The organism is Streptomyces sp. NPDC042364 (assembly GCF_056437585.1).
On sequence record NZ_JBWKAJ010000006.1, the window covers coordinates 1 to 55,206 of the forward strand.

The window sequence follows — 55,206 nt, forward strand, 5'->3', positions numbered from 1 at the left end:
GTTTTCCGATCCGATTTCCTCGGTGCTTTCCAGGTTCCCGCTTTCGCGTTTCCCTTTCCGGCGGTTCCGACTCTATCAGATCCTTTCGGGCCTGATTCCCAGTCAGCGGGAGTTGTCTTCACGGCCGTTGGGCCGTTCCGACGTCCCAAACCTTAGCGGATCCGCTCGGCAGTTCCCAATCGGGCCTGTCGAACCCAAATCGAATTGAATTCGGGCGCACCGAATTCATCCCGGTTGGGAGATCACACTGGTTGGTTTGGTGCCGCTTCAGCGGCGGAGGTGCTGTCGCAGAACCGTTACGGCTCCGCGGCAACCCGAAGAACTCTACGGATCTGCGGGTGGACTGTCAAGCATCCCCTCGGTGGCCCGTGGCCAAACCTCGGCCACCCCGCGTACGACCTCAGTCGAGGTCGCTGAGCCGGCCGCCGGCGTCCGGCTGGGCGTCCTCGACACGGCGCAGGAGTCGGGTCAGGACCTCACCGAGGACCGTGCGCTCCAGAGGAGAGAGGTCCTGGAGGAGATCCTCCTCGAAGACCGACGCGAGGCGCATGGCCTCCAGCCACTTCTCCCGGCCGTCGGGGGTGAGCTCGACGATGACACGGACCCGGTTGCTCTCGTCCCGCTCTCTCGTCACCAGGCCCTCGGCCACCATGCGGTCGATCCGGTGGGTCATGGCGGCCGGGGTGAGGCCGAGCCGCTTGGCGAGGTCGCTCGGGCCCATGCGGTACGGGGCACCGGAGAGGACGAGGGCCTTGAGGACCTCCCACTCCGCGTTGCTGATACCGAGCGCGGCGGTCTGGCGGCCGTAGGCGACGTTCATCCGGCGGTTGAGGCGGGAGAGCGCCGAGACGATCTTCTCGACCTGGGGGTCGAGGTCCTGGAACTCGCGCTGGTACGCGGCGATCTGCTCTTCGAGTGTCGGCTCGGCGGTGCCGTTGCTGCCCGGGGTGTCGCCCATGAGCCGCAGTATGGCACGCCCCCGCTTGGCATCGAAGTCCTTCGAGGTGTAGTGTTTAGGTTCTAAGTTTAGCTTCGAAGTCTTCACGTCTAACGCTTCCGGTGAGGGCTTCCCATACCTAGGCAGGTGAACGTGACCAGGGGGATGGGCGCAGCGATGCGCCGGATTCATGTGGGCAACGCGCTCGGCGCGTTCGGACTCGGCTTCACCGTCCCGTATCTGTACGTCTATGTGGCGCAGGTGCGGGATCTCGGTGCGACGACGGCGGGGCTCGTGCTCGCGATCTTCGCCGTGGCCGCGCTCGTGGTGCTGCCGTTCGCCGGACGGGCCATAGTTCGGCGCGGTCCGCTTCCGGTGCTGCTCGCCGCCCTGGTCATGGCTGCCGTCGGGTCTCTGAGCCTGGGGCTGGCCGCCGGTGCGATGAGCGTGCTGCTGTCGGCGGCTGCGCTCGGGGCCGGGCAGGCCGTGATGCAGCCGGCACTGGCGACGATGATCGTCGACTGCTCCGGTGTGGAGACGCGGTCGCGGGCCTTCGCGACGCAGTTCTTTCTGCAGAACCTAGGGCTCGGCGTCGGCGGGCTGATAGGCGGGCACCTCGTGGACGCCACGCGCGCGGCGTCCTTCACTCTGCTGTTCTCCATACAGGCGGCGATGTTCCTGTTGCTCGTCGGTGTGATGGCGACCATGCGGATGCCTCGGGCGCCGAAGATGGGGGACCTGCCGACGGGGGCGGCCAAGGGGAACTGGAAGCAGTTGCTCGGCAATCGGGCCATGGTGCAGCTGTCCGTGCTGGGCTTCGTGCTGTTCTTCGCCTGCTACGGGCAGTTCGAGTCGGGGCTGAGTGCGTACGGGGTCGAGGCGGCCGGGATATCGACGTCCGCGCTGGGCACGGCGCTGGCGGCGAACACCGCCGTGATCGTCATCGCGCAGTTCGTCGTACTGCGGTTCGTGGAGCGGCGTCGGCGTTCTCGGGTGATCGCGGCGGTCGGGCTGATCTGGGCCGTGGCGTGGGGTGTGGCCGGGGTCGCGGGGCTGGGGCAGGTGAGCCAGGCGATGGCCACGGCGGCGTTCGTGTCCACGTACGCGTTGTTCGGGCTGGGTGAGGCGATGCTGTCGCCGACGGTTGCTCCGCTGGTTGCGGATCTTGCGCCGGAGGGGATGGCGGGGCAGTACAACTCCGCGTTCGCGCTGGTCAAGCAGTTGGCGCTGGCTGTGGGGCCGGCGGTGGGCGGGCCCATGGGAGCGTCGTGGCATGTGGCGTATGTGGTGGTGTTTCTGGGGTTCTCCCTTGGGATCGTCGTGCTTGCGGTTCGGTTGGGGCGGGAGCTGACGGTGGGGCAGGATCTGCCGGGTTCCGGGCAGAGTCGGGTGGTTGCTCGGGGTGGGGCTTCGGGGGTCGGGTCCGCGGTGGCTCGGGCCTGACGCTTCTCGCCTCCGCCGCGCCTACCCGTCCCGTCCCGTCGGCCAGGGGCTGCCGCCCTTCGGCCCCGCTTCGGCGCCCGGTAGCCCGGGGTTGGGTGTTCTTCGGCGGGCAGCCTCCGCCGACGGCCCCCTGCGGCCCGCCCCTACGGCGTTGCGGGCGGTAGGGCGAACTCGCACCACACCGCCTTGCCGCCGCCGGGCGTGCGGCGGCTGCCCCAGTTGGAGGCGATGGTGGCGATGATGGAGATGCCTCGGCCGGACTCGTCGCCGGGTTCGGCTCTGCGGCGGCGGGGGAGGTGGTCGTTGCCGTCGGTGACCTCGACGATCAGGCGCCGGTCGGTGCGGCGCAGCCGCAGCCGCATGGGCGGGGTGCCGTGCTGGAGGGAGTTGGCGACCAGTTCGCTGGCGGCGAGGACACCCAGGTCGTGGAGGTCGGGCGGGAAGCGCCAGCTGGTCAGGACGCCGGAGGCGAACGCTCTGGCCCGGGGGGCCGCTTCCACGCCGCCGAGGAGTTCCAGGGCGGCGTTACGGAAGAGTTCGCCGTCGGGGCCGTTGCGGGACGGGTGCTGGAGGACGAGGACGGCGACGTCGTCGTCGTGGTCGGCGGTGACGCCGGTGGCGCGGACCAGGCGGTCGCAGATCACCTGGGGCGTGCCGGTGGCGCCGGCCAGGGCTCTTTCCAGCGCGGCGATGCCCTCGTCCAGGTCCTCGTCACGGCGTTCCACCAGGCCGTCCGTGTAGAGGACGGCTGTGGAGCCGGGGCCCAGAGGGATCGAGCCGGAGGCGTGCATCCAGCCGCCGGTGCCGAGCGGTGGGCCGATCGGTTCGTCGGCGCGCTGGACCGTGCCGTTCTCGTCGCGGACGAGGATCGGCAGGTGGCCGGCTGAGGCGTAGACGAGGCGGCCCTCGTTGGGGTCGTGGACGGCGTAGGCGCAGGTGGCGATCTGGTTGGCGTCGATCTCCATGGCGAGGCCGTCCAGGAGCTGGAGTACCTCGTGCGGGGGGAGGTCGAGGCGGGCGTAGGCGCGGACCGCCGTACGGAGTTGGCCCATCACGGCCGCGGCGCGTACGCCTCGGCCCATGACGTCGCCGATGACCAGGGCCGTGCGGCCGCCGCCGAGGGTGATGACGTCGTACCAGTCGCCGCCGACGGCGGTCTCCGTGCCGCCGGGGTGGTAGACGGCGGCGATGCGCAGGTCGTCCGGCTCCTCCAGCTCCTGCGGGAGGAGGGAGCGCTGGAGGGTGACGGCGGTTTCGCGCTGGCGGCGCTCGCTGGCGCGCAGGCGTTCGGCGGCCTCGGCGTGGTCGGTGACGTCGGCGGCGAAGATGAGGACACCGCCCTCGCCGGCCTCGGTGCCGCCGGGGACGTCGACCGGGGTGCAGGTGATCGTGTACGAGCGGCCGCCGGGGGCCTTGCGGGACTTGACCGTGCGGGGTCGGGAGCTGCGCAGGACCTGGTCGAGGAGCGGGAGCAGGCCGAGGGCTTCCAGCTCGGGGAGGGCCTCGCGGGCGGGTGCGCCCAGCGGGCGTAGGCCGAAGGCCGCGACGTAGGCGTCGTTGACGTAGGCGGTGCGGTGGTCGGGGCCGTGTACGAGGGCGACGAGGGCCGGGATGCGGTCGAGGATCTCGCGGGTGGGGAGGTCGTCGACGGCGGGCACGGGCAGGGTGTCGTCCGGTGGGTCGTCGCTCGGCCGTTCGGCGCGGGCCGCGGGCACGGCGCCCTCCCCCCGCCGGTCCGGGGTGACCGTGTGTTCGGTCCGCGCTGCGGCGCGGCGCTGCGTACCGGGGAGCCGGGCGCTCCAGCGCGTGAAGTTCACCGAATCCTTGCCTCGTGCCTCGTGGTGTTGTCTGCGGCCGGCTCCGGATCCGGCCGGTGGTCCGGGGGTGTGCTCCGGGGTGCAGCGGTGGGGGACGCCTGGTCGGGGGGTGGCGAGTGGGTGCGTCGGGGGTGCTTCGGGGGTGCTTCGTACGGTGCTTCGTCGCGTCCTGACCGGGCAGGAGGGTGGTTCCGCCCGGGATCATGGATCATGTCGCGGACCAGTCTGTCCGACCAGGCCGACATCCGTCAGACGTCGGCCTGAACGTTGGAGTTCCTGAATCCGGTCAGGACGACCCCTTCGGGTCCTCATGAGCCTTTCCACCGGCAGCCAGTTCGAACTCCGCACGAGGATGTTCGAGTGAGCCGAGGGAGACGATCTCCCGTTTGAACAGCCCGGCGAGGGTCCACTCGGCGAGCACGCGGGCCTTGCGGTTGAAGGTCGGTACCCGGCTGAGGTGGTAGACGCGGTGCATGAACCAGGCGGGGTAGCCCTTCAGCTTCCGGCCGTAGACGTGCGCCACTCCCTGGTGCAGTCCCAGGGAGGCGACGGAGCCGACGTATTTGTGCGCGTACGCCTCCAGCGGCCGGCCGCGCAACGAGCGGACGATGTTGTCGCCGAGCGTCTTGGCCTGGCGCACCGCGTGCTGGGCGTTGGGCGCGGTCTCCCTGCCCGGTTCGCTCGCGGTGATGTCGGGCACGGCGGCCGCGTCGCCGGCGGCCCACGCGTGCGAGACGCCCTCGACGGACAGCTCGGGAGTGCACTTCAGGCGCCCGCGCTCGTTCAGCGGGAGGTCCGTGGCGGCCAGGATCGGGTGCGGTTTCACACCGGCGGTCCAGACGACCGTACGAGTCGGGAAACGGGCCCCGTCGCTGAGGACGGCGACGCGGTCGGCGCACGATTCGAGGCGGGTGTGGAGGCGTACGTCGATGTTGCGGCGGCGCAGTTCGGTGACCGTGTAGCGGCCCATCTCCTCGCCGACCTCCGGGAGGATGCGGTCGGAGGCCTCCACGAGGATCCACTTCATGTCCTCGGGCTTGATGTTGTGGTAGTAGCGCGCGGTGTAGCGGGCCATGTCCTCCAGCTCGCCGAGCGCCTCCACTCCGGCGTAGCCGCCGCCCACGAAGACGAAGGTCAGGGCGGCGTCACGGATCGCGGGGTCGCGGGTGGAGGAGGCGATGTCCATCTGCTCGATGACATGGTTGCGCAGGCCGATGGCCTCCTCGACGGTCTTGAAGCCGATGCCGTAGTCGGCGAGACCCGGGACGGGCAGGGTGCGCGAGATCGAGCCGGGCGCGAGGACGAGCTCGTCGTACGTCAGCTGCTCGGCGCTCGATCCCTCCTCCTCGGTGGCGAGGGTGGTGAGGGTCGCGACGCGTTTGGCGTGGTTGATCTCGGTGGCCTCGCCGATGACGACCTTGCACTGGCTCAGGACACGGCGCAGGGGGACGACGACATGGCGGGGCGAGATGGAGCCCGCGGCGGCCTCCGGAAGGAAGGGTTGATACGTCATATAAGGGTCGGGGGACACCACGACGATCTCGATGTCGCCGCTGCTCAGTTCCCGCTTCAGCTGCCGCTGCAGACGCAGCGCGGTGTACAGCCCGACGTAGCCGCCGCCGACGATGAGGATGCGCATCCGTTCCTTCACCATCCCATGACGCACCTCTCTCGCTGGTTTGTCCACAGCCCCGGCAATTTGTGTGACCGGTCGCCGCGGGGGCGCGGGGTTGGCCGATTCACCGGAGTGAGAGGCAGGTGCGCAGGTCAGATGGTGTGAGCCCGGTGCCGCTAGGGGGCGCAAAAGGTACCTAAACCGTCCGTACTCCGATCGAGGGGCGCTCCGTGCGGAACGTGCCCCTTCTGAATTGACTCCCTCTCAACTATGTTCGTGTGTCGACGGGGTGCACGGGGGATGCGTTCAAGGGATGCGGTCGGGTTCAGGCTCCCGGCCGTGGAGGACCACGAACGCTCGTTCCGCCGCTCCGGCTTCCGATGACGGGGAGAGTCTCCGGGGGGAGACGTCATTACCGGGGGAACACATATGCATATTCAGGACTCTCATTGGTCGTCCGCCTCCGCTCTCGCGCCCAGCGGCGCGATCGGCACGGCGGGCGGCAACGGACGCGGGGACGGGTCGCGGTCGACCCCGCTCCGCGTGGACGCACAGCGCAACCTCGAGCACGTGCTGCGCGCGGCGCGCGAGGTCTTCGGCGAGCTGGGCTACGGCGCGCCGATGGAGGACGTCGCCCGCCGTGCGCGGGTCGGCGTGGGCACGGTGTACCGGCGCTTCCCGAGCAAGGACGTCCTGGTCCGGCGCATAGCCGAGGAGGAGACGTCCCGGCTCACCGACCAGGCACGGGTGGCGCTCGGGCAGGAGGAGGACCCGTGGTCGGCGCTGTCGCGCTTCCTGCGGACGTCGGTGGCCTCGGGTGCCGGGCGGCTGCTGCCGCCGCAGGTGCTGCGGGTCGGGGTCGCGGAGGACGGGACCGAGGGCGGGGCCGGCGGGCTCGTCGACGAGCACCGGGTGCCGCAGCAGCGGGTCCAGTCGGCGGGGGCCGAGTTGCGGCTGGTGGCGCCGGACGCGTCGGCGGTACCGGTGGGTTCCGGGCCTGCTGACGACGCCGGGGCCGCGGCGCTGCTGGAGGTCGTGGGGCAGCTGGTGGAACGGGCTCGGGCGGCGGGTGAGCTGCGGGAGGACGTGACCGTGGCCGATGTGCTGCTGGTGATCGCCACGGCGGCGCCGTCCCTGCCGGACGCGGCGCAGCAGGCCGCGGCTTCGGCTCGGTTGCTGGACATCTTGCTGGAGGGCCTTCGGTCTCGGCCGGCTTGAGCCTGACGGGGCGGTTCGCCACCTCTTGGGGGCGGTGTGGGGCTCTTCGCCCCCGCCGCCCCCTTCCGTTCCCCTGCCCGTTCCCCTTCCGGTTTCCCGTCACCTGGGGGCGTGCCCCTGCGGCCCCCGTTCCTGTCCGCGCCCCTGCCGGGGCGCACCAGGGACTGGGGGGACGCTCGGACGGGTGATATGCCGTTCGGAGCGGGGGTCGAAGAAAAGCCAATATGGCAGGGTGACTCGGTGTCAGGGACTGGGTCGGCAGGCGGCGGGGGCTTCCGCGATGGGTGTTGGCGGGCGGGACGAGTCGCTGGGTGAGGGTGGCGGGATTCCGGGGGCGCGGGCGGGTTGGCGGGGCCGGCCTCAGGTGCCCGGCCAGGGGGGTCGTGGTGAGGTTCCGGCGCAGCGGGAGCGGCACGACTCGGGGGTGTCGCCGCCTCCCCGGGAGCGGGACACCGAACGGGTGCCGTCCGACGTCGATCTCATCGAACGGATGCGGGCGGGCCAGGACTCGGCGTACGAGGAGCTGTACCGGCGTCATGCCGAGGCCGTGCGCCGGTACGCCCGCACCTGCTGCCGGGACGCCCATACCGCCGACGATCTGACGGCCGAGGTCTTCGCCCGGATGCTCCAGGCCGTACGCGGGGGCGCCGGGCCCGAGCACGCCGCACGGGCCTATCTGCTCACCTCGGTGCGGCGGGTCGCCGCGGGCTGGACGACCTCCGCGCGACGGGAGCACCTGGTCGACGACTTCGCGGTCTTCGCGGCGCAGGCGGCGCGCGGCACGGAGGCCTCGGACCACGGCACCGTCGCCCCCGGCGCGGACGTCCGGGCGATGCGCGAGGCCGAGCGGTCGATGGCGATGCGGGCCTTCCGGTCGCTGCCCGAGCGGTGGCAGGCCGTGCTGTGGCACACGGAGGTCGAGGACGAGTCGCCGGGTGAGGTGGCGGTGCTCTTCGGGCTGGACGCCAACGGGACCCGGGTCCTCGCCAGCCGGGCACGGGAAGGGCTCAAGCAGGCGTACCTCCAGGCCCATGTGAGTGCCTCACTCGCCGGCGGCTCGGCCGAGTGCGGGCGCCATGCGGAGCGGCTCGGCGCGTACGCCCGCGGCACACTGCGGAAACGGGCCGAGCGGGGGCTGCGCAAGCACCTGGAGGAGTGCGCGGCGTGCCGGGCGGCTGCCTGGCAGATCAAGGAAGTCGCCGGTGGGATCCCGGCGGTCGTACCGCTCGCGGTCATCGGGTGGCTCGGGCCCGCCGGGTACGCCAAGGCCGCCGCGATCGTCGCCGGGGGCGCGGGCGCGGGTGCGGGCGCGGCCTCGGCGACGAGCGGGGGGTCGGGTGCAGCGGGGGCCGGCGGAGGGGCCGCGAAGGAAGGGCTCGGCGCGCCCGCGAAGGCCGGTATCGCGGTGGGCGTCGCCGGGCTGGCCGCCGCGGCGGTGGCGCTCGCGCTGGCGGGTCACGAGGGCCCGGACAGGGAGCCGTTGGCCGAGCCGCCCCCCTCGCGGGCCGCGGAGGTCTCCCCCGAGCCGGCGCCGTCGAAGCCTCCGGCGGAGGAGCCCGGGTCCGGAGCGCCACCGGCCGGGGCGCCCCTGGCCGAGGCACCCCTGGCCAAGGCGCCTCTGACCAAGGCTTCCGCACCGCCCCCTGCGCCGCCGGACCCGTCCAGGTCTCCCTCGCCGCCCTTGACGGCCCGGCCCACCCCGGCGCCGACCCACACGTCGGCCCCTTCGCCGCCCGAGCAGTCGCCCACGCCCCCTCCCCCGCCGACGTCCGTGCCCGCTCCGCCGGTCGAGCACCCGCCGCGCGAGCAGCGGCACGATCTCCTCGGTGACGGCACCGGGATCGAGCTGCGGCTCGGCGGGAGCGGCTGGGTCTGGCAGCGGTACGGGGGGTCGGTCGCGGAGAAGCGGGAGGCGCGCGGGGTGACGGTCCACGCCCGCTCCTCGGTCGCCGGCGTTATCAACCGCCGGTGCACGTCGTACGACGCCCACGTGGGCTTCGACGTGACGCTCGGCCACGGCAAGGCGCGTTTCTCCGTCCACGGCGGTGCGGCGCGGCCGTGGAAGTCGGGGCTGGTCGACGGCGGGGACGCGCGGTTCAGCTGCGAGTAGGGGACCGGGAGCGGGCGGGGACGCCGCGGCTCCCGGGCGGTCGTTCCAGAACCCAAGCAGGGTCCGGAGGCATCAGAGCGTTTCGGGGGACTGCGTCAGGTCGTCGAGGGCCGTGAGCGGGGAGTGGGACCTGCCCCGGTCGGCCTCGGCCTCGTAGCGGGGGCCGCCGAGGGCGGTACGGGCGGCGGTCCGGATCCGTTCGTGTTCGTCGTGTTCCGGGTGCGGGCAAGGGTCGTCGCCGCGCCAGCGGGTCGCGGCGGTGAGCAGGCGTACGGCGCGTGCGTGGTCGCCCAGCCGGGACAGTGCGGTCGCCGTGCTGTCGGCCAGGGCCGCGATGACCGTCTCGGCGCAGCGGTTGTCCACCGCGGTCCGCAGGGCTTCGGTGAGCCTGCGCAGCCCCGCCGCCGGGCCCGACTCGGCGGTTGTCAGTTGACCGTCGACCAGGTCCAGGAAGGCCTTGAACTGCGGCGGCGGTGTGCCGCGACGGGTCTCGTCGTGGGCCGACCGCCACAGTTCGCGGGCGTGGACGTGATCGCCGTCGTCCAGGGCCATACGCGCGCGGAGCAGACCGGCGAAGACACGGGAGTCCGGGACGCCGAAGCGGTCGGCGGCCGTGGTGGCCTCGTCCAGGGCGGCCAGGGCCGCCTCGCGGTCACCGGAGCGGTAGGCGATCTCGCCGAGGCGGGCGATCAGGAACGGTGACTCGGCGTTCGCGCCCACCTCGTACGCGAGCCGCAGCGCCTCCTCGTACTCGCCCTTCGCCTCGGTGAGACGGCCGCGGGCCATCGCCGCCTCACCCGCCGCGCTGCGCACCTGGGCGCGCATCCAGCGGTCGCCCACGCGGTCGGCCGTCGCGCGGAGTTCGCTGAGGTCGTCCTCGACGCCGAGCATGTTGCCGGAGGAGTCGACGAGCATGTGGGTGCGGAGCATGAGCGTGAAGCCGAGTTCCCAGTCACCGCCGTGTTCGCGGCAGTTGGTGACCGCCTCGTCCATCATGGCGCGGATGTCGACCGTGGCGGCGCCTTCCAGCATGTACGCGGTGAGGGGCCAGACCAGGCCGGGGAAGCGGGCGGCGGCGGGGCCGGGGTGGCCGGACAGGGCTCTGAGGCGGGCGACGTAGGCGCGGGCGTGGGGGTCGTTCGGCACGCCGATGGGGCCGGACTGCGCGATCAGGGCCAGGTGGAGGAGGCGCAGGGCCATGCGGGGATGGTGGCGAGGGTGCCGGGCGGGGTCGGGGTCGGCGAGGAAGGCGGTGACGGGGTCGGCGGCCTCTGCTCCGCCGTCGCACCGGTCCTCCCCTCCCACGGCGCCGGCTTCCGTGGCCGCGGTCGGAGGGGCATGGCGTGCCGCGCGGTGCTCCGCGCCTGTGTGCGGGCGGTGGGGTCGCGCTGCTTCGTCCAGGGTGATGCCCAGGCGGAGGATGCCGTCCACCCAGTGGGCGCCCTCCTGGCGGAAGTTGCGGAGCCACCAGAACCAGCCCATGGAGAGGGCGAGGTGGGTGGCGGTGGGTTCGTCGGCGGCGGTGAGGGCCCGGTGGAGCGCGGCCCGGATGTTGTCCAGGTCGGTCTCCAGGCGGTGGATCCAGGGGAGCTGGTCGGCGGAGCGCAGACGGGGCTCGGCCTCGGCGAGGAGGGCGCGGACCCAGGCGGTGTGGCGGAGTTCGGCCGCGGCGCGAAGCGCGGGGGTCTCGGCGGCACGTTCCGTGGCGTACTCGTGGATCGTCTCCAGCATGCGGTAGCGCATGACGCGGGTGTCGTGCTCGTACGGCGTGGCGAGGACCAGGGACTTGTCGACCAGCGCGCCGAGGACGTCGGCGACCGCGGCGCCGCCCGTGCAGACCTCCTCCGCCGCCCCGAGGTCCCAGCCGCCGGCGAACACCGACACCTCGCGCAGCACGGTGCGTTCGGACTCGTCCAGCAGGTCCCAGGACCAGTCGACGACGGCTCGCAGGGTCTGCTGGCGCGGCAGAGCCGTGCGGCTTCCCGAGGTGAGGAGACGGAAGCGGTCGTCCAGGCGGTCGGCGATCTGGCGGGGCGTGAGCAGTCGCAGCCGGGCGGCCGCCAACTCGATGGCCAGGGGTAGGCCGTCCAGTCGGTGGCAGATCTCGTCCACGGCTTCCGGGTCGGCCCGCAGCACGGTGTCCGCGTCGGGGCGTGCGGAGGCGGCCCGGTCCGCGAACAGGTGGTGGGCGGGGGCGGGGAGGAGGGGCTCGACCGGGCGAACGGTCTCGCCCGGTACGCCCAGGGGTTCCCGGCTGGTGGCGAGGACCGTCACGCCGGGACAGCGGGTGAGGAGTGTCTCCGCCAGCTCCGCGGCAGCCTCGATCACGTGTTCGCAGTTGTCGAGGACCAGGAGCAGGTCGCGCTGGGCGCAGTGCTCCACCAGGAGGGCGACCGGGTCGTCCTGCGGTGCCCCCGGCTCATGGGTGAGCAGGGCCGTCTCGCGCAGGTCGAGGGCGCTGACCACCGCCCCCGGCACCGCTTCCGGCCGGTCGAGCGGGGCCAGCTCCGCCAGCCATGCCCGGGGGTGGGCGGCGGCGGCCTCCTCGGCGAGACGGGTCTTTCCGGAGCCGCCGGGTCCGGTGAGGGTGACCAGGCGGGTGCTGCGCAGGTCGGTGCGGATGGCCTCCAGTTCGCGCTCCCGGCCCACGAAGGAGGTCAGGCGGGGGCGGATGTTGCCGGTTCTGGAGTGGGGGGTCGAGGGCCGCGGAGTCGCGGGGCGTCCGGCCCCGGAGTGGTCGCCCGCGGAGCCGTGGCTCGGGGAAGAGCTGGGGCGGGAGCCGTTCGACGGGGAGCGGCCCGCCTCCGGGTCGAGCAGGACGGCGTGAAGAGTGCGCAGGTCGCGGCCGGGATCCGTGCCCAGGGTGTCCCTCAGGGACCGGCGTACCTTCTCGTAGGCCGTCAGGGCCTCCGCCGTGCGGCCCGCCTCGTGCAGGGCGCGGATCAGGAGGGCGTGCAGGGGCTCGTCGTAGGGGTGCGTCGCCGTGAGTTCCCGGAGTTCCGGTAGGAGGTCGGGAGCGCGGCCGAGCCGGAGGTCCGCCTCGATCCGGGTGCGGGTCGCCTCCGCGTGGAGGGCCTCGGGGCGGGCGGCGGCGGTGCGGTCGGGGAGGTCGGCCAGCGCCGGGCCGCGCCAGAGGGACAGTGCCTCGCGGAGCGTGGTGGCCGCGGCGGCCGGGTCGTCCTGGGCGAGGGCCGCCTGGGCGTCCTTCAGCAGGTGCTCGAAGGCGTGGAGGTCCACGGTGGCGGGGGTGGTGGCCAGGCGGTAGGCGCCCGGCTCCGAGGTGATCGTGTGCCGGCCGAGGGCTCGGCGCAGACGGGCGACGAGGGCCTGGAGGGCGGCGGGGGCGTCCTCGGGCGGGGTGGCCGCCCAGATGTCGTCGATGAGGACGGGGACGGGCACGGGGCGGCCGGGGCGGAGGGCCAGGGCCGTGAGGAGTGCGCGGAGTCTGGGGCCGCCGAGGGGCATGGGGGTGCCCTGGTCGTCCTCCGCACGGGCGGGCCCCAGGATCGCGTAGCGCACCGGGCCATTGTCGCCGGGGTGGGCGGGGGCTTTCCCGCCGCCACCGCCCCTGCACGTCCGCTTCCCTCCGGAGCGCGCCGCCGCGGTTCCCCTCCGGAGCGCGCCGCCGCGGTCAGTTCACCGTCACGGTGTCGCCGTACGCCGTCGCCCCGCTCGTCGTGGACGTGGAGGTGGCCTTCCAGCGCCAGGTGCCGGAGGTGCCTGCGGTGACAGTGGTACGGAGTTTGCCGCCGGAGTCGGTGGTGACGGTCTTGACCGTGGTGTACGTGGACGTGCCGGACCTCTTGAACTGGAGGGCCACGGAGCGGCCTGCGTGGGCGGCGTAGGTGTTGGTGTTCCAGTCGGCCCGGGTCAGGGCGCCGGTGACGGTGAGCTTGGCGCCCTTGGCCACCGGCTCGGGGCCGGCCTGGGTGGAGGCGAGCTTGGCGAGGCGCTTCACCTGGAACGTGGCGCTGGTCTCCAGGTCGTAGAAGTCGCTGTCCTTGGCGACGGCCTCGGCGGTGAAGCGCCAGGTGCCGGCCGAGCTGTTCTTCAGGTCGTAGTAGTCGGTGCGGTCGGGGTCGAGGGTGAACCGGAACACGCACTTCATGGTGGTGGAGGTGGGCCGCGTGCAGTCGGCGGCCTGGGCGTGGACGATCCGGTCGTCGGAGCTGACCAGCTTGGCGCCGAGGATGCCCTGCATGCCCGACCCGTCCTTGGCGGTGGCGACGACGGTGACCGTCCGGGCCGCGCTGACGCCCACAGTGAAGGTCTTCTTGCTGAAGGCCACCGAGGTGAAGACCGTGTCGCCCTTCGCGGTGTCCGCGTGGGCCGCGGCGGGGGCGAGCAGCGAGAGCAGCACCGAGGTGCCGAGGGTGGCGGCCGCGGCCGTACGTGTACGCATGGTTCTCCAGGCACAAGGGTCACGGGCACCTCGTGTGTGCCCTGCGTCGGGGGGCGCGTACGTGCACGTGAGGTGCCGGGGAGCCGGACGTCTGTCCGATCGCGAAGGAGACCGCCGACGGGCCCGGTTGGTTGCACACGTCCGGATGTTGGGATTCCGCTTCGCCGCCCGGGCCTCAGATCCCGGCCGCCTTCCCCAAGGGTTGTCCCGTGATCCCCGGTGGATCAGCGCGCGACGCCGGGGCCACGGGACACCCTTACGCCCGTCGTGCCGTCGCCCCCGCGCCCAGGGCGCCCTGCTGGGGGGTGATCCCGGCGGGCACGGCGCGCTGCCTGGCCGGGGTGCCCGTCCAGCAGGTGCCCCGGCGGGAGAGGAGGCGGCGCAGCCAGAGTTCCAGTGAGACGAGGTCGGCGAGGCCGTCCAGGGGCAGGGGCTCGCCCGCGGCGGCCGCGCGGAGCGCCTTGCGGACCACGCGGGCCTCCACCAGGCCGGCCTGTGCGAGGAGCGGTGTGTCGAAGAGGCTGATCAGTGTGTCGGCGGCGGCGCGCAGGCCGGTGCGGGCCGCGGCGGCGGAGGCGGCGTGGGAGGGGGCGCCCCAGCCGGGCGGGAGGCCGGTGACGCCGGCGCCCTCCAGGACCGTGCGGAGGATGGCGGCGCGGGCGCCGGGCTGGACGCGCAGCGCCTCGGGGAGGGCTCGGCAGGCGCGGACCACCTGGTTGTCGAGGAACGGGGTGTGCAGGCGCTGGGAGCGGATCTCGGCGGCCTGTTCGAGTACGCGGAGGTCGGCGGCGTGGCGGGCCAGGGCCGCGCGGGCCCGGAAGTCGCCGGGCCGCTGGCCCGGACCCACGCTGGGGCGGCCCGACACGGCACCCAGGCGAATCGATACTTCGGCCAGGGCCTCACCCGTCAGCCAGCGGGCGGCGGGCCCGGGTCTCGCCCAGGTCAGCGCGGCGAGCGAGGCCCCCACGGCACCGCCGGGTTCCTCGAAGCGGCGGCGCATCAGACGGTCGGCCAGGATGTCCACACCGGCGCGGTAGGGGGTGCGGGCCAGTTTCCGGGCGGCGCCGTACACGCGCGCGGGGACCATCACCGAGCCGTCCGCCCTGGCGAGGGCGGCGACCGGGCGGACGAGGTGGCGGCGCTTGCGGTCCATCAGCAGGTCGGCCAGGCGGGCGGGATGGGCGTCCAGGACCTGGCGGGCGCCGTAGCCGGTGAAGTGGTCGGCGCTGCCGGCGGCGAGCCGGGCGCGGTGGCGGGCCGCCATGACGAGGGAGGGGCCCGGTTCGTCGGTCAGCGGGACGTCGAGGTCCGCGTACGGGAGGACGTCCTCACCGCCGGTCACGACGACGTGGTGGAGCCGGGGGTTGGCGGCCAGGGTGCCCGCGCGTTCCAGTTCGGCTTCACGGCCCGAGGTCGCCAGGTCGTTGAAGGTGACGGCGAGGAGGCGTTCGCCGGCGCCCGCGCCGTGGCCCAGGACCGTGCCGGGGGCGCCGGGCAGGCCGGCGGCGAGGAGGGCGAGCGTGCCCGAGGCGGGGCCGCCGGAGAGGTCGGCGCCGATGCCGGGGACCGGCATGCCGCGGGCGGCGCGGCGCTCCGCGGGGCCCATTCCGGGCACCGGGCCCGGATCGACGTCGGGGACGTGGCGCGGAGCCGACAGGCGTGTGCGTACTGCTTCTACGAGCGCGTCCCTCACCGCGTCCACCGCGCCGGCCGGGTCGGCCGCGGGTGCGGCGACGGCGAGCGACGCGACGGGCTCGTAGCCGGCGATCTCACGCGCCCCGGCGCGCAGGATGAGCGCATGCCCCGGGGGAATGCGGCGCACGCCGTCGTACGGCGTGGAGTCATGGAGGGCGTCCGGTACGTCGGGGGCGGCGAGCAGGGCCGCGAGGTGCCCGACGTCCAGGTCGGCCTCGACGAGGTCGGCCAGCGGCAGGGCGGCCGTGGCGTAGGCGGTGCCGCCGGCCCAGGGCGTGTGGAAGACGGGGCGCGCGCCCGCGAGGTCACCGCAGACGGTCACCCGGCGGCCGACCTGGACGACGGCCGTGTAGCTGCCGGGCCAGGCGGTGAGATGGCGCAGGGCTCCGCCGCGGGCGGCGAAGAGGCCCACGCGCAGCTGCTCGTCGGTTGCCCCGCAGATGCCGAGGACGGCGATCCTGGTCTGGGCGTCGGCCTGCACGACGCGCACCTCGTCCGGGCGCCAGTCGCCGACGGCCCACAGCGGATCGGGGTCGCCCCACAGCGGGTGGGAGCCGACCGGATGCACGGCCTCGCCGTCCGGGCCGGCGGCTCCGGCGGAGCCGAGGGCGCGGGAGCCAGCGGCGGCACTGCTCCATCCCACCAACCACCGCATCGACGCCTCCACAGACTGTGGACAACCAGTGCACCGTACGAACGGCACCCATGCTGCCACGAAGGAGGCTTGGTGGAGGGCGTGCGGAGCGGCTTGCGCACCGGTGAGTGCGCCCCTGAGGAGCCTTGAGTGCTCCCCCGTCACACCGTCGAACGGCCCCCGGAGCGGGGCGGTCGACAAAGGTGGACCCCGGGTCTACGACGCGAATGCGCCCCCGGTACGCTCCCCCAAAACTTCTAACGCGCCCTCAAGAGACGTGGTCGGAGGGGTATTGACCCCCCGCACCCACCGTCGATTTTCGGCCAAATCGGGATCGTGGGACAGAATTCACACGCCCTCCGTTCCGACCCCGATGGCGACTCAGTGTCAACGCACAGTCCGGGAGGCGGAGTTCACCTCCCGGACCGGTCCGCCGCCCGCGGGGATGTAGGCGGCGGTGTCCCCCAGCCCACTGGATCCAGTACAGCGGGCCGACCCACGCACGACCATGGAAGCGCTCCCCCGCCGGCCGGAGAAGAGCGCACGGACAGGCGCACGGCCACACAGCGGGGGCACGCCGCAACAGTCCGTACTCTGTCCGTACTTTCGTACGGACCACATTCCCGCCATCCGGATTTAGGCCCCTTAACGCTTGGGATGCGGCGAACTACGCTGGGTTTACGAATGCCGCGTGCCTATGCCGCCGCGGCAGCCGTCTGTTCGAGGGGTGGCGCATGTCCAGGGAGCAACGCGGGCCGAACGAAAAACTCGGCGCCGTTCTCGCCCTCGCGGGAATCAGCAACGCAGGACTCGCGCGTCGCGTCAACGATCTTGGCGCTCAGCGCGGGCTGACACTTCGCTACGACAAGACGTCGGTGGCGCGGTGGGTCTCCAAAGGCATGGTCCCGCAGGGCGCCGCGCCGCATCTCATCGCGGCCGCCATCGGCCAGAAGCTCGGCCGGCCCGTGCCGCTGCACGAGATCGGTCTGGCGGACGCCGATCCCGCACCCGAGGTGGGCCTCGCCTTCCCCCGTGACGTCGGACAGGCCGTGCGGTCGGCCACCGAGCTGTACCGCCTCGACCTCGCGGGCCGCCGCGCCGGCTCCGGCGGCATCTGGCAGTCCCTCGCCGGATCGTTCGCGGTGAGCGCGTACGCGACGCCCGCCTCCCGCTGGCTGATAACCCCGGCCGACAGTTCGGTGGCGCGCGAGGCGAGCTCCGCGGAGGGCTCCGGGTCGCCGCTGAAGGTCGGCCACAGCGATGTGCGGAAGTTGCGTGAGGCCGCCGAGGACGCCAGGCGCTGGGACTCCAAGTACGGAGGCGGCGACTGGCGTTCGTCGATGGTGCCGGAGTGCCTGCGGGTCGAGGCCGCGCCGCTGCTGCTCGGGTCGTACTCCGACGAGGTGGGCCGCGCGCTCTTCGGAGCCTCCGCCGAACTCACCCGCCTCGCCGGCTGGATGGCTTTTGACACGGGTCAACAGGAGGCCGCCCAGCGGTACTACATCCAGGCGTTACGGCTCGCGCGCGCCGCGGCCGACGTGCCGCTCGGCGGATATGTGCTGGCCACGATGTCGTTGCAGGCAACCTATCGCGGGTTCGGCGACGAGGGTGTCGATCTCGCGCAGGCCGCACTGGAGCGCAACCGGGGGCTCGCCACCGCCCGCACCATGAGCTTCTTCCGGCTCGTCGAGGCCAGGGCACACGCGCGCGCGGGCGACGCGGTGGCCGCCGGGGCCGCCCTCAAGGCCGCCGAGGGGTGGCTGGAGCGGGCCCGCGACGGCGACAACGACCCGTCCTGGCTCGGCTTCTACGGCTACGACCGGTTCGCCGCGGACGCCGCGGAGTGCTACCGCGACCTCAAGGCGCCGCGTCAGGTGCGCCGCTTCACCGAGCAGGCGCTGTCGCGGCCGACGGAGGAGTTCGTACGCTCGCACGGACTCCGGCTCGTCGTGTCCGCGGTCGCGGAGCTGGAGTCCGGCAACCTCGACGCCGCGTGCGAGCAGGGGGTACGCGCGGTGGAGGTGGCGGGGCGCATCTCCTCGGCCCGCACGACCGAGTACGTGAAGGACCTCCTGCACCGCCTGGAGCCGTACGGGGACGAGCCGCGGGTGATCGAGCTGCGCGAGAGGGCGCGACCGCTGCTGATGACCCCGGCGTAGCCGCTCCGCTCGGGGGGCGGGCGCCTGTTTGTGTGCCGGGAGCCTGTGATCTTGCGGGTTCGGGTCGGGCGCCGGCTCGGGTACCGGGGGCCTGTGATCTTGCTGCCGCGGGTGAGGGGCCTGTCTGCTCGGCTGCCGGGTTTGTGTGGTCTTGCGGGTGCGGGTCGGGGGGTGGTTTCCCGCGCGGTTCCCCGCGCTCCTTCGGGGGCGACCGGTGGCGGGGACGTGACCGAGGCCATGAAGACGTCTTCCGGGTTTGAGGGCATTGTCAGTGGTGCAGTGCACTATCGAAGTCGGGAGGTGGGGCGCGTGCGGAGGCTGGGCGCTTACGACTGCGATGTGCTCGTGGTCGGCGGTGGGATCGTCGGGCTGTCGACGGCGTACGCGATCACACGTGCCGCGCCGGGGACTCGGGTGACCGTGCTGGAGAAGGAGCCTGGACCGGCCCGGCACCAGACCGGGCGGAACAGCGGGGTCATCCACAGCGGGATCTACTACCGGCCCGGATCGCTGAAGGCCCGGTACGCGGTCAAGGGCGCTGCCGAGATGGTGAAGTTCTGCGCCGAGTACGGCATCCCCCACAAGGTCACCGGGAAGCTCATCGTCGCCACGGAGCGCTCGGAGCTGCCCCGGCTGCACGCCCTGGTGCAGCGCGGCCGGGAGAACGGGATACCGGTCCGCGAACTGGGCCCCGCCCAGATCACCGAGTACGAGCCGGAGGTGCGCGGGCTGGCCGCCATACACGTCGGGACCACCGGGATCTGTGACTTCAAAGGGGTCGCCCGGCAGCTCGCGGCCGCCTCGGGCGCCGAGATCCGGTACGGGGCCGAGGTCGAGCGGATCGACCGACGGGCCTCGCTGGGCGTGGCCGTACGGATCCGGGGCGGTGACGTCGTACGCGGGCGGGTCCTCGTGAACTGCGCCGGGCTGCACTGCGACGAGGTGGCGCGGCTGACCGGGGACGAGCCCGGGATGCGCATCGTGCCGTTCCGCGGGGAGTACTACGAACTGGCGAGGCCCGAGCTGGTGCGGGGGCTGGTGTATCCGGTGCCCGACCCGGCGTTCCCCTTCCTCGGGGTGCATCTGACCCGGGGCATCGACGGAGGTGTGCACCTCGGCCCCAACGCGGTGCCGGCGCTGGCCCGCGAGGGGTACGGCTGGGGGACCGTACGGGTGCGGGAGCTGGGGGCGACGCTGGCGTGGCCCGGGGCCTGGCGGATAGCGCGGCGGCACTGGCGGTACGGGGCCGGGGAGCTCCGGCGGTCGGTGTCCAAGCGGGCGTTCACGGCGGCCGTGCGAAGGCTGTTGCCCGGGATCTCCGAGGGGGACCTCGTACCGGCACCCGCGGGGGTGCGGGCGCAGGCCGTGCTGCGGGACGGGACACTGGTGGACGACTTCCTGATCCACGAGGGTGCGCGGGCGGTACACGTACTGAACGCGCCCTCGCCCGCAGCCACCGCCTCGCTGCCGATCGGACGGGAGGTGGGGAGGAGGGCGCTGGCCGCGCTGGCCGAGGCGTGACTCCGCCCGCGCGTGACGGGGGTCCGCCCGCGCGGGGCCGCGCTCGGTCTGGGGGGCCGCTCGGCACTTCGGCTTGGGCTTCGGGCCGGGGCCGGGTTCTGGGCCCCGGCTTGGCGCCGGGGCTTTGGTTCGGGCTGACGCTCCGGCTTCGGCTCCGGGGCCACCACCGCTTCGGCGGGACCCCAAAGTAAAATCGAGGGCACTGTGTCTGAGTCTGCCAATGCTCCCGAGCCCCGCACCTCCGGTGCCTCCCTTCGGCGTACGCGAGCCAAGGGTGAGCCCCGCTTTCCGGACGGGCCCAAGGCCGATCCCGCCGGATCGCATTTCGAGCGGCGGATCAGAAGCTTCCAGCCGCGGCGGAGCCGGGTGACGGCCGGGCAGGCGGACGCCCTGCAGCGGCTCTGGCCCAAGTGGGGGCTCGACATCGACGGGCGGAAGCTGGACCTCGTCGAGCTGTTCGGGGACGAGAAGCCCGTCGTGCTGGAGATCGGGTTCGGGATGGGAGAGGCGACGGCGCAGATGGCCGCCGCCGATCCCGGCACCAATGTCCTCGCCGTCGACGTGCACACCCCCGGCCAGGGCAACCTGCTCAATCTCGCCGACCAGAACGGACTGTCCAACGTCCGGGTCGCGAACGGCGACGCGATCATCCTGCTGCGGGAGATGCTCGAGCCCGCCTCGCTGAACGGGCTGCGCGTCTACTTCCCCGACCCCTGGCCGAAGAAGCGGCACCACAAGCGGCGGCTGATCCAGCCGGAGTTCCTCACGCTCGTCGCGTCACGGCTCAGGCCCGGCGCGATCGTGCACTGCGCGACGGACTGGGAACCGTACGCCGAGCAGATGCTCGACGTGCTGACCGCCCACCCCGACTTCGAGAACACCCGGCCCGACGGCGGGTTCGCGCCACGTCCCGGCTTCCGGCCGCTGACCCGTTTCGAGGCGCAGGGACTGGACAAGGGTCATGTGGTGAACGATCTGCTCTTCCGTCGCGTAGATCAGTAGGAACCGCTTCAACCCCCCATAGGCGCCCGAACAGTCCCCCTCAGACCCGCGGCCGGTCGCATCGTATGGCGTCGCGGGCAGCGCCCATCGCTCGTTAGGGTCAATGCAATGGCCACCAGTCCCCTCTACCCGACGCACCACAGCGGTCCCGCCGGCGGAGGTGTGTTCAGACCCGTGCGCTGGTGGCAGCGGAAGAGCGTCAAGTACGGCTCTCTCATCGCGCTGCTCGCGCTGTCCGGGCTCGTCATCCTGGCCCTCGTCCGCGAGCAGACCGGCACGGAGGGGTTCCTCGTCGGGCTGGGGCTCGCGGTGCTGCCCGTGCCGTTGCTCGTGGCGGCGTTCCGGTGGCTGGACCGGGTGGAGCCCGGACCCTGGAAGAACATGGTGTTCGCGTTCTCCTGGGGAGCGTGTGCGGCGGCGCTGATCGCGATCGTGGCGAACAGTTTCGCGACGCAGTGGATAGCCACCGCCACGGCCGATCCGTCCCACGCCGACACGCTGGGCGCCACCGTCATAGCGCCCGTCGTGGAGGAGACCGCGAAGGCCGCGGCCGTGCTGTTGGTCTTCCTGTTCCGGCGGCGGAACTTCACGGGGATCGTGGACGGTGTGGTGATCGCGGGGGTCACGGCGACCGGTTTCGCGTTCACCGAGAACATCCTGTACCTGGGGACCGCGTTCGGGACGGATCAGCTGAGCGGGGGAAGCGGGCTGGCGTCGGTCACAGCGGCCACGTTCTTCGTGCGGGTGATCATGTCGCCGTTCGCGCACCCGTTGTTCACCGTGCTGACGGGGATCGGATTCGGGTTCGCGGCGGCCGCCGCGGAGCGGCAGCCTGTCCGGCGGGTACTGCTGCCGGTGGGCGGGTTGCTGCTCGCGATGGGCATGCACGCGATCTGGAACGGGTCGGCGGCGTTCGGGGAGTACGGGTTCTTCGCGGTCTACGCGGTGTTCATGGTGCCGATGTTCGGGTTGCTGACGTGGTTGGCGATCTGGACGCGGCAGCGGGAGCTGCGGGCGGTGCGGGAGGAGTTGCCGGTGTATGCGGCGGCGGGGTGGCTGACGCCGCCGGAGCCGTTCGTGCTGGGGTCGATGCGGGCTCGGCGGGTGGCGCGGGACTACGCGGCTCACCGCTTCGGGAAGGGCGGGGCCCGGGTCGTCGCGGAGTACGAGGCGTACGCGACGTCCTTGGCGTTACTGCGGCGGCGGGGGCGGTCGGGGCGGGCCGGGGGTGACTTCGTGCTGCGGGAGCGGCAGCTGCTGTTCGAGCTGTGGCGTCGGCGGGAGCCGGCCCGGCCGGCGTTGGCTTATGCGGGGCGGGGGGTGGTGCCGGTGGGCGTGGCCGCGCCGCTTCACCCGATGTCGTGGCAGGGGTACGGGTACGGGTACGGCGTGGAGTACGGGTACGGCCAGGGCCCGGGGTACGGGTACGGCCAGGGCTCGGGGTATGGGTACGGGCCGGGCTCGGGGTATGGGTACGGGCCGGGGCCGAGACCAGGACAAGCGCAGGGGTGGCCGGAGACGCCGTACGGGGGGAGCCCGGTGGTGCGGCCTGTGCCCTATCGGCCGTACTGGTCGTAGGGGGCGGGGCCGTTGGCGGCTTTCGCGCCGTGCGGGGCGGGGGCGCCTGCCGTGTGGGGCGGGTCGGGGCGCGCCGGGGGGTGTCCGTCCTCGGAACGGCGCGGAATCGGTCGCCCGGGAAGCCGGACGGGTTGACGCGCCAACCGCTGCGGGCGGACACCCCCCGACACACCCCCTCGCCTCCGTACGCGGCTGTCCCGCCACGGTGGGCTGAGCCGTCGGCCACGGGTCGGCTGAGCGCCGTCGGGGACGACCCTGGCTGGGGGCTACGGCTACGCCGACGCCTCTGTCAGCCTCTGCAGTTCCTCGGTGGTGAGGGTGACGTCGGCTACCGCCAGGAGCGCCGGGAGTTGGGCCGTGGTGCGGGCCGAGGCGATGGGGGCGGTGACCGTGGGCTGGGCGGTGAGCCAGGCCAGGGCGATCGTGGCGATCTCCGCGTTCCTGGACTGGGCGATCTCGTCGAGGACCGCGAGTACCCGGGCGCCCCTCGGGGTGTCGAGGTAGGCGCCGGCGCCCGCGGCCCGGGGGCTGTCCACGGTCGTGCCGGGGCGGTACTTGCCGGTGAGGAACCCCTTGGCGAGGGCGAAGTAGGGGACGGCGGAGAGGCCCGCGTCGGCGGCCACCGACTGGAGGTCGCCCTCGTACGTGTCGCGGGAGACCAGGTTGTAGTGGGGCTGGAGCGCCACATAGCGGGCCAGGCCCTCGCGGTCCGAGAAGTCCAGGGACTCCTTGAGGCGCTCGGCGGTGATGTTGGACGCCGCGATCGCGCGGACCTTGCCCGCCTTCACCAGGTCGTCCAGGGCGGTGATGATCTCCTCGACCGGCACCTCGGGCTTGTCGAAGTGCGTGTAGTAGAGGTCGATGTACCCGGTGCCCAGGCGGGCCAGCGAGGCGTCCGCGGCGGCCTTGATGTTGGCGGCGGAGAGGCCCTGGTACCCGGGGTGCTGGCTCACCTTCGTCGCGATCACGACGTCGGCCCGGTTGCCGCGGGCCTTCACCCACCTGCCGATGATCGTCTCGGACTCGCCGCCCTGGTTTCCGTCGACCCACGCGGAGTAGGAGTCGGCGGTGTCGATGAAGTTGCCGCCGGCTGCGGCGTAGGCGTCGAGGACGGCGAAGGACTGTGCCTCGTCCGCCGTCCAGCCGAAGACGTTGCCGCCGAGGGAGAGCGGGAAGACCTGGATGTCGGACGTGCCCAGCTTGCGAAGAGAAGTCATGTCCTGTTTCAACCACCGTTTCGGACGGACGCATTCCGGGTCCGCGTGAACGGTGGGTGACACGTCGAGGGGCAGGTCACGCGGCGACGGGGAACTCGCCGGGCCGACGGACGCGGTATGACGAACGCCGCGTCAGGCCCGTCGGCCTCACGCGGCGTCACATCCGTTCGAGTGCAGTTCTCAGAGGCTCAGGCCCTTGCTGCGCAGCCACGCCGCCGGGTCGATGCCGGTGGTGGAGCCGCCGGGGTGCACCTCCATGTGGAGGTGGGCGCCGGTGACGTTGCCCGTGGCGCCGACGCGGCCGATGACGTCGCCGGTGGCGACCTTCTGGCCGACACTGACGCCGATGGAGGACTGGTGGGCGTACCAGATCTCCGTGCCGTCATCCAGGGTGAGCACGGTCTTGTAGCCGTACGAGCCGTCCCAGCCCGCCTGCGTGATCGTGCCGCTGTGGACGGCCTTGATGAGGGTGCCCGTGGGGGCGGCGAAGTCCAGGCCCGTGTGGTAGCCGGAGGACCAGTAGGGGCCGGCCTGGCCGAAGGTGGAGGTGAGGGTGTACGAGGAGGTCGGCAGCGTGAACTGCTTGGCCAGGGCGGCGAGGCGCTCGGCCTCCTTCTTCGCCGCGGCCTCCTCCTCCGCCTTCTTCTTGGCGGCGGCCTCCTTGGCCTCGGCTTCCTTCTTCTCCTCGGCGGCCTGCTCGGCGGCCTTCTTCGCGGCGGCGGTCTGTGCGGCCTCGGCGGCCTTCAGGTCGAACGCGTCCTGCTGGGACTCGGCCTGCTGCATGATGCGCGCGCGCAGCGCCTCGCCGGCGTCGGTGGCGCCCTGCTGGGTGTCGGCGGCGATGAGGCCGGCGCTGCTGAGCGGGGCGGTGGAGCCCTCGGGCTCGTCGGCGGCGTCGTCGTCCTCGAAGACCGAGCCCACGTTCGGCATGTCCGGCATCGAGATGGCCACCGGGGCCTTGCCGCTCTGGGCGCTGGCCATGCCCGCGCCGCTGACGGCGGCTATGACGCCGACGCCGAGAACCGTGGAGCTACGGGCGAACCCACCGCGCTGCTTGGTCTTGGCCACACGGTGCCGGCCGCGGACGGGGCGGAGGGACTCCGCGGTGGGGTTCCACTCCTGGAAGGGGCCCTCGCTGTCGCTGTCGTAGCTGCCGAAGCCGAAGGTCTCGGACTCACTGCTGCGTTGGCTCGGCACGAACGGGGCTTCGGTCGCGGACCGGTTGGACGCCACGTGGGCGTACTCCTTTCCTTCCTTCTCGCCTACCGGGTTAGCTGACGGGTTCGGAGCGGAAGGTCTCCTACGCGCGTAAACCGAACGTGCTTCCACGGCGGTTTCCGCGCGATTCACCCCAGGGTGGTGGTTCCCCGGTTCCCTACGGGATTCGGCGCGTGAGCACGGAGCCGCCTCTTGTGACGGCTGGGACGACCGCGCTGCGTTATCGAACGTTAATAGACGCGGGGGCGGCATTCCAAGCGGTTCTGAATGATCGTTCGGCTTTTTCCGCTGGACTTACGGGTCACGAGGGGTGGAAACCGGGCGAGTTGACCTCGCTTCAGCAGCCCCAGCTGTTCTGACTGGGCGTCAGTTGTAATGCGGAGGGACGTCACGTGAGCACGCTGAGTGAAATTCCTCAGGGGCGGTGCACCGCGAGGAGCGCCATGTCGTCCGTGGTGCCGCCGCCGGTGTGCTCGCGGACCTCTTCGGCGAGCGTCGTCAACAGGGCGCGCGGGGCGGGAAAGGTACGGCCGCTGAGCCGAGCGGCCGGGTCGTAGAAGACGCCGTCCGCGTTCCGCGCCTCGGACAGACCGTCGGTGTAGAAGAGCAGCGTCGCCCCCGCGGGGAACCCGGTGTCCTTGGCGCGGTCCGGCCAGGTGCCCAGCTCGCCGAGGCCGAGCGGCAGCGCGGTCCACGGGGTGTCGAGGGTGCGCAGTTCACCGTCGGCGTGGAGCAGCAGCGGGGCGGGATGACCCCGGTTGACGATGCGGGCCAGCCCGGCGCCGTGCGGGAACTCCGCGAGTACGGCGGTGACGAACCCCTCGTACGGCACGGTGGGGTCCCGCCGTGCCGCGTCGCGCCGGGTGACCTCCCTCGCGAGTGCCCGCTCCAGCCGCTGGGCCACGGCCTCCAGGCTCGTCTCCTGTTCGGCCGCTTCCCGGAACGCGCCGATCAGCACCGCCACGGCCGCCACCGCCCCCAGCCCCTTGCCGCGTACGTCCCCCACGATCAGCCGTACCCCGTGCGGCGAGTCCTGCACCGCGTACAGGTCACCCCCGATCGAGGCCCCGGCCTGCGCGGCCTCGTACCGTGCCGCGATCTCCAGCCCGCCGAGCCGTTCCTGGGGCCTCGGCAGTACGGCCCGCTGCGCGGCCTCCGCGATCTCGCGTGCGGTGGCGAGGCGGGCGTCGCTGCGCCGGACGAGCCGGTTGATGGCCACGGCCAGTACGGCGACGACGGCCACGGTGACGATCTCCGTGAGCGCGTCCACCTGCCCCGAGTCCCCGTACCGGAGGCGTACGACGACGATGCCGGCGAGCGAGGCGGCGCCGGTCGTCACCGTGCCCTCCAGCGACAGCAGCGGCGCGGCCACCAGGGGCGCGGCGGTGAAGAAGGGGACGGCCGTGAACTCCCGCGGCATGAAGTGGTCGTAGCAGAGGCCGCCGACGACGAGGAGAGCGGGCAGCATCCGCACGAGGGCGCGGGCATAGAAGAACCGCCGGCCGTCCGGCCTCTTCACACCCGCTGGCTGCCCCACCCGTCCCAGGTTCGCGGGGCGCCGGGCGGAGGGCCAGCCGGAGGGGCCGAGTGGGCTAGGGGCTGTCGGGCCCGGGCGTCCACGGGGCCCCTCGTCCGCCGGCCTTCAGCCCGCCGTCAGTTCGGCCAGGGGCAGGGTGTGCTGGGTGGTGAGGACCTTCGCCCGGAGGTAGCGGACGTTGTGGGCGGTGGTGAAGACGCCGGTGGGGACGCGGTGCCGGACGCCGACGCCGAGGTCGCGCAGTTGCCGGGCCTTGTCGGGGTTGTTGGAGAGCAGGTCCAGCTCGTCGATGCCGAGGGCGCCCAGCATCTGGGCCGCGGCCGTGTAGTCACGGGCGTCCTCCGGCAGCCCGAGGGCCGTGTTCGCCTCGTAGGTGTCGAGGCCCTGGTCCTGGAGGGCGTACGCGTCGAGCTTGTTGTAGAGCCCGATGCCGCGGCCCTCCTGGCGGAGGTAGAGGAGCACCCCGCCCTGCTCGGCGATCCGCTCCACCGCCTCCCGCAGCTGCGGACCGCAGTCGCAGCGGGCGGAGCCGAAGACGTCGCCGGTCAGGCACTCGGAGTGCATCCGGACCAGCGGGGCCGTGCCGGGGGCGGGGTCGCCGAGCACGATCGCCAGGTGCTCGCGGCCGTCGACGAGGCCGTGGAAGGTGACCATCTCGGCGTCGACGCCGTAGCCGTCCTGGAAGCGCAGCGGTACCCGGACGCGGGCACGCGGGGTGGCAGCGGGGAAGTCGGGCATGCGGGTTCTCCGGTCCTGGTGCGACTGCCGCTGTGCTTCAGTTTTGAATCACAGCGCTCGCCGCGACTCTATCCCCTGCTTCAAAATTCAAGCAACTGGTTTTGGGATGCGTCACATTCCGGGGTCGGGGGAATAACAGGCGCCGCTCACGACCGACCGAAGGTGTGGGTGAGGACCCGGAGCGCTCACGGGCCGGAAGGGGCGGCAGCCGGGGTCACTGGCCCGAGGGGCAGGACCGGCGGCGCCAGGGCAGGTCGTCGGGCCCGCTCTGCTGGGCGTCCTCACCCTCGATCGCGGCAGCGATGGCCGAGCAGATCTCCTCGAACTGGCCGACCTGCTCGGGGGTGAGGTGATCGAAGACCGCCTTGCGGACCGCCTCCACATGCCCGGGCGCCAGCCGCTCCAGCAGGGCCATGCCCTCGTCGGTGAGGACGGCGATACTCCCCCGCTTGTCCCGGTCGCAGTTCTCGCGCCGGACCACCCCGTCCTTCTCCAGGCGGGTGACGACATACGTCAGCCGGCTGCGCGTGATCTTCGCGTGCTCGGCGAGATCGGTCATCCGCATACGGCGGTCCGGCGCCTCGGAGAGCACGGCGAGGACGGCGTAGTAGAGGTGCGGCATGCCGGCCTCCTGCTGGAGCTGCCGGTCGAGCGCGTCCTCCAGGAGGGAGCTCGCGGCGAGGTACGCGTGCCAGGCACGCTGTTCCCCGGGGGTGAGCCAGCGGGTCGTCATACGTACAGTGTAGTTATTGTTTAAAACTTGAACCAAGCCCAGCCGGTCAGTCATTCCATCGGTGTCGGTCGGTACCGGCCAGCCAGTCAGGGAGCGTCTCCATGCCCCAGCCCTACGTCCTGTTGTCCGCCGCCGTCTCCCTCGACGGCTACCTGGACGACACCGGACCCGAACGGCTGCTCCTGTCGGGCCCGGCCGACTTCGACCGGGTCGACGAGGTGCGCGCGGCCAGCGACGCCATCCTGATCGGCGCCGGCACCCTGCGCACCGACAACCCCCGGCTGCTGGTGAACTCACCCGAGCGCCGCGCCGCCCGCGTCGCCGCCGGGCTCCCGGAGTACCCGCTCAAGGTCACGGTCAGCGCGTCCGGCGACCTGGACCCGGAGGCCCAGTTCTGGCACACGGGCGGCGAGAAGGTGGTGTACACGACGGACAAGGGCGCGGAACGTCTGCGCGCGCTGGGCCTGCCGACCGGCCCGGCCGGTGTGGAGGTGGTCTCCGTCGACCCCGGCCTGGAGTGGCCCGCCGTCCTCGACCACCTCGGCGAGGTACGCGGCGTGGGGCGCCTGATGGTCGAGGGCGGCGGACGCGTCCACACCCAGCTGCTCCAGCAGGGCCTCGCGGACGAACTCCAGCTGGCCGTCGCGCCGGTGTTCGTGGGTGAGGCGGACGCGCCCCGGATGTTCGGGACGGGCGCGTACCCCGGTGGCCCGAAGAGCCGGCTGCGGCTGGTGGAGACCCGGCCGGTCGGCGACGTCGTCCTCATCCGCTATGTCCCCACGGTCCCCGGCACCGGCCCGGCCGTCTCCGCCGCCGACCGCCACTGGCTGGCCCTGGCCTGCGAACTGGCCGCCGAGTGCCCGCCCTCCGACACGGCGTTCAGCGTCGGCGCGGTGGTGGTCGCCGCGGACGGCACCGAGCTGGCCCGCGGCCACTCCCGCGAGGCCGGCGACCCCGTCGCCCACGCCGAGGAGGCGGCCCTCGCCAAGCTCGGCCCCACCGACCCGCGCCTCGCCTCCGCCACGGTCTACAGCAGCCTGGAACCCTGCGCCCGCCGCGCCTCCCGCCCGGCCCCCTGCGCCCGGCTCATCCTCGACGCCGGGGTACGGCGCGTCGTCACGGCCTGGCGCGAGCCCGACACCTTCGTGGCGGGCGCGACGGTCCGGAACGCGGTGCTGGCGGAGGAGGGGGCGCAGGTCGTCGTACTCCCGGAGTACGAGGAGCGGGCGAAGGGACCGAACCGGCATCTGGTGGGGTGAGAGGCGGCCTGTGCGCGGGGTCTCGATAAACGCGTGTGCTTCGGGTCCCCCGCATGACGTACACTGGTTTCACCGACGCGGGGTGGAGCAGCTCGGTAGCTCGCTGGGCTCATAACCCAGAGGTCGCAGGTTCAAATCCTGTCCCCGCTACTGAAGGCCTGGGGCCGGAATCCGATGAGGATTCCGGCCCCAGGTGTTTGGTACGGCTTCCTCGCCGCAACCCCGGGTGTGGCCTGCGACGATGACGCCGCCTTGAGGCAGGCGGCCCTGTGGGACCCGAACCCACACCCCATGAGACGCCGTAGCCGCGCGCCCTGACCTGCGGAGCGGCACCGGAGGGGTTCGGGCCGGCTCATGGTCGACCACCAGGCCCGCGCCACCGCTGTCTCCCGCCGGGCCTCCAGCGGCCAGATCGTGTACGCCGACCTGCCCGGCCCGTCCACCGCCCAAGCCACACAGGCTTCCGGACGGGCCGGTGCATAGAATCCGGTCCCATGCCGAAGCCTGACGAGCTGATTGTTGGAATCGCCGCCCTCGTGGAGTCCGGGCAGAGTAATCAGATGTCCCTGACCGTGGTCACAGGTGGTGCTGTCATCACCGGTCGACTCGCTCCCGAAGCCATGTGGCGGCAGCGGGTGTCGGAGGTGCTGAAGGATTCCGCCCACCTGGGCGACTTCTCCGCCCTCTTCGACGCCCCCGTGAAGAAGGACGGGCCACCCACGCATCTGCACTTCCATGTCGCCCGGATCCTGCAGGGCACGGTGGGGATCCCGGAGACGGGCGGGATGTACCGCGTTGCGATCGAGGACGTCAATGCCTGGACCATGGGCGACTTCAGCTACTCCGACCACTGACCCACCGGTCCCACCGCCGCACCGAGAACGGCACGGCAGCCGGTGAGGGCCCGGTCGGCGCGCGCCGGCCGGGCCCTCACCGGCTCTGTTCGGCTCGCGCCTGTCCCGTCGGTCGGACGCACAGGGGGGACAGGGGGGACAAGGGGGTGCCGAGCATCGCGGAGGCCCGCTGGAGCGGGCTTTCGGTGCGCGCGGGTGCGGCCTCGGGGCGGGTGCGGCAGGTGAAGCCGAGCCGGGCCATGGCCCGGAGGACTTCGCCGACGCTGAAATCGCGGCGGTCCTGCCGGGTGATGACCTGGCCGACCTGTTTGACCGGGTAGTGGCGTCGCCCGATGATCACGGACTCGCCGGTGACCGGCTCGGGTTTGACGCCCTTCATCGATTCCAGCACGCCGCTCTTGGTCAGGTCGAACGGGAAGCGGGCGATGACACAGCGCATGATGCCTCACAGGGAGAAGGGGAGACCGGGGCCGACCGCGACGAAGCGGTTCGGCGGGAGAGGCGGACACCGAGGGCGCTGCCGTGCTCGTCGGACGCGGCCCGCTCGCGGCGGAGGCGTTGCGGTGCGCCGGCCAGGGGGCCGGAGCCGCCCGTGGGGCGCCGCGTGCTCGGCCCGATCCTCGTGATCAGGTGCGGGGGAAGGGCCCGATGCCGTCGACGATGTCACGCAGGCGGGTCCAGTCCGTGTATCCGGAGCTGTCCCGGACGGCCGTGAGCCGGGCCCGGGTGACCCTGCCGACGCACAGGCCGTCCTCGTCGCAGACGACCAGATGACCCGTACGGGCGGCGGCCATGACGGACAGCGCCACCTCGACGGTCATGTCGTACCAGACCTGCGGTCCGGCGTCATCCACGGCGTCGGCCACCGTGCTGTGCAAGGGGTGGGTGCCCGCCGGGCGGGACGGCGTCCGGGTCTGTGTCAAAGGGTGCCTCCTGTGAGGATGGGTCAGCGTCCTGATCAAGGGTCTATGCCGCCGCACCGGCGGTGGACTGCCGCACGGGCGCGCGACGGGTCGCCGAGGCGGGGCGGCGTCGGCCGCGTGAGGTGGTGCCGCGCTTCTTGGGGCGTTCGACCACCGGTGCGGTGATGACGACCGGGATGCCGGATGGGGCCTGGGCGCCGGTGATGCGACGCAGGGCCTCTTCGCCGACGCGGACCCGGGTGGTCTGCGGGACGATGCCGGCCGATGCCATGAGGCGGGTCATGGCGCGGCGCTGGTTCGGGGTGACCAGGGTGACGACGCTGCCGGACCCGCCTGCGCGGGCCGTGCGTCCGCCGCGGTGGAGGTAGTCCTTGTGGTCGATCGGAGGATCGACGTTGACGACGAGGTCGAGGTTGTCCACGTGGATGCCGCGCGCCGCGACGTTGGTCGCCACCAGCACATTGACGTGACCGGTCTTGAACTGCGCCAGTGTGCGGCTGCGCTGCGGCTGGGACTTCCCGCCGTGCAGGGCGGCAGCCCGCACCCCGCTGTTCAGGAGGTGCTCGGTGAGGCGGTCGACGGCGTGCTTGGTGTCGAGGAACATGATCACACTGCCGTCGCGTGCGGCGATCTCGGTGATGGCCGTGTGCTTGTCGGCGCCGTGGACATGCAGCACGTGATGCTCCATCGTCGTGACCGCGCCGGCCGAGGGGTCGACGGAGTGCACGACGGGGTCGCTGAGGTAGCGGCGCACCAGCTGGTCGACGTTGCGGTCGAGGGTGGCGGAGAACAGCATCCGCTGCCCCTCGGGGCGGACCTGGTCGAGAAGAGCGGTGACCTGCGGCATGAAGCCCATGTCGGCCATCTGGTCGGCCTCGTCGAGGACGGTGATGGAGACCTGGTCCAGCCGGCAGTCGCCGCGGTCGATGAGGTCCTTGAGGCGCCCCGGCGTGGCGACGACGACCTCGGCGCCACCGCGCAGCACGCTCGCCTGCCGGCCGATCGGAACCCCGCCCACCACCGTGGCCAGCCGCAGCTTCACGGAGCGGGCGTACGGGGTGAGCGCGTCGGTGACCTGCTGCGCCAGCTCACGCGTCGGTACGAGAACCAGCCCCAGCGGCTGCCCGGCCTCGGCGCGATGCCCGGCCGTACGGGCCAGCAACGCCAGCCCGAAGGCGAGGGTCTTGCCGGAGCCGGTGCGGCCACGGCCGAGGACGTCCCGGCCGGCGAGGGAGTTCGGCAGGGTCGCGGCCTGGATCGGGAACGGCACCGTCACGCCTTGCGAACCGAGCGCGGCCAGCAACTCCCGGGGCATGGAGAGATCTGCGAAGCCCTCCGCGGCGGGAAGCGCGGGGGTGATCGTCTTGGGGAGGGCGAACTCCCCCTGGATCGAGGCGGGCCGACGGCTGTGACCGCCGGAGCGGCTCGGCCCGCCGGACCGGCGCGGCGCCGACGGGCCGAATCGGCTGCCCCCCGTTCCGGAGTCGGCACCGCCGTTACGGGTGCGGGCGAAGCGGTCGTTCGTGCGTGTGCGGTTCATGCGGAACCTTCCTCGATGCGGCGCATATCAAGGAATTCCCGCAGCAGTGAACGACACGGAGAATTGCAAGAATAGGCCGATGGAACGCGACAGCGAATCTGGCCGGCCGAAAATCCGCGCGGACACAGGTGCTGGAATGGGGGATGATGCGATGCGATGCGAATGCGATATTCGAAGCATCGACTGCGATGCAGCCGTGAAGGGATGCACTGCACCCCTGAGAGAGGTTCCGCGTGCGATGGGTCCGCGGATTCCTCGTTGTCCTCCGCAGGTGAAACCACTGCGGAAAATGCGAGCAGCTGGGGCCCGCACCCCGAAGGATGCGGGCCCCAGCTGCAAAGTGCGCGTCAGTGTCAGGCGAGAACGATGTTCTCCGCCGTCGGGCCCTTCTGGCCCTGCGCGATGTCGAAGGTCACCTTCTGGCCTTCGATCAGCTCGCGGAAGCCCTGGGCGGCGATGTTCGAGTAGTGGGCGAACACGTCGGCGCCGCCGCCGTCCTGCTCGATGAAGCCGAAGCCCTTTTCCGCGTTGAACCACTTCACGGTACCAGTAGCCATGTCATATCTCCTTTGGGGCAGTGCATCGGAATCCGCACTGCACGGATGCCGTGTCGCCGCGATGATCAGCCCGCCCGGAAAAAGACCGGAAAATACAAAAACGCTTCCAGCGACACAGAAGCCGACCGGAGAGCACTTTGGGTTTCGGGAACCACAACTGCAACTGAGATCGACAGTAGCACGCTGCAGCGGGTGCGTGCGGTGATGAATCCCACCCCGGCTATTGCGGGTAGAGAATCTGTCCGCATGTTCCGTCGAAACCTCATCTCGCGGTTCCGTCGAAACCTCATCTCGCGAACACAGCTATTGATTCAGCCGGAGCGCAACGTCTCGGAAGAGCGCGGGGCGTGCTCGGCGTAAAAACCGTCCATCAAAAGGCTCTGGCGGGCGGTGACGTGCCGGCACGGGGGTACTCGGGTACGGACAGATTCCGGAGATGACCGAGAGGGGCAGGCAACTCGGCAAGGGGTCCCCCACCGACACCGGACCGGACGGTGGACAACGTCAAGGCCGACGTGTCCGAGATCAAGGAGAAGACACAGCGATGACCAAGGACAGGCCTCACACGGGCGATGGGACAGCGCCTTCCACGGAGGGAATGCGCGAACGGGCCGAGGCGACCCGCGAGAAGCTCGGCGAAACCGTCGAGGCCCTTGCGGCAAAGACCGACGACGTGAAGACCCGAGCCCACGAGAAGACGGCGGCCGTCAGGCAGCAGGTCTCAGAGAAGACCACACAGGCCAGGGCTCAACTGCGGGACAAGGCGGCGCACGCGGCCCACGTGGTGCAGGACAGGACCCCGGAGCCGGTGCGGACCAAGGCACTCGCGGCCGGCGAGCAGGTCCGCCACAGTGCCGTCGCGGCCGGCGAGCAAGTCCGCCACAAGGCCGTACACGTCGGAGAGCGGGCACGCGAGAAGGCTCCGGACTCGGTGCGCGAGAAGGCCGACCAGGGCATCCGGATGGCGCGAGCCAACCGCAAGCCGCTGTTCGCCGCGGCCGGCGCGCTCATCGCGTTGCTGCTCGTGCGTCGTGCCATGAGGCGGCGATGAAGGCCTGGAAGATCTCCTGCGCGCCTCGCGCCGGCTCCTGACGGCAGCGGTCCTCCAGGGCGCGGTCTTCGGCGGTGTCAAAGCCGCCGTCGACCGCGGCCGCGCCGCCGCAACCCGCCGCCCGACCGGCAGTTGCCCCGGCTGATCTGTCCCCAGCCGATCCGCAGACGCTGGGTCACATCCGCTCACGGGCCCGAAAACGAGTCGGCGCCCGAGCCGACCGAAGCCGTCCCGGACGCCGCGTAGCAGGTCGGAGGGCGTTCCCTCCCCCGCCACCGGTAGGCCCTGTGGGACTCGAACCCACAACCAATGGATTAAAAGTCTGCGGATGATCTACCGGGTCTCACCGGGGCTCATCCGGGCCCACCGGATGCCGCCCGCTCCTGCCCAGCTCAGAGGCCGTTCCGCGTCCCTCCCGAGGCTCCAGTCGCCCGGTCTCACCGGGTCTCATCCGGTCCCGTTGGCTGACGTTGGGGCGAGCAGCGGGCGAGCAGAAAGGCCCCGCCACCTGCGGTGACGAGGCCTCGTGCTGTCCACCACCAACGCTACTCCGCAGGCGCCTTGGCGTCACCCCTACGGGCCCTCGGCACCGCGGCCGCCGCCTTCTCCGTCAGCTCGTCCTCGTACTCCTCGAACAGCTCCATGTATGTGTCCGAGGTCAACGTGATCGTCGAGTGGCGCAGCTTCACCTTCGCGTCGTGCAGGTCTCCCCCGCCAGCCTTCACGAGCGCGGCCGCGCCGTGGCGGAGGTCCCGGAGGTTGATGGGCGGCAGGTCGGCCGCCTCCATGATCCGTTTGAAGGTCTTGCTGACGACGTCCGGGTGGAGCCACGCCCCGTCCTCGGCCGTGAACATCTTCCCCGTGTCGGTCCAGTCGGCCACGTGCTCACCCTCGGCCCTCCGGCGCGCGGCCTGCTCGTTCCACACCTCGCGCTCCAGCTGCTGGCGCGCACGGTGCTCGTCGAGAACGACGAGTGTGCCCGAGTCGAGCTTCACCACCGACGCCGAGTCCTCCGTCTTCGTGGGCGTCTCGATGGGCGTCCAGCCGTCGACCACGATCTCGGTCGCCACGAGGATCGTCTTGCTCGCCCTGTTGAGGTTCACCCACTCCTGCCCGACGCCCTCGCCGCGGCGCAGGCCGTGATGAGCGACCAGGTGGAAGAACGCGTACAGGCGGTCACCCTCGGCCTCGTCGAGGAACCGGCCGAGCTGCTCCGGTGTCCACACCATGACCGGACCCGGCTTCTGGCCCGTCTCCCGCCAGCGCGCCACCCGCTCCTCTGTCCACAGCAGACCCTTCGGCCGGGCGGCCGACGCAAGCTCCACATGGGCGGCCGCGTTGAACGTGATGAGCTGCTTGGCGATGGCCTTGTTGAGGGCGGCCCTCAGCGTGCGCCGGATCGCGTGCTTCGTGGACGGCCCCGTGATCCGGCGGAACGGCGGCATCTCGGCCAGCTTCTCCCGCTCGGCGTCGATCCGCTTCCGCTCGGCGGCCGGCGGCCGGCCCGGCTTGTTCCAGCGGGCGCGGGCGACCTGCTCGTGGCGGGCCTGGTTCTCGGCGCGGATCAGGTCGTTGCGGTCGTCGATCGCGTTGAACATGTCCTCGACGTGGCCGACGCTGAGCCGGTCCAGGCGCAGGTGCCCGAGGGCGGGCTTGAGGTGGACGCGGATGTGGGAGGCGTAGCCGTGGTTCGTGGTGGTGCGGGTCTTCTTGTCGGCCATCCACTTGTCGAGCCACTCGGCGACGGTCATCTTCCCGTCGAGCGGTACGCCGACGCCCAGCTTGCGGGACACCTCGACAGGCTCGGGGATCGGCCCGCGCGTCTTCTGCAGCTCGGCGAGCAGGTCGCCCACACGACGCAGGCCGTCCTCGTCGTCGCCGGCCAGGTCGAGGATGGCGCGGATGCGGTCGAGGTCCGTTTGCGCGTCCTTCACCATGACGTAGCCGGTGCGCCGGAACGTCCGGCGCGTGCCGTCCTCGGCTACGGGCAGTTCTTGGCGAAGCTGATGGGTGCCGTGCGAACGCTTCGACAGCTGCGGGCACTTCGACCCGAGCCGCTTCCCGTCCGGGCCGCGGCACTCGCACCGCTTGCTGATACCGCCAGCACGGCGAGATCCGGGCATCCGACCCCCTAGGCCGATTCGTCTACGACCCTCAAATGCCGCAAGTGCTTGAGGGGAATCACGATCCCGCGCTGCCCGTGATCGAAACCTTGCTCGTAGGCTGCAATGATCCTGTCCTGTGCATTGTCCTCGATCGCTGACAGGCTCTCAAACAGATCCGCCTGACCCAGCTTGATCTCCAGTTGCTTGGCGGAGAGTTCCATGCGCCAGGCTGCGGCCTCCAGCCGGTCGGCCTCGATTGCCGCACAGGCGATATCAAGACGTCGGCGGGCTTCCCTGGCTTCCTGCTCCAGCTTCCGTTGGGCGTGAAGGCGCTCCATCGCCAGACACTCGGCTCGGAGTGCAGAGATCTGGGCCTCCAGTTGGGCTCGCTCAGCGCTCAGTTGCGAGTTGAGGATCGCCACCTGAATGCGCTCCTGACGCCTCTGGGCGATCTGCTGCTGCAAGACCCTGATCTCTTCCTCGCGGCGAATGAGTTGTCGCCTGAGCAGGAAGTTCCAGATCTTGTAGAACCAGATATGGCACCTCAGGCCCACCTGGATGCTCAACCACGCACCGGCGGCGACCCAGAACGGCGCCCATGTGGCTTCCCAGAAGAAGGCGTAGACAGCCGCGCCAATAGCTACTGCACCCGAGAGGTGCATCACCACGAAGACGAGGTCAAGAAAGCCAAGCCTGGCGCACTTCTCGCAGTCCTCTGGGCATTGCTCGTCGACGTTCTCGCTCACGCGCTCCTCCTGGCACCTTCGTCCTGGTCCCCCTCTGCGAGCACCTTGGCCATCGCCACGAACGCGTCGATCTTCTCGGGCGCAGTGATACCCAGACTGCGGGCCATCTGACGCGGATCGATCTGCTGTGGCGGCCGTCGTGGTTCACGCGTGAGCGAGTGCTCGGAGATGACCCCGGCCTCGACCAGCATGTGTCCGACATTCAGGCCCAGTGCGTCGGCCAGAGACTCGAAGAACTTGGGGTCAGGAATGGTCAGGCCGGCCAGCATTCTGCTGACACTGGCGTGGGACATCCCTGCCTTCTCGGCGAGGGCTTTCTTGCCTCCACCGCGGGGACTGTCAATGTCGTAGCCCGCGGCCCTCGCCGCGTCTGAGACGTACTCCCCGAACTTCTGGACCCGCGTGGGGGCGGGGTCTCCTTGGGTCGTCATACGTACACGCTAGCAAGCAAGTACGTGCGCGGCTAGAAGCGCCCAGGGAAGCTACCCCGTGTCACAGGACTGCTACAGGCCCAGATTGAGGCTTAGCTTCCTTGCGAGAACGCTAAAGCGGACGTAGCGTACTTACTAGCACGGACGTACAGCGTCCGTTCGAGCAAGGAGACATCCATGCCCCACTACCGCCTTCGCACCGAGCGGCTCCGCTCAGCAGCGGCAGCGAAGGGCGATCTCACGAGCTACGCCATCTGGAAGCGCACGGGGGTTGCCCAGTCAACGCTGTCGCGGATCTGCCGAGGCCTCCAGAAGCCCGCAGCCGAGACCCTCCTCGTCCTGTCGAACACCTACGGGCTCAGCGTCGACGAGTTGATCGACCGCGACGTCGAGGACGAGACGGAGGACAGCGCGGCATGAAGACCAAGGCACTCACGGCACAGGAAGTCCGGAACCTACCGGCCATGCCCACCGCTCAGGACGCCTTCGCCGCCCTCGGCATCTCCGACGACCTGGGATACCAGCTCATCCGTGACGGAGAGTTCCCGGTCTCTGTGATCAAGCTCGGTGCGCGGGCGCTCCGCGTCCGCCGCAGCGACCTCATGAACTTCCTCGGCCTTACCGAGGAGGACGGCGGCGCCGCTCCCGAGTACCAGCCGGGAGCGCCCGCCGGAAACAGCGAAGCCGCCGGGTACCAGCCGGCGGCTCCTGTCGAGCAATCCGCAACTACCGCGAAGTAAGAACGGGGAAAGCCGACATGAGCAGTATTACCAGCCCGACAGCATCCGCGTCGACCCTGCCCGAGCAAAGCATCACAGCTTTCGCCCACGCCGAGATCATGACCGATGCGGACACCGGACAGTCCACTTTCTGCATCGCCACCGACGAGAACCTCAGCGACTTCCAGGCCGCCACCCCGGCGAGAGGCCTCGCCGCCGCCGAGAAGCTGCGCGAAAAGGCCGACGAGATCGAGGCCCTCGCCAACGAGTACGCCGCGACCGCGGTACTGCCCGCGTTCATCGAGGCCTACGGCATAGAGCTGATCGAGACCGACCTCGGCGGGCTCGCCGAGGCCGACCCCGACCTTGCCAGTCGCTTCACGGGCTACAGCGCACTCATGGCCGACGGCACCTTCATCGTCGGGGTCCCCGAGGGCCAGAACCCCATCGTGAGGCTCGCCGTCGTCCGCGACCTCATCCGCGCCCTGCAGAACCAGGCGGACGCGAAATGACGCGCACCCCTCAGGACACGTTCCTGTCCGACCAGGCCCTGGCCACCGCACGCGACGCCGCCGCCGACCCCAGCCTCGTGCCGGTCGCCATCACCGCCGCCAACGGCGAACAGTGCACCTGGTGCGACTGCACGGACGGCCCCGACTCCCCGCACAACCAGCGCGGCTACCGCTGCCCCGGCTGCCCCGAGACGGCGAAGAACGTCGTCAGCACCTTCACGGGGCCCAACCTCCGCTACGACTTCCCGGCCTGCGACCGGCACACCACCGACATCGTGGCCTCCGTCGCCCAGCTCGTGGGAGGACTCTCATGACCGACTACACCCCCGGCGAGTGTCCTCCGGACGACCCGGTCGGCCTGTACCTGAAGCGCGCGGCCGAACGCGGCCGTCACGAGATCGTCCTCGGATCCATCCGGGCTCACCTCGAAGAGCAGCCCACCCCGGCTGCGGTGCAGGCCGCCGTCCGGCACTGGATCAGCGACCTCACCGCCCTCGGCGAAGAGGTCGCCAAGACGAAGCGAAGTACCGCCTGAGCCGCAGGCCGGGCGCCGCCTTCCCCCGCCGCGCCCGGCCTGCACCCCGCGAACTTCCGATCCAGCTCGTAGAAGAGAGCACGTTCGTGACCGTCGGTATCCGCATCCCCGCCGAACTTCCGGCCGCCGCCAAGGCATACGCCAAGGCCGGCATCAAGGTGTTCAGGGTGCGCCCGAACAAGGCGCCTTACGCCAACTGCGCCCGCTGCGACCGGCAGAGCAGCCTGTACATCAAGCACCGCCCCGAGGAATGCCAGTGCGGCGTCCCCACCTGCCACGGCTTCTGGGCAGCCACCACCGACCAGGCACTTATCCACAAGTGGTGGAAAGAGGAACCCGACGCCAACATCGGGGCGCCCTGCAAGCTCAACGGCTGGGCCGTCATCGACATCGACCCGCGCAACGGCGGCCGCGAATCCCTCCAGGCCCTGGAAAAGCGAGTGGGCCCGCTGCCAGGAACCACCATGCAGATCACCGGGGGCGACGGCCTACATATGCTGTACCAGTCCCCCGGCTTCGACCTGCCCGGCCTGGGCGGTCCCGGAATCGACTTCAAGCACAACGGCTACATCCTGCTCGCGCCCTCCGTGAACTCGTCCGGCGGCCGATACCAGTGGGCAGGCGTCGGGACATACATCGCGCCCACCGTCGCCTGGCCCGAGGCCCTGCTACCGCGTAAGCAGCGGCGCCAGATGCCGCCACCCCGCGCCACCCCGCGCCACCGCTTCCCCGCCGCAGAGAAGCGCCCGCAGCGTCCCGGCGGCGGGAAGCTCTGGACCGTCGAAGATCTCGTCCAGCACGTGATGGACGCACACGAGGGCAACCGCAACAACGCCTTCTACTTCGCCGCGTGCCGCGCACACGAACTCGCCGAGCAGAACCTCATCGACCTCGCCGAAGCTGAGCAGGGTCTTCTCTCGGCCGCCTCCGCCGTCGGGCTCGCCGACTCCGAGGCGAGTGCCTCGTTCGACAGCGCGTCCACCCGGCCGAGCGACCGGGGGTGGGTTGCGTGACCACCGACATCGACCGGGCGCTGGACGCCTACTTCGGCCCGGATGGCGAGGAGCCACCCGTCGACTGGGCAGACACGGACGCGGAGCCCGCTACCGAGGAGCCCGCTCCACGCACGTGGGCAGCCCAAGACCTGCGGTCGGTCCTCGACGGCACGTACAAGCCGCCGCAGCCCAGCGTCGGCCGCCGCGACGACGGCGTCGGCCTGTTCTACCCGGGCCGCATGAACAGCGTCGCCAGCGAGTCCGAGGCGGGCAAGACCTGGTTCGCCCTTATCGCCTGCCTACAGGAGCTGAACGACGGCAACCACGTCCTCTACCTCGACTTCGAGGACGACGCGGGCGGCGTCGTCGGGCGCCTGCTCTGCCTCGGCGCACACCCCGACGACATCCTCGAACGCTTCCACTACGTCCGACCCGAGAACCAGATGGGCCCGGCCGACGCTGTCGACCTGGGCGCCGTACTGGAGCTGAACCCGACCCTAGCCATCGTGGACGGCGTGACCGAGGGCATGAGCCTGTTCGGCCTGGAGCTCAAGGACAACACTGACATCGCCAAGTTCGGCCGGCTGCTGCTGCGCCCACTCATGAACTCCGGGGCAGCCGTCGTCACCCTGGACCACGTCGTCAAGTCGGCCGAGAACCGCGGCCGGTACAGCATCGGCGGCGTCCACAAGCTCAACGGCCTCAACGGCGTGATGTACATCCTGGAGAACCACCGGCCGTTCGGCATCGGCGTCACCGGCAAGTCCATCATTCGCGTCGCCAAGGACCGGCCCGGCCAGATCCGCAAGAACGGCCTGCCGCACTCCAGCGGCATGCACTGGTACGCCGACCTGGTCGTCAAGTCCGAGTCTGCCGAGTTCGCCGAAGCCCACCTGTACGCGCCCCGAGTGCGCGACGAGGACGACCGCGAGGCTGACGAGGACCAGAAGCGGATCAACAAGCTGAAGGCCAAGGTGCTCGACGCCCTCGCCGGGGCCCCCGGCCCTCTGCCCGGCAAGGGCATCGAAGACCGCGTGAACGGACGCGCTGTCGACGTCCGCCGGGCGGTCGCTGCCCTCGTCGACGCGGGCCGGATCGTGGCCGAGCCGGGGGCGCGCGGGGCCATCCTCCACCGGCTCGCAACCCCTGTCACACAAGGGGACGAACCGCCTAAGGAGGGCGCCGCTTGACCTCGTCCCGGGCATGGGACGAGGTCGGATGCCCGGCTCTGTCCCACTTCGCCCCACCTCCTTGATCCGCAGTACCCGAAGTTGACCTCGTCCCACCTCGTCCCACCTCGTCCGGGACGAGGTCGTGAGTCCTCGTCCCTCGTCCCACTCCTTTAGGTGGGACGAGGACGAGGTCACACAGGAGGCCCCCCGAAGCGCATGGCGCCGGGACGAGGTCAACCCACCCGCCGCAGGAGGCGCCCAATGCCCGTCTTCAACAACATCCAGGACCGCGACCGATGAATGTCGACGACGTGGTGGCCGAGAAGATCGCCGCCGCCCGGGCCCGCGCCGAGGCGGCCAAGCGGCGGCGTGCAGCCCTCGCCGCCAACCGGAAACGCGGCCTCGCCCTCCGGCACGCCGCCAAGCTCCGCAACCAAGCTTCCGTCGGCCAGACCGACGGATCTGTGGAGGACAACCCGTCCCCCACGAACGACACCACCAGGGAGAACTCATGAAGATCGCCGCAGGCTCCGTCATCAACATCGCGCCCACCGCCCCCGGCTGGGTCGTGATCTTCAGCGAAGGCGACAGCGAGGACATCACCTGCCCTGTCATCGGCTGGGCCACCGTCGTCCAGGCCCACATGAACGACGGCACCGTCGCCACCAGCGTCGAGCCTGCCTTCCTCTGGGGCGAGCAGGTATGGACCGAGTCGGACGCCCGTGAGCACTCCGCCGGGGGGCTCCGGTTCGAGATCCGCGCCCGCGAGACCACCCAGGGCTGATCCGCAACGCACACCGGCCGGGCCGCGGATATCGGGCCCGGCCTCCCACCCAGCATCCCACCTCCATGGAGGCAACCCAGTGACCACGACCACCGACATCGCCCGCGCCCACGGCCACACCGGGCCGACCAACTGCCAGGACTGCGGCACCACCGAAAGCGTCCACTTCGGCAGCTGGTTCAACCCCGAGACCCGAGAGAGCGGCAGCTTCCTCCAGTGCTGCAGCTGCGGCATCAAGGCAGGCGACCCCGTGTACGTCCACGCCGAAGCCGGATGCAACGCACCCGCCACCAGCTACGTGCCCAACATCAACAGCGACCCCCACGGACAGCTCGCGTTCAAGCGCATCCAAGAACGGGCCGTCGAGGCGCACATCAGCGGCCGGCACCTGGCCGGCCGCCTCGACCTCGAAGGACGCGAGGCAGACGAGTACGCCGTCGCCGCCGTCCTCGACGCTGTGGGTCGCGCCTACGCTGCGGCCGCCGTCACCAAGGTCGCCGAGCTCCTCATGGACAAGCTGGACGAGGACACCTACGTGGCCCTCGCCGAGATCGCCGGCGCCCTCGACCTCGACGTCTGCGAAGACCTCGACGGCGCTAACGGTTCCGGTGCCGATGGTCCGCAGGTGCGGGTGTTCCATTGCGCGGACGGCTGGACGATGGGTGGCTCGCAGACGCCCGAGGCGTGCACCACCAACCACTGCCGTCAGCAGGACGGACGCCCCGCGTGCGAGGCCGCCGCGGTCTGGAAGGTCGTCGAGGACCAGGGCATGCACCTGACGATCGGCTTCTACTGCGACAACGACCTGCCCGCCGAACACCGCCACTTGGCCGTGCGCCCCGACGCCTGACCCGCACGGCGTGCTTCCCGGCACCGGGAAGCTTTCGGCCGGGCCCGCGGTCATCGGGCCCGGCCTGGACACCATCTTCGCGGCGCCGCGAAGCACCCACCACCACAGAAGGAGTCCGCCATGGCAGGCGAGACCGTCATCACCGTCACCGGAAATCTGGTCGACGACCCCGAACTCCGCTACACCCCGGCCGGCGTCGCCGTCGCCAAGTTCCGCATCGCCTCCACCCCGCGCGTCTTCAACAAGACCACCAACGAGTGGGAAGACGGCGAGAGCCTGTTCCTCACCTGCTCGGTGTGGAGGCAGGCCGCCGAGAACGTCGCCGAGTCCCTCGCCCGCGGCGTCCGCGTCATCGTCCAGGGCCGGCTGAAGCAGCGGTCCTACGAGGACCGCGAGCAGGTGAAGCGGACCGTGTACGAGCTGGACGTCGACGAGGTCGGCCCGACACTCGCCCGCGCCACCGCCAAGGTCACCAAGAACCCGGCGGGCAGCGGGCAGCGGCAGGCAGGTGTTTCAGGCGAAACACCCGCCCCATGGGCGAACGCGAAGCCCGCGAACGGCCAGCCGCAGGGTGGCGGATGGGGTGGCGCGCAGCAGGAGGCCCCGTTCTGATGCGCGCCTACATGGAGCTGCAGGCTTCCCACCCGGACGGCTTCAAGACGGTCCTGTTGGACGTCGAGGACTACGAGCGCCTCGGACGCCGGGTGCTCAGTATCGGCAGCCACGGTTACGCGCAGATGTGGACCGGCGTCACCGTCGCGCTGCTGCACCGCTGGCTGATGGACGTGCCCGGCGGCACCGGCTACCGCCTGATCGTCGACCACATCAACCGCGACCGACTCGACTGCCGCCGCAGCAACCTGCGCCTGGTGACCCCGTCCGAGTCCAACCTCAACCGCTCAATCCAGGAGCGCGACCTGCCGCTCGGCGTCTACCGAGTGCGCTCTGGGCGGTACCAAGCCGCGCTGAAGCGGAACCGGGTGCGCATGTACCTCGGTACCTACGACACCCCCGAGCAGGCTGCGGCCGCCATCGAGGCCGCCCGCACCAAGGCCGACGGCCCCGCCGTCCGGCCAGCAGCGTGAGGAGTACGACCGTGACCGACACCGAGATCCAGATGCTCATCACCGGCGTCGCCCTCGGCGCCCAGGGCATGGCCCTGCTGCATGCCTACTGGGCCAGCAAGGACGCCCGCCGTAGCGCCGCCCGCGCCCAGGCCGCCGTCAAGCGGTCGGCCGGTGACCGCTACTTGTCCAGCCTCCGCCTGTACCAGCTGCAGCACCGGAGCCGGGCATGACGGCATCCTGTGGCCTGTGCGAGCGGGACCTGGAGCACGGCCACCTGTGCCCCGGCTGCACCCTCGGTACCGCGGCGCGGCTCGACCGGATGCCCCGCCTGTACGCCGCGCTTGCCGCGTTCCTCCACCCCGGTGGCCGCCGCCCGGAACTGGGGCGGTCCCGGTCGGCCGAGGCGCCCATGCCGATCGCCGAGCCCGCGTTCAACCTGCGCGGGCCCGGTGGCATCGTCGGCGTCCTGGAGGACTGGCGCTCGGCGATGCAGGCCGACCGCGGCTGGGGCGAGCCTGCCAGGGAGGGCGGCACCGAGCGCCGCGTCGCCGTTGCGGCGCGAGCCCTGTCCATGAACCTGGAGTGGATCGCCGCGTCGTGGCCGATGGCCGGCGCGTTCGCCGAGGAGATCCGCGGCCTGGAGCGGGACGTCGCGTCGATCGTGAACCCGCCCGAGCGGTCGCTGCGGCTGGGCAACTGCCCGGCCGTGTACGAGGACGGCGTCGTGTGCGGGGCGGTACTGCGGGTGCCGTCAGGCACGGCGAAGGTGGAGTGCCGGTGGTGCGGCACGACGTATCCGCCTGAGACGTGGCTGGAGTTGAGGAACCTTCAGCCGAGCGAGGCGGCGTGAAGACCTTGAATCCAACCCCAGGGTTGGATAGAGTGCTACCGATGGACGCCAAGCCCTGGCGGGAACGGGTACGTGAGGAAGAACAGCTGTTGGAGCAGCTGCGACTCCTCGCCTCCGAGTCCGCCACACGACGAGCTGAAGCCCTACGCGAAGGCGTCAGGGAACTCGGCTCCGTCGCCGAGGTCGCCCGCGAACTCGGCCGGAGCTGGAACGCCGTAGACAAGGCGCTCAAGAAGCAGGACCGCAAGACCGCATCCCAGCCGGACGCCAGCACAACCGAATAGACGAGGGCCGGACAGCAGCTCGGGTGTTGGAGCACCCGGCGCGCGCACCGCCCGACCCTCTACCGAACATCCTGACTAGACCAGGAGTCGGCATGACCGATCATTTCGCGTGCGCCGAAGCGCCCGCAAGTTCCACGCTGGCCGAGCCCAGCGACCTCGACACCGCGATCCGCGTCGGCCAGCGCATGCTCGCCGCCTACGGCAACACCAGCGGCTACGACATCTACGCCTACGCCCAGGCCCACGGCGGCCTCGCCGAGGCCCTACGCATCCTGCTGCGCACCCTCGACGCCGAGGGGGCCCAGGCATGAGCAGCCTCCCCATCTTCGGGCCGACCGAGGTGCAGAACGTCAACGACGACTTCGGGCCCCCTGTGGCGGTCGTGCGGGTCGACTTCGCGCTGTCCCGCGAGGAACTCGTCACCGCCCTGTCCTACGGGTACGCGACGGCCAATCTGGACCGTCCCGTGGGCGAGATGAGCGTCGAGGACGTGCGCCGGGAGGTCGAGGGCTACCTGGCGTTCGCCGGCTACCTGGAGATGACCGGGCGCGTCGAGGCGGAGCGCGTCCGCAGGGTCGACGACCCGGTCACGCAGGCCGCGTTCGAGGCCTCCATCGACCGCGCCTACCCGACCGCTCTGGTCCCGGCCGCCGCACAGGCGCCTCGGTACGGCGACGGCACCGTCACCCTGCAGACCCTCGACCGAGGCGAGGTCACCGTTCCCGAGCCCGCTTGGTGCACCGGCCACGAGGGTGAGTCCGTCGTCCACCTCGCCGACATCACCCACGACGGCCACCCCACTACCGTCACCGCCCGCACCGAGCAGTACGGGGTCGTCGACATCCTCGAGGCCCGCATCAGCCACGCCCCCCACGGCCAGCAGCGGCCCGAGCCGCACCCGGTCGTCTCTGCCCGCATCGACGTTGAACTCGACTTGACCGTCGAGGACGCCAAGCCGGTCGCCCACGCCTTCCACGTCGCCGGCCTCCGGCTCGCCCGCCTCGCCGCCGACGCCGCACACCTCCAGCGAGGTGGCCGATGAGCGGCCGCGAACTCACCCGAGGCCAGGCCGGAGTGCTGGGCACGGCCGCCGCCCTGATGGTCGTCGTCGGCGGGTTCGGCGCCTGGGGCACCTACAGCAACGCCGTCGCCGAGTTCCACCGGCAGGCCACCGCCGCCGGTGTCGTCGCCGCCGGCGAGGGCCTCACCCTGATCCTCGCCATGGTGATGCTCGGCCGGACCATGCTCGGCCAGTCCTCACCCGCCGTCGTCCGCGGCGGGATGTGGCTCGCCCCGCTGTCCGCCAGCGGTATCGGCATCACCATCGCCAGCGACGCCCGCGAGGCCGCCGTGTACGCGGTCACCCCGCTCGCCATGTCCGGCGCCGCCGAGGGCCTCGGCTTCATCGCCCGCTCGATCGTCGTCTACCGGACCGGCACGGACGCCGAGGTGATGCGCCGCAACGCCGACGCCGCCCGCCAGCTCGCCTTCCAGCGCGCCGTCGCCGACGGCCACCCCGGCAAGCTGCGCCGCAAGCTCGCCGTCCGCCAGTACTGGAGACTCGCCAAGTACGTGGGCGTCGGCGACACCGAGCTCGGCGCCGGCCTGGTCGACGTCCAGCGCGTCCGTGTCCGCGCGGGAGCTGATGCGGCCCTCGCCACCATGTACGGCGGTGCCGAAGTTGCGAGGGTCAGCGCGACCCCCGCAAACGCCCCGGTCCGGTCGGCGCAGGCCGTGCTGCGGGAGAAGTTCGCCGAGATGGACCCCGTCGAGGTGATCCGGATCGCGGCTGATGCGCACCCTGATGCGCCCCCGCCCGAGCTGGCCGCCCTCCTCGTCTCCTACGGGGTCGTCGTCGACGCCGTGCAGGTCGCCGTCGTCCTCGGCCAGCAGCCCCCCGAGTACGAGGTGCATCGACCCGATGCGCCCGCGCATCAGCAGGTCAGCGAGCTGGAACCGGTCAACCTCCAGGGCGCCGTCGAGGAAGCAGCCTCGGCGCTCGGCGCGGACGCATCACCCCGCGACATCGCCGGGCACCTGGCCCAGCACCGGCGCCTGCTCGTCGACGAGCCGTACATCCGCACCGCGCTCTCGCGGGCCGCGAAGAAGCCCCAGCCGGAGACTCCGGCCAAGCCGATGGAGGGTGGATACGCATGATGCGCCTCGCCTTCGGCGCCCTCCTCGGGCTCCTCGTCGCGTACCCGTCGTTGCTGTCCGTCGTCCTCGCCGCGGCCGCCGCGGTCGTCTCTCAGCCGGTCGTCCTGGCGGTCGCCGCCGGGGTCATCGCGTGGCCGCGCATCACCCGCCGCATCAGGGGGTGGGCCCGGTGAGTGACGCCCTCGACAAGGCCGAGCAGGCGGTCCGCGCCGCCGAGATCGACACCGTCGCCGTACAGCTGGCGCTCGCCGCCGTAGACCTGGCCAAGGCCGCAGCCGCGCAGCAGCAGGCACAGGCGTCGGCGCAGCAGTGCCAGCACGACCACCCCAAGCAGCGCCGCAGCACGGGCGAGTGGGTGGGCATCGCGTGCGCGGTGTGCGTCGGCTCGATCGGGCTGGCGTTCGCCTCGTTGGCCCTGGCCTTCCTCGGCGGCGTCGGCGCGATCGTCGTCGTCGTCCTACGGGACGTGTGGCGCGACGTGCAGCGCAAGGGCCGCTGACCTGCCCTTCCGTCCTCTGCGTGGTCCAGCAGACCACGCAGAGGTGCGGTGGGGCCGGACCAGCCGAGCCCGTGACCAGGAGGAGAACCCCATGCCACGCAGTGAATACGAGTGCTGGACCGCCTTGGCTGAGGACGCCCGCCGCCGCGCGGCCGCGGCCGACAGTGAGGCGGGCCGGGAGGCCATGGAGCAGAACGCTGCCGACTTCGAGCGCCTCGCTGGCGAGACGGAGGCCTGACCATGACCCGCGAACAGCGCTTGACCATGGCCGACGCCGCCACCACCAGGGCCGCCGCGCTCGCCCGCGAGGCCGAAGACGCCGCCCGCCACCCCGACAACCAGCGCAAGGTCCAGCCCCTGACCGCCGCTGGCGCCCTGTGGGCGGACGTTGCCCGCGCCCACGCCGCCATCGCCGCTGTGCTGCCCGAGACGGAGCCCACCGATGGCTGACGGCCCCCGCTTCAGCGACTTCACCACCGGCGAGAAGCTCCGCGTCGCCGCCCTCACCGCCCGCATGGCCAAGCGCGGACTCGCTGGCGACGGCGTCGACATCAGCGACCTGAAGCGCAAGGTCGAGCGCATCGAACGCCAGGCCGCCCGCCGCAAGACCAAGAAGTAGCTCCGCGCCGGGGACGGCTCTCACCGCCAAGTCAGCAGCCGCCCCCGGCCCCGGACCGCCCAACAGAACGACCGGAGAGACCAGGATGACGGACACCGCCCCCGAACGCGTCAACGGACACCACCAGCCGCAGGTGTCCCTCCTCAAATTCGCCCCTGCCCCCGACACCTCCACGGCAGTAACGGCCGTGCAGACCGCCGAGCCGCCCGCCCCTGTCGTCGAGGACAAGCCGCGGCCTCGCCGCCGAGTCCGCATCGACCACCTGCGGCGCGTCGTCGTCGAGGCCCGCGAGCACGGCTCGTACCGGGCCGTCGTCCGGCACGGCTCCTACCTGTACGGAGGTGCCCGCATCCTCACCCGCCGGGCCTGGGACTCCCGCACCACCGCCCGCCACGAGCGCATGATGCGGGCCGCAGAAGCCGCAGGTCAGGAAGACGTCGCCCGCGACTGGGAGCAGCGCGCCTACATCTTCCGGCAGTCCCGCCACCGGCGCCGCATGGAACTCCTCCAGCTGGCCATCAACGCCCCCAAGGCCCTGTTCATGGGCGCCACCGCCGGGGCCGGCGTCCTGCTGCTCCTCGGCATCATGCTCGCCTGGGCCAACCACGACGTCTCCGACGTGCTCACCCCGCTCGCCGCCGCCATCCAGTTCGTCGCCTGGGTCGCGTTCATCGCCGGCGTCATCTGGGACCCGCTCCTCGCCTGCCTCCCGTTCATCGCCCTCGCCGGGGTGTGGGCCGTCGGACGACACCGGCAGACCGCCCCGGCCTGGGCCCTGCCCGGAGACCCCGAGCAGCGCGACGTCGTCCCCGACGAGGGCGCCATCCTCAAGGCCCTCGGCAACCTCGGCATCGCCCCCCTCAACAAGGCCATCAAGGAAGGGTGGCAGCCGCGCTGGGTGTCCCCGACCACCCGGTCCGGGAACGGCTACCACACGCAGGTGCAGCTCCCCATGGGCGTCACCGTCGAGATGATCAGCGGGAAGAAGAACGTCCTCGCGCACAACCTGCTCCGCAAGCCCGTCGAGGTGTGGCCCACCGAGCCCCCCAAGCAGCCCGGCGTCCTCGACCTGTGGGTGGCCGACCAGGGCTCCCTGTCCGGCGCCGTACCGCCGTGGCCGCTGCTCACCGAGGGCACCACCGACTACTTCAAGGGCGTGCCCGTCGCCGTCTCCCAGCGCGGCGAGGCCATCATCGGCAAGCTCATGGCCGCCAACTACATGGTCGGCGGGATCATGGGCTCGGGTAAGTCGTCCCTGGTCATCGCCCTGCTGCTCGGCGCGATCCTCGACCCGCTCGTCATCGTCGAGGCGTATGTCATGGCGTACAACACCGACTACGACCCGCTGAAGCCGCGCCTGAAGACCCTGGTCAAGGGCGACGACGACGAGGACATCGAGGCCGCGCTGAAGGCCCTGCGGAGCCTGCGCGACGAGGTGACGATGCGGGGCAAGCTGCTGGAGGAACTCGGCGAAGGCGCCACGAAGGTGACGCGGGAGCTGGCGTTGAAGGACCCGCGGATGCGGCCGAAGGTCGTCGTGTTCGACGAGTGCCACGAGCTGTTCATGCACAAGGAGTACGGCAAGGAGGCCGCTGAGCTGGCCATCAAGGTGATGAAGAAGGCCCGCAAGACGGCCATCACGCTGGTGTGGGTCACGGTGTCCCCGACCGCCGACAGTCTGCCGCGCGACGTCACCCGCAACACCAGCCATCGTGTCGCGTTCGCCGTCGGCGACCACGTCGCCAACGACGGGCTGCTCGGCTCCGGCCGGCACAAGGCCGGGATCACCGCGACCACGCTCATCCCCGGCGAGGACGTCGGCACCGCCGTCACCGTCGGGTTCAGCGGCAAGCCGTTCGAGGTGGTCCGCGCCCACTACGTGGCCCGTGACCCCGACAAGGGCATCGACGAGGTCACCCCGGTCGTCGAGCGCGCGATGGCCCTGTACGAGGGCACCGCAGCCCCGGAGGTGCCCGCCTACGCGCCGGCGGACCACCTCGCGGACATCCTGACCGTCCTCGGCAGCGAGCCGAAGCTCCGCACCCAGGACGTCCTCCGCCGTCTCGCCGACCACAACCCAGGCGAGTACGACGGCTGGTCGTTCCGCGACCTCAAGCGCGTCCTGGACGACGCCGGACACGGCGACTACAAGACCAGCGGCGTCATGCACGTCAGCCGACAGCGCATCGCCGAAGCCATCGCCGACCGCGCGGCCGACGCCGAGGACGACCTCGACGAGTAGGGAGGCGGCCGGACGTCGGGGAGTTCTCCCTAGGGGCCTCCCCGACATGCCTCCCTGTGCATGACCTGGGAAAACGGCCAGTCAGGGAGGCAAGGGAGGCGGCGTATCGAAGGCGCCCGAGCCCGGGATTCAGGGGCTCATCGTCCCCTTCTTCGCCTCCCTCCCTGCGCATCATGGAGGCATGAGAGAGCCCCTCCTCGTTGACGCCTATGCCGCCCACGCGGCCACCGGAATCAGGCCCGGCACCATCCGCGTCTGGCTGCACCGCGGCAAGCTCACCCGGCACGGCCACGACACCGAAGGCCGCACCCTCATCGACCTGCACGAACTACGCGACCGCCTAACGTCAGCCGCAGCTTGACCCATTAGCCAGCAGGCTGTAACACTCAAGGCACGTCCGGCGTGCCCGGACACCACAGACGCACACGGAGCCCCGGCCAATCCCCCCGGCCGGGGCTCCGTCGTGCCACGGCCGCCGCCCGGCGATGGGGCAGGGCGCCCTCTCCGGGCCGAGTACCCGGTGTGCGCGCAGCGTCCGGGCGGCGGGCCCGACGATCCGTCACAGACCAGTCACAGCACCCCCGTACCGGTCCGTAACCCCCTCACGTACCGCCACGGTGCCCGCATGCGCATCAGACACACCGCCGCCGCGCTCGCCGCCGCAGCCCTGCTCACGCTCACCGCCTGCGAAGGCAGCAACACCAGCCCCAGCAAGCCGGACACCACCGCCGAGGACACCAACAAGCAGCCCAAGACGGCCGCCAGCGCCACCGAGACCGAAACGGACGCGCCCCCCAGCGAGGCCAGCGCCGACGAGGCCGAGCCGGAGACCAGCGAGGTGCCCGACGTCGTCGGCATGAACCACGGCGAGGCACAGAGCCTGCTGCGCAGCAAGGGCTTCATGGTCAACGAGGAGGACGCGTCGCCCGAGGGTCGCTGGATCCTCGACAACAGCAACTGGAAGGTCTGCCGCCAGGACCCGGCGCCCGGCGCCACGGACGCCCTCCGCGTCGCCATCTACTCCGTCAAGCTCGACGAGTCCTGCTGACCATCCACACCACTCACGACGAGCCCCCGGTGACCTGAACCTGGGGGCTTTGTCATGCCAAGGCACGGGAGGGAACCATGCCGCACTCCGCCGTCATAGAGATGGAGATCCGCGACCTTCCCCCCGAAGACGGCTGGCGCGTCGTCGAGAAGACAGGCCGGGCAAGCGTCACATGCCCCTGCGGCCTCGACACCGGCCTTATCGCAGCCATGGACGCGCTGCACACGCTGCAGGAGCACATGAGGCACGGCGAGGGGCGTACAGCGCTCGCCATGGCCTGATGCCCCGCAAGGCGCTGCAGGTCTGCCCGACACCCGGATGCCCCACCCTTACCCCTGGGGGACGCTGCGAGGCCTGCCAGGGCAAGGCCCAGCGCTCACGTCCCACAGCAGCGTCCAAGGGCTATGACACACGCTGGGCGCGCACACGAGCCGAGTACCTCAGAGCCAACCCGTACTGCGAGTGCGATGAGTGCGAGGCCATGCCCGCCTTGCTCAGGCCAAGGGCTACGGAGGTCAACCACCGTGACGGGCTCGGACCGTTGGGACCACGTGGTCATGACTGGTCCAACCTGCAAGCGATGACGAAGGCTCACCACTCTCGCGAGACGGCGAAGCATCAGCCCGGAGGCTGGAACGACCGCTCAGAGTGACCAAATGGCATCGTTGCAGGTCAGAAGCCTATGGGATCACAAAAGCCCAGGTCAGAGGCTTGCCGGGGGGTGGGGGGTGACCCCTGGCCAGTAGGGGGTCCAGAACGCCGGGGAGGGCTCTGGGGGGTCCGTCGGGTTCAGAAGGTCAAGATCGTCACGCAAGGTGACGGTCACCTGTGCTGCGCAATGCAGCGTGGAGGAGTGATCACCAATGCCCAAGGGTGGAGCCCGTGTTGTCTCCGGACCGCCGCCGGACCCTCGGTCGCTGCGGCAGTCGAGGCCGACGAACGCGGCCGGCTGGACGACGCTTCCCGCGGAGGGCCGCTCTGGTCCGGCCCCGGAGTGGCCGCTGGTCACGCAGACCGATCGGGAGACCGTGCTGTGGGAGGACTTGTGGTCTCGTCCGCAGGCCGTGGCGTGGGAGGCGTTGGACCAGCGCTACGAGGTCGCGATGTTCGTGCGGAAGCTGGCCGAGGCGGAGCTGCCGAAGGCGTCGGTGGAGCTGCAGAAGGTGGTGCGCCAGTACCTGGATTCGCTGGGCCTGTCCGTACAGGGCATGCTGCGCAACCGGTGGAAGATCGCCCCGGCCGTCGAGGAGGAACAGCCGGAGGAGCGGGTGGAGGCGCCCCGGCGGCCGAGCGCGCGTGACCGGCTGAGGGTCGTGCCCCGTGGCGAAGGCGCCTGACCCCGACTTCGCCGTCGACTTCCCCACGATGTGGATCGTCCCGGACTGGATCGAGCACCACTGCCCGGTGCCCGACGGCTTCCGGGCCGGCCAGGACATGGAGCTGTACCCGTGGCAGTTGTGGTGCACGGTCAACCACTACCGCGTCAAGCCGACGGCGACCGTGGGGCAGTTGGCGCCGGCGTTCCACTACCGGCGCTCGCAGGTGGTGGCGCCGCAGAAGACCGGCAAGGGCCCGTGGTCGGCGACCATCGTCCTGGCCGAAGCCGCGGGCCCGGTCGTCTTCAACGGGTGGGCCCGCGGCGGCGAACGCTATCGGTGCGCGGATCACGGCTGTTCGTGCGGCTGGTGGTACCAGTACGAGCCGGGCGACCCGATGGGGACTCCGTGGCCGACGCCGTTGATCCAGTTGACCGCGACGTCCGAGGACCAGGTCGCGAACGTCTACCGGCCGCTGCAGAACATGGTGAAGCTCGGGCCGCTGTCCGAGCGGCTGCGTGTGGGTGAGGAGTTCACCCGGGTCGGCGACGAGGGCCGTATCGACGTGGTGACGTCCTCGGCTCTGTCGAGGCTCGGCAACCCGATCATCTTCGCTCTGCAGGACGAGACCGGCCTGTACACCGATGCGAACAAGCTGCGCCGGGTCGCCGAGACTCAGCGTCGCGGTGCGGCCGGCATGGGCGGTCGGACGATGGAGACGACGAACGCGTGGGACCCGAGCGAGGACTCCGTCGCTCAGCGCACGTCGGGGGCGAAGGCCCGGGACATCTTCCGCTATCACCCGCTGGCGCCGAAGGCGCTGTCCTACGGCAACAAGCGGGACCGCCGGAAGATTCACACCGTGGTCTATGCGGGCTCGGCGCACGTCGACCTCGACGCGATCGAGGCGGAGACCGCCGAGATCATGGAGAAGGATCCGGCGCAGGCCGAGCGGTTCTTCGGCAACCGGTGCGTGGCCGGTTCGGCGGGCTGGCTGGACGGCACGAAGTGGGCGGCGAAGGCCAAGCCGCGCCGGGTGCGGCCGATGACGCGGATCGTCCTCGGTTTCGACGGCTCGGACATGGACGACTGGACGGCGATCCGGGCCGAGACGATGGACGGCTACCAGTTCACCCCGCTGTACGGGGGCAACGACGAGCCGACCATCTGGAACCCCGCGGACTACGGCGGTCAGGTTCCGCGCGCGGAGGTGCGCGCGGCGATGGACCAGTTGATGAACCGCTACGACGTGGTCCGGCTGTACGCGGATCCACCGTATTGGGACACCGAGGTTGATGAGTGGGTGGACCTGTACGGCGAGGAGCGGGTGATCCGCTGGTACACGCGCCGCATGGTGCAGATGCACGCTGCGGCAGAGCGGCTGAAGACGGACGTGCTGAAGCGGAACACCGCCGATGGGCAGCGGGCGGCGGCGTTCACGCACGACGGCTGCGAGCTGACGCAGTCGCACATCGAGAACACCCGCCAGGCCGAGCGGCCGAGCGGCCTGTATGTGCTGCGTAAGGCGAGCCCCGTCCAGAAGATCGACATTGCGGTGGCGTCGGTGCTCGCGCACGAGGCGCTCGGTGACGTGATCGCGGCGGGCCTGGCCGAGCAGGAAGTGTCCTACTACTACGGCTCGTGAAGGGGGGCGCGGATGGCCACCCTGGCGCAGGCCCTGCAGTTGGTGTCCCTGCTGGAGTCGGAGCTGATCCGCCGGCGGTCGGAGATTGACCGGAACAACGACTACTACCGGGGCAAGCAGCCGCTGAAGTTCGCCTCCGAGGACTTCGCGAAGTTCCACGGGGACCGCTACCGCGACTTCTCCGACAACTGGGTGCAGGTCGTCGCCGACTCGCCGGTGGAGCGGCTGACGGTGACCGGCTTCCAGGCCTCCGGCGCGCAGCGGGCCGATAAGGACCTGTGGGAGGTGTGGCAGGTCAACGGCCTCGATGGCGACTCGCAGTTGGGGTTCCTCGGGGCGGTGAACTCGGCCCGCAGTTTCGTGCTGGTGTGGGGTGACCCGGACGACGAGGACACCCCGGTCGTCACGTTCGAGGATGCCGCGCAGTGCATCGTCGCCTATGAGCCCGGCTCCCGGGTGAAGCGGCGGGCGGGGCTGAAGCGGTGGCAGGACGGCAACTGCGACTACGCCACCCTGTACCTGCCGGGCGAGCTGTGGAAGTTCGAGCGGCCGCTCGCCGGAGGGAACAAGAGCCCGCAGATGGCCAGCGTCGACGAGGCGATGCGGCTGTGGGTGCCGCCCGGCGAGGAGGCCCGGCGCCGTACCTGGGAGCCGCGCGACGAGGAGCAGCTGGGCGAGCCGAACCCTCAGCCCAACCCGATGGGCCTGGTGCCGCTGGTGGAGCTGCCGAACAAGCCGATGCTGGTCGATGACCCGATCAGTGACGTCACCGGTGTCGTCGCGATGCAGGATGCGATCAACCTGGTGTGGGCGCAGCTGTTCACCGCCTCCGACTACGCATCGTTCCCTCAGCGGGTGGTCCTCGGCGCCGA

The 55,206-nt window shown here is 71.3% G+C and carries 58 protein-coding genes, 1 tRNA gene, 1 pseudogene and 1 riboswitch (1 of these 61 only partly in view); of the genes and pseudogenes, 42 read left to right on the plus strand and 18 right to left on the minus strand.

Translation table 11 applies throughout. From position 1 onward, the window contains the following. Nucleotides 1–400: 400 nt before the first annotated feature. On the minus strand, nt 401–958 hold the full coding sequence (locus AC067N_RS13985; RefSeq protein WP_478679140.1) for a MarR family winged helix-turn-helix transcriptional regulator: 558 nt from the start codon (nt 956–958) through the stop codon (nt 401–403). Nucleotides 959–1,102: 144 nt separating this feature from the next. On the opposite strand from AC067N_RS13985, the gene AC067N_RS13990 reads away from it, so the two are divergent. After that, nucleotides 1,103–2,380, plus strand: a complete 1,278-nt coding sequence (locus AC067N_RS13990; protein ID WP_478679508.1) for an MFS transporter — start codon at nt 1,103–1,105, stop codon at nt 2,378–2,380. Nucleotides 2,381–2,523: 143 nt separating this feature from the next. Here AC067N_RS13990 and AC067N_RS13995 read toward each other — a convergent pair whose 3' ends face one another. Then, entirely contained in the window at nt 2,524–4,197 is a 1,674-nt protein-coding gene (locus AC067N_RS13995; RefSeq protein ID WP_478679141.1) for an ATP-binding SpoIIE family protein phosphatase, read from the minus strand. Nucleotides 4,198–4,483: 286 nt separating this feature from the next. Beyond that, a complete protein-coding gene (locus AC067N_RS14000; RefSeq protein WP_478679142.1) occupies nt 4,484–5,851 on the minus strand; it encodes an NAD(P)/FAD-dependent oxidoreductase in 1,368 nt (455 codons plus the stop codon). 390 nt (nt 5,852–6,241) lie between these two features. On the opposite strand from AC067N_RS14000, the gene AC067N_RS14005 reads away from it, so the two are divergent. Both AC067N_RS14005 and AC067N_RS14010 read left to right on the plus strand, forming a co-directional pair. After that, nucleotides 6,242–7,030, plus strand: a complete 789-nt coding sequence (locus AC067N_RS14005; RefSeq protein ID WP_478679143.1) for a TetR/AcrR family transcriptional regulator — start codon at nt 6,242–6,244, stop codon at nt 7,028–7,030. A gap of 280 nt (nt 7,031–7,310) precedes the next feature. Beyond that, nucleotides 7,311–9,140 carry a sigma-70 family RNA polymerase sigma factor gene (locus AC067N_RS14010; protein WP_478679144.1) on the plus strand — a complete coding sequence of 610 codons (1,830 nt, stop codon included), beginning with the start codon at nt 7,311–7,313 and terminating at the stop codon, nt 9,138–9,140. A 72-nt stretch (nt 9,141–9,212) separates the two neighbouring features. On the opposite strand, the gene AC067N_RS14015 is transcribed toward AC067N_RS14010, so the two are convergent. The 3 genes from AC067N_RS14015 to AC067N_RS14025 all read right to left on the minus strand — a co-directional run bounded on the left by AC067N_RS14015 (nt 9,213) and on the right by AC067N_RS14025 (nt 15,892). Further along, the gene (locus AC067N_RS14015; protein WP_478679145.1) at nt 9,213–12,659 is read right to left on the minus strand and encodes an AfsR/SARP family transcriptional regulator; all 3,447 of its coding nucleotides are present in this window, start codon (nt 12,657–12,659) and stop codon (nt 9,213–9,215) included. Between the two features lie 112 nt (nt 12,660–12,771). Further along, a complete protein-coding gene (locus AC067N_RS14020) occupies nt 12,772–13,542 on the minus strand; it encodes a calcium-binding protein (protein WP_478679146.1) in 771 nt (256 codons plus the stop codon). A gap of 256 nt (nt 13,543–13,798) precedes the next feature. Continuing rightward, nucleotides 13,799–15,892, minus strand: a complete 2,094-nt coding sequence (locus tag AC067N_RS14025) for an asparagine synthase-related protein (protein ID WP_478679147.1) — start codon at nt 15,890–15,892, stop codon at nt 13,799–13,801. A 713-nt stretch (nt 15,893–16,605) separates the two neighbouring features. On the opposite strand from AC067N_RS14025, the gene AC067N_RS14030 reads away from it, so the two are divergent. From AC067N_RS14030 to AC067N_RS14045, 4 genes are all read left to right on the plus strand, one after another. Beyond that, a complete protein-coding gene (locus tag AC067N_RS14030; RefSeq protein WP_478679148.1) occupies nt 16,606–18,030 on the plus strand; it encodes an MFS transporter in 1,425 nt (474 codons plus the stop codon). 309 nt (nt 18,031–18,339) lie between these two features. Further along, complete coding sequence (gene lhgO / locus AC067N_RS14035) at nt 18,340–19,551, plus strand: L-2-hydroxyglutarate oxidase (protein WP_478679149.1); 1,212 nt, start codon at nt 18,340–18,342, stop codon at nt 19,549–19,551. 204 nt (nt 19,552–19,755) lie between these two features. Further along, on the plus strand, nt 19,756–20,553 hold the full coding sequence (gene trmB, locus AC067N_RS14040) for a tRNA (guanosine(46)-N7)-methyltransferase TrmB (protein ID WP_478679150.1): 798 nt from the start codon (nt 19,756–19,758) through the stop codon (nt 20,551–20,553). A 108-nt stretch (nt 20,554–20,661) separates the two neighbouring features. After that, the gene (locus AC067N_RS14045) at nt 20,662–22,131 is read left to right on the plus strand and encodes a PrsW family intramembrane metalloprotease (protein ID WP_478679151.1); all 1,470 of its coding nucleotides are present in this window, start codon (nt 20,662–20,664) and stop codon (nt 22,129–22,131) included. Nucleotides 22,132–22,403: 272 nt separating this feature from the next. Here AC067N_RS14045 and AC067N_RS14050 read toward each other — a convergent pair whose 3' ends face one another. The 5 genes from AC067N_RS14050 to AC067N_RS14070 all read right to left on the minus strand — a co-directional run bounded on the left by AC067N_RS14050 (nt 22,404) and on the right by AC067N_RS14070 (nt 27,574). Further along, a complete protein-coding gene (locus AC067N_RS14050; protein WP_478679152.1) occupies nt 22,404–23,348 on the minus strand; it encodes an aldo/keto reductase in 945 nt (314 codons plus the stop codon). A 180-nt stretch (nt 23,349–23,528) separates the two neighbouring features. After that, on the minus strand, nt 23,529–24,581 hold the full coding sequence (locus AC067N_RS14055) for a M23 family metallopeptidase (protein WP_478679153.1): 1,053 nt from the start codon (nt 24,579–24,581) through the stop codon (nt 23,529–23,531). A gap of 11 nt (nt 24,582–24,592) precedes the next feature. Continuing rightward, nucleotides 24,593–24,748, minus strand: a riboswitch (cyclic di-AMP (ydaO/yuaA leader). A 233-nt stretch (nt 24,749–24,981) separates the two neighbouring features. Continuing rightward, nucleotides 24,982–26,034: a PP2C family protein-serine/threonine phosphatase gene (locus AC067N_RS14060; protein WP_478679509.1), complete on the minus strand. Its 1,053-nt coding sequence runs from the start codon at nt 26,032–26,034 to the stop codon at nt 24,982–24,984. Between the two features lie 174 nt (nt 26,035–26,208). Continuing rightward, nucleotides 26,209–26,841: a GTP cyclohydrolase II gene (locus AC067N_RS14065; protein WP_478679154.1), complete on the minus strand. Its 633-nt coding sequence runs from the start codon at nt 26,839–26,841 to the stop codon at nt 26,209–26,211. 214 nt (nt 26,842–27,055) lie between these two features. Beyond that, complete coding sequence (locus tag AC067N_RS14070) at nt 27,056–27,574, minus strand: MarR family winged helix-turn-helix transcriptional regulator (RefSeq protein ID WP_478679155.1); 519 nt, start codon at nt 27,572–27,574, stop codon at nt 27,056–27,058. Between the two features lie 101 nt (nt 27,575–27,675). On the opposite strand from AC067N_RS14070, the gene AC067N_RS14075 reads away from it, so the two are divergent. From AC067N_RS14075 to AC067N_RS14085, 3 genes are all read left to right on the plus strand, one after another. Next, on the plus strand, nt 27,676–28,833 hold the full coding sequence (locus tag AC067N_RS14075; protein ID WP_478679156.1) for a dihydrofolate reductase family protein: 1,158 nt from the start codon (nt 27,676–27,678) through the stop codon (nt 28,831–28,833). Nucleotides 28,834–28,909: 76 nt separating this feature from the next. After that, nucleotides 28,910–28,983, plus strand: a tRNA-Met gene (locus AC067N_RS14080). Nucleotides 28,984–29,327: 344 nt separating this feature from the next. Next, nucleotides 29,328–29,687 carry a hypothetical protein gene (locus AC067N_RS14085; RefSeq protein ID WP_478679157.1) on the plus strand — a complete coding sequence of 120 codons (360 nt, stop codon included), beginning with the start codon at nt 29,328–29,330 and terminating at the stop codon, nt 29,685–29,687. A gap of 76 nt (nt 29,688–29,763) precedes the next feature. On the opposite strand, the gene AC067N_RS14090 is transcribed toward AC067N_RS14085, so the two are convergent. From AC067N_RS14090 to AC067N_RS14105, 4 genes are all read right to left on the minus strand, one after another. After that, nucleotides 29,764–30,126: an SCO5918 family protein gene (locus tag AC067N_RS14090; RefSeq protein ID WP_478679158.1), complete on the minus strand. Its 363-nt coding sequence runs from the start codon at nt 30,124–30,126 to the stop codon at nt 29,764–29,766. Nucleotides 30,127–30,313: 187 nt separating this feature from the next. Continuing rightward, on the minus strand, nt 30,314–30,610 hold the full coding sequence (locus AC067N_RS14095) for a CBS domain-containing protein (RefSeq protein ID WP_478679159.1): 297 nt from the start codon (nt 30,608–30,610) through the stop codon (nt 30,314–30,316). 43 nt (nt 30,611–30,653) lie between these two features. After that, a complete protein-coding gene (locus AC067N_RS14100) occupies nt 30,654–32,150 on the minus strand; it encodes a DEAD/DEAH box helicase (RefSeq protein ID WP_478679160.1) in 1,497 nt (498 codons plus the stop codon). Between the two features lie 353 nt (nt 32,151–32,503). Beyond that, nucleotides 32,504–32,707 (minus strand): cold-shock protein, encoded by a 204-nt coding sequence (locus AC067N_RS14105; protein WP_380968669.1) that lies wholly within the window; start codon nt 32,705–32,707, stop codon nt 32,504–32,506. Between the two features lie 598 nt (nt 32,708–33,305). Here AC067N_RS14105 and AC067N_RS14110 point away from each other — a divergent pair. Together AC067N_RS14110 and AC067N_RS14115 are read left to right on the plus strand one after the other, a co-directional pair. Next, on the plus strand, nt 33,306–33,758 hold the full coding sequence (locus AC067N_RS14110) for a DUF3618 domain-containing protein (protein ID WP_478679161.1): 453 nt from the start codon (nt 33,306–33,308) through the stop codon (nt 33,756–33,758). Between the two features lie 28 nt (nt 33,759–33,786). Further along, nucleotides 33,787–33,903 (plus strand): annotated as a pseudogene (locus AC067N_RS14115) (DUF4235 domain-containing protein); the annotation flags it as partial. 400 nt (nt 33,904–34,303) lie between these two features. Here AC067N_RS14115 and AC067N_RS14120 read toward each other — a convergent pair. From AC067N_RS14120 to AC067N_RS14130, 3 genes are read right to left on the minus strand one after another with little or no spacing between them, the layout of a single operon-like run. After that, a complete protein-coding gene (locus AC067N_RS14120) occupies nt 34,304–35,881 on the minus strand; it encodes a site-specific integrase (protein ID WP_478679162.1) in 1,578 nt (525 codons plus the stop codon). Between the two features lie 8 nt (nt 35,882–35,889). Then, on the minus strand, nt 35,890–36,609 hold the full coding sequence (locus AC067N_RS14125) for a hypothetical protein (protein WP_478679163.1): 720 nt from the start codon (nt 36,607–36,609) through the stop codon (nt 35,890–35,892). Next, nucleotides 36,606–37,040: a helix-turn-helix domain-containing protein gene (locus AC067N_RS14130; protein ID WP_478679164.1), complete on the minus strand. Its 435-nt coding sequence runs from the start codon at nt 37,038–37,040 to the stop codon at nt 36,606–36,608. The genes AC067N_RS14125 and AC067N_RS14130 overlap by 4 nt, the downstream gene beginning before the upstream one ends. A gap of 177 nt (nt 37,041–37,217) precedes the next feature. On the opposite strand from AC067N_RS14130, the gene AC067N_RS14135 reads away from it, so the two are divergent. From AC067N_RS14135 to AC067N_RS14280, 30 genes are all read left to right on the plus strand, one after another. Beyond that, nucleotides 37,218–37,460 (plus strand): helix-turn-helix domain-containing protein, encoded by a 243-nt coding sequence (locus tag AC067N_RS14135; protein ID WP_478679165.1) that lies wholly within the window; start codon nt 37,218–37,220, stop codon nt 37,458–37,460. 44 nt (nt 37,461–37,504) lie between these two features. Continuing rightward, nucleotides 37,505–37,780, plus strand: coding sequence for a helix-turn-helix transcriptional regulator (locus AC067N_RS14140; RefSeq protein WP_478679166.1), 276 nt, complete (start codon nt 37,505–37,507; stop codon nt 37,778–37,780). A 17-nt stretch (nt 37,781–37,797) separates the two neighbouring features. Next, the gene (locus AC067N_RS14145; RefSeq protein WP_478679167.1) at nt 37,798–38,271 is read left to right on the plus strand and encodes a hypothetical protein; all 474 of its coding nucleotides are present in this window, start codon (nt 37,798–37,800) and stop codon (nt 38,269–38,271) included. After that, on the plus strand, nt 38,268–38,585 hold the full coding sequence (locus tag AC067N_RS14150) for a hypothetical protein (protein WP_478679168.1): 318 nt from the start codon (nt 38,268–38,270) through the stop codon (nt 38,583–38,585). Before AC067N_RS14145 ends, AC067N_RS14150 begins: the two co-directional genes overlap by 4 nt. Then, nucleotides 38,582–38,806 (plus strand): hypothetical protein, encoded by a 225-nt coding sequence (locus AC067N_RS14155; RefSeq protein WP_478679169.1) that lies wholly within the window; start codon nt 38,582–38,584, stop codon nt 38,804–38,806. The genes AC067N_RS14150 and AC067N_RS14155 overlap by 4 nt, the downstream gene beginning before the upstream one ends. 86 nt (nt 38,807–38,892) lie before the next feature. Continuing rightward, complete coding sequence (locus AC067N_RS14160; protein ID WP_478679170.1) at nt 38,893–39,819, plus strand: bifunctional DNA primase/polymerase; 927 nt, start codon at nt 38,893–38,895, stop codon at nt 39,817–39,819. After that, nucleotides 39,816–40,991 (plus strand): AAA family ATPase, encoded by a 1,176-nt coding sequence (locus AC067N_RS14165; RefSeq protein WP_478679171.1) that lies wholly within the window; start codon nt 39,816–39,818, stop codon nt 40,989–40,991. Before AC067N_RS14160 ends, AC067N_RS14165 begins: the two co-directional genes overlap by 4 nt. 278 nt (nt 40,992–41,269) lie before the next feature. After that, nucleotides 41,270–41,488 (plus strand): hypothetical protein, encoded by a 219-nt coding sequence (locus tag AC067N_RS14170; RefSeq protein WP_478679172.1) that lies wholly within the window; start codon nt 41,270–41,272, stop codon nt 41,486–41,488. After that, nucleotides 41,485–41,757, plus strand: a complete 273-nt coding sequence (locus AC067N_RS14175; RefSeq protein ID WP_478679173.1) for a hypothetical protein — start codon at nt 41,485–41,487, stop codon at nt 41,755–41,757. The genes AC067N_RS14170 and AC067N_RS14175 overlap by 4 nt, the downstream gene beginning before the upstream one ends. A gap of 79 nt (nt 41,758–41,836) precedes the next feature. After that, nucleotides 41,837–42,607: a hypothetical protein gene (locus tag AC067N_RS14180; RefSeq protein WP_478679174.1), complete on the plus strand. Its 771-nt coding sequence runs from the start codon at nt 41,837–41,839 to the stop codon at nt 42,605–42,607. Between the two features lie 120 nt (nt 42,608–42,727). After that, complete coding sequence (locus AC067N_RS14185; protein ID WP_478679175.1) at nt 42,728–43,219, plus strand: single-stranded DNA-binding protein; 492 nt, start codon at nt 42,728–42,730, stop codon at nt 43,217–43,219. After that, nucleotides 43,219–43,692 (plus strand): HNH endonuclease, encoded by a 474-nt coding sequence (locus AC067N_RS14190; protein WP_478679176.1) that lies wholly within the window; start codon nt 43,219–43,221, stop codon nt 43,690–43,692. The genes AC067N_RS14185 and AC067N_RS14190 overlap by 1 nt, the downstream gene beginning before the upstream one ends. A gap of 11 nt (nt 43,693–43,703) precedes the next feature. Beyond that, on the plus strand, nt 43,704–43,904 hold the full coding sequence (locus AC067N_RS14195) for a hypothetical protein (protein WP_478679177.1): 201 nt from the start codon (nt 43,704–43,706) through the stop codon (nt 43,902–43,904). Then, nucleotides 43,901–44,524: a hypothetical protein gene (locus AC067N_RS14200; RefSeq protein ID WP_478679178.1), complete on the plus strand. Its 624-nt coding sequence runs from the start codon at nt 43,901–43,903 to the stop codon at nt 44,522–44,524. The genes AC067N_RS14195 and AC067N_RS14200 overlap by 4 nt, the downstream gene beginning before the upstream one ends. A gap of 41 nt (nt 44,525–44,565) precedes the next feature. Continuing rightward, on the plus strand, nt 44,566–44,808 hold the full coding sequence (locus AC067N_RS14205) for a hypothetical protein (RefSeq protein WP_478679179.1): 243 nt from the start codon (nt 44,566–44,568) through the stop codon (nt 44,806–44,808). A 92-nt stretch (nt 44,809–44,900) separates the two neighbouring features. Continuing rightward, entirely contained in the window at nt 44,901–45,119 is a 219-nt protein-coding gene (locus tag AC067N_RS14210) for a hypothetical protein (RefSeq protein ID WP_478679180.1), read from the plus strand. Next, nucleotides 45,116–45,850 (plus strand): DUF6907 domain-containing protein, encoded by a 735-nt coding sequence (locus AC067N_RS14215; protein WP_478679181.1) that lies wholly within the window; start codon nt 45,116–45,118, stop codon nt 45,848–45,850. The genes AC067N_RS14210 and AC067N_RS14215 overlap by 4 nt, the downstream gene beginning before the upstream one ends. Continuing rightward, nucleotides 45,847–46,965: a conjugal transfer protein gene (locus AC067N_RS14220; RefSeq protein WP_478679182.1), complete on the plus strand. Its 1,119-nt coding sequence runs from the start codon at nt 45,847–45,849 to the stop codon at nt 46,963–46,965. The genes AC067N_RS14215 and AC067N_RS14220 overlap by 4 nt, the downstream gene beginning before the upstream one ends. Then, entirely contained in the window at nt 46,962–47,138 is a 177-nt protein-coding gene (locus AC067N_RS14225) for a hypothetical protein (protein ID WP_478679183.1), read from the plus strand. The genes AC067N_RS14220 and AC067N_RS14225 overlap by 4 nt, the downstream gene beginning before the upstream one ends. Next, complete coding sequence (locus AC067N_RS14230) at nt 47,135–47,464, plus strand: hypothetical protein (protein WP_478679184.1); 330 nt, start codon at nt 47,135–47,137, stop codon at nt 47,462–47,464. Before AC067N_RS14225 ends, AC067N_RS14230 begins: the two co-directional genes overlap by 4 nt. A gap of 91 nt (nt 47,465–47,555) precedes the next feature. After that, the gene (locus tag AC067N_RS14235; RefSeq protein WP_478679185.1) at nt 47,556–47,702 is read left to right on the plus strand and encodes a hypothetical protein; all 147 of its coding nucleotides are present in this window, start codon (nt 47,556–47,558) and stop codon (nt 47,700–47,702) included. Nucleotides 47,703–47,704: 2 nt separating this feature from the next. Then, entirely contained in the window at nt 47,705–47,914 is a 210-nt protein-coding gene (locus AC067N_RS14240; protein WP_478679186.1) for a hypothetical protein, read from the plus strand. Further along, nucleotides 47,907–48,083, plus strand: coding sequence for a DUF6257 family protein (locus AC067N_RS14245; RefSeq protein WP_478679187.1), 177 nt, complete (start codon nt 47,907–47,909; stop codon nt 48,081–48,083). The genes AC067N_RS14240 and AC067N_RS14245 overlap by 8 nt, the downstream gene beginning before the upstream one ends. Nucleotides 48,084–48,168: 85 nt before the next feature. Then, nucleotides 48,169–50,325 (plus strand): cell division protein FtsK, encoded by a 2,157-nt coding sequence (locus tag AC067N_RS14250; RefSeq protein WP_478679188.1) that lies wholly within the window; start codon nt 48,169–48,171, stop codon nt 50,323–50,325. A 181-nt stretch (nt 50,326–50,506) separates the two neighbouring features. Then, nucleotides 50,507–50,686, plus strand: coding sequence for a hypothetical protein (locus AC067N_RS14255; RefSeq protein ID WP_478679189.1), 180 nt, complete (start codon nt 50,507–50,509; stop codon nt 50,684–50,686). A 264-nt stretch (nt 50,687–50,950) separates the two neighbouring features. Continuing rightward, entirely contained in the window at nt 50,951–51,373 is a 423-nt protein-coding gene (locus AC067N_RS14260; protein WP_478679190.1) for a PASTA domain-containing protein, read from the plus strand. A gap of 77 nt (nt 51,374–51,450) precedes the next feature. Next, the gene (locus AC067N_RS14265) at nt 51,451–51,654 is read left to right on the plus strand and encodes a hypothetical protein (protein WP_478679191.1); all 204 of its coding nucleotides are present in this window, start codon (nt 51,451–51,453) and stop codon (nt 51,652–51,654) included. Between the two features lie 582 nt (nt 51,655–52,236). Next, nucleotides 52,237–52,710, plus strand: a complete 474-nt coding sequence (locus AC067N_RS14270) for a phage terminase small subunit (RefSeq protein ID WP_478679192.1) — start codon at nt 52,237–52,239, stop codon at nt 52,708–52,710. Further along, complete coding sequence (locus AC067N_RS14275) at nt 52,694–54,334, plus strand: hypothetical protein (protein ID WP_478679193.1); 1,641 nt, start codon at nt 52,694–52,696, stop codon at nt 54,332–54,334. The genes AC067N_RS14270 and AC067N_RS14275 overlap by 17 nt, the downstream gene beginning before the upstream one ends. Nucleotides 54,335–54,346: 12 nt before the next feature. Further along, nucleotides 54,347–55,206 carry the 5' portion of a phage portal protein gene (locus tag AC067N_RS14280; RefSeq protein ID WP_478679194.1) on the plus strand. 661 nt of this gene lie beyond the right edge of the window, so only the first 860 of its 1,521 coding nucleotides appear in the window; the start codon lies at nt 54,347–54,349; its stop codon lies off the right edge, out of view.

Bases quoted from the DNA above. Each gene is read 5' to 3' on its own strand.
- AC067N_RS14235 (WP_478679185.1), top strand. From the start codon at position 47,556: ATGCCACGCAGTGAATACGAGTGCTGGACCGCCTTGGCTGAGGACGCC.
- AC067N_RS14155 (WP_478679169.1), top strand. From the start codon at position 38,582: ATGACCGACTACACCCCCGGCGAGTGTCCTCCGGACGACCCGGTCGGC.
- AC067N_RS14090 (WP_478679158.1), bottom strand. From the start codon at position 30,126: ATGCGCTGTGTCATCGCCCGCTTCCCGTTCGACCTGACCAAGAGCGGC.
- AC067N_RS14170 (WP_478679172.1), top strand. From the start codon at position 41,270: ATGAATGTCGACGACGTGGTGGCCGAGAAGATCGCCGCCGCCCGGGCC.
- AC067N_RS14245 (WP_478679187.1), top strand. From the start codon at position 47,907: ATGGCTGACGGCCCCCGCTTCAGCGACTTCACCACCGGCGAGAAGCTC.
- AC067N_RS14110 (WP_478679161.1), top strand. From the start codon at position 33,306: ATGCGCGAACGGGCCGAGGCGACCCGCGAGAAGCTCGGCGAAACCGTC.
- AC067N_RS13985 (WP_478679140.1), bottom strand. From the start codon at position 958: ATGGGCGACACCCCGGGCAGCAACGGCACCGCCGAGCCGACACTCGAA.
- AC067N_RS14000 (WP_478679142.1), bottom strand. From the start codon at position 5,851: ATGGTGAAGGAACGGATGCGCATCCTCATCGTCGGCGGCGGCTACGTC.
- AC067N_RS14240 (WP_478679186.1), top strand. From the start codon at position 47,705: ATGACCCGCGAACAGCGCTTGACCATGGCCGACGCCGCCACCACCAGG.
- AC067N_RS14220 (WP_478679182.1), top strand. From the start codon at position 45,847: ATGAGCGGCCGCGAACTCACCCGAGGCCAGGCCGGAGTGCTGGGCACG.
- AC067N_RS14135 (WP_478679165.1), top strand. From the start codon at position 37,218: ATGCCCCACTACCGCCTTCGCACCGAGCGGCTCCGCTCAGCAGCGGCA.
- AC067N_RS14070 (WP_478679155.1), bottom strand. From the start codon at position 27,574: ATGACGACCCGCTGGCTCACCCCCGGGGAACAGCGTGCCTGGCACGCG.
- AC067N_RS14250 (WP_478679188.1), top strand. From the start codon at position 48,169: ATGACGGACACCGCCCCCGAACGCGTCAACGGACACCACCAGCCGCAG.
- AC067N_RS14050 (WP_478679152.1), bottom strand. From the start codon at position 23,348: ATGACTTCTCTTCGCAAGCTGGGCACGTCCGACATCCAGGTCTTCCCG.
- AC067N_RS14085 (WP_478679157.1), top strand. From the start codon at position 29,328: ATGCCGAAGCCTGACGAGCTGATTGTTGGAATCGCCGCCCTCGTGGAG.
- AC067N_RS14010 (WP_478679144.1), top strand. From the start codon at position 7,311: ATGGGTGTTGGCGGGCGGGACGAGTCGCTGGGTGAGGGTGGCGGGATT.
- AC067N_RS14215 (WP_478679181.1), top strand. From the start codon at position 45,116: ATGAGCAGCCTCCCCATCTTCGGGCCGACCGAGGTGCAGAACGTCAAC.
- AC067N_RS14270 (WP_478679192.1), top strand. From the start codon at position 52,237: ATGCCCAAGGGTGGAGCCCGTGTTGTCTCCGGACCGCCGCCGGACCCT.
- AC067N_RS14025 (WP_478679147.1), bottom strand. From the start codon at position 15,892: ATGCGGTGGTTGGTGGGATGGAGCAGTGCCGCCGCTGGCTCCCGCGCC.
- AC067N_RS14060 (WP_478679509.1), bottom strand. From the start codon at position 26,034: ATGCTGCCCGCTCTCCTCGTCGTCGGCGGCCTCTGCTACGACCACTTC.
- AC067N_RS14045 (WP_478679151.1), top strand. From the start codon at position 20,662: ATGGCCACCAGTCCCCTCTACCCGACGCACCACAGCGGTCCCGCCGGC.
- AC067N_RS14020 (WP_478679146.1), bottom strand. From the start codon at position 13,542: ATGCGTACACGTACGGCCGCGGCCGCCACCCTCGGCACCTCGGTGCTG.
- AC067N_RS14140 (WP_478679166.1), top strand. From the start codon at position 37,505: ATGCCCACCGCTCAGGACGCCTTCGCCGCCCTCGGCATCTCCGACGAC.
- AC067N_RS14265 (WP_478679191.1), top strand. From the start codon at position 51,451: ATGCCGCACTCCGCCGTCATAGAGATGGAGATCCGCGACCTTCCCCCC.
- AC067N_RS14175 (WP_478679173.1), top strand. From the start codon at position 41,485: ATGAAGATCGCCGCAGGCTCCGTCATCAACATCGCGCCCACCGCCCCC.
- AC067N_RS14200 (WP_478679178.1), top strand. From the start codon at position 43,901: ATGACGGCATCCTGTGGCCTGTGCGAGCGGGACCTGGAGCACGGCCAC.
- AC067N_RS14120 (WP_478679162.1), bottom strand. From the start codon at position 35,881: ATGCCCGGATCTCGCCGTGCTGGCGGTATCAGCAAGCGGTGCGAGTGC.
- AC067N_RS14150 (WP_478679168.1), top strand. From the start codon at position 38,268: ATGACGCGCACCCCTCAGGACACGTTCCTGTCCGACCAGGCCCTGGCC.
- AC067N_RS14100 (WP_478679160.1), bottom strand. From the start codon at position 32,150: ATGAACCGCACACGCACGAACGACCGCTTCGCCCGCACCCGTAACGGC.
- AC067N_RS14210 (WP_478679180.1), top strand. From the start codon at position 44,901: ATGACCGATCATTTCGCGTGCGCCGAAGCGCCCGCAAGTTCCACGCTG.
- AC067N_RS13990 (WP_478679508.1), top strand. From the start codon at position 1,103: ATGGGCGCAGCGATGCGCCGGATTCATGTGGGCAACGCGCTCGGCGCG.
- AC067N_RS14065 (WP_478679154.1), bottom strand. From the start codon at position 26,841: ATGCCCGACTTCCCCGCTGCCACCCCGCGTGCCCGCGTCCGGGTACCG.
- AC067N_RS14190 (WP_478679176.1), top strand. From the start codon at position 43,219: ATGCGCGCCTACATGGAGCTGCAGGCTTCCCACCCGGACGGCTTCAAG.
- AC067N_RS14105 (WP_380968669.1), bottom strand. From the start codon at position 32,707: ATGGCTACTGGTACCGTGAAGTGGTTCAACGCGGAAAAGGGCTTCGGC.
- AC067N_RS14205 (WP_478679179.1), top strand. From the start codon at position 44,566: ATGGACGCCAAGCCCTGGCGGGAACGGGTACGTGAGGAAGAACAGCTG.
- AC067N_RS14255 (WP_478679189.1), top strand. From the start codon at position 50,507: ATGAGAGAGCCCCTCCTCGTTGACGCCTATGCCGCCCACGCGGCCACC.
- AC067N_RS14185 (WP_478679175.1), top strand. From the start codon at position 42,728: ATGGCAGGCGAGACCGTCATCACCGTCACCGGAAATCTGGTCGACGAC.
- AC067N_RS14260 (WP_478679190.1), top strand. From the start codon at position 50,951: ATGCGCATCAGACACACCGCCGCCGCGCTCGCCGCCGCAGCCCTGCTC.
- AC067N_RS14030 (WP_478679148.1), top strand. From the start codon at position 16,606: ATGTCCAGGGAGCAACGCGGGCCGAACGAAAAACTCGGCGCCGTTCTC.
- AC067N_RS14130 (WP_478679164.1), bottom strand. From the start codon at position 37,040: ATGACGACCCAAGGAGACCCCGCCCCCACGCGGGTCCAGAAGTTCGGG.
- AC067N_RS14145 (WP_478679167.1), top strand. From the start codon at position 37,798: ATGAGCAGTATTACCAGCCCGACAGCATCCGCGTCGACCCTGCCCGAG.
- AC067N_RS14075 (WP_478679156.1), top strand. From the start codon at position 27,676: ATGCCCCAGCCCTACGTCCTGTTGTCCGCCGCCGTCTCCCTCGACGGC.
- AC067N_RS14005 (WP_478679143.1), top strand. From the start codon at position 6,242: ATGCATATTCAGGACTCTCATTGGTCGTCCGCCTCCGCTCTCGCGCCC.
- AC067N_RS14225 (WP_478679183.1), top strand. From the start codon at position 46,962: ATGATGCGCCTCGCCTTCGGCGCCCTCCTCGGGCTCCTCGTCGCGTAC.